58 protein-coding genes, 3 pseudogenes and 2 riboswitches (1 of these 63 running past the window's edge) are annotated in these 57,671 nt (G+C 43.3%); of the genes and pseudogenes, 46 read left to right on the forward strand and 15 right to left on the reverse strand.

From position 1 onward, the window contains the following. From BQ4305_RS03000 to BQ4305_RS03010, 3 genes are all read right to left on the reverse strand, one after another. A partial coding sequence (locus tag BQ4305_RS03000) for a transposase (protein WP_199880530.1) occupies window positions 1-704 on the reverse strand: 704 nt, incomplete at its 3' end. A gap of 279 nt (window positions 705-983) precedes the next feature. After that, on the reverse strand, window positions 984-2,906 hold the full coding sequence (locus tag BQ4305_RS03005; RefSeq protein ID WP_110926409.1) for a heavy metal translocating P-type ATPase: 1,923 nt from the start codon (window positions 2,904-2,906) through the stop codon (window positions 984-986). Between the two features lie 248 nt (window positions 2,907-3,154). After that, window positions 3,155-4,324, reverse strand: a complete 1,170-nt coding sequence (locus BQ4305_RS03010; protein ID WP_110926410.1) for an MFS transporter — start codon at window positions 4,322-4,324, stop codon at window positions 3,155-3,157. 262 nt (window positions 4,325-4,586) lie between these two features. Here BQ4305_RS03010 and cax point away from each other — a divergent pair, with 262 nt between their 5' ends. After that, window positions 4,587-5,648 carry a calcium/proton exchanger gene (gene cax / locus BQ4305_RS03015; RefSeq protein ID WP_110926411.1) on the forward strand — a complete coding sequence of 354 codons (1,062 nt, stop codon included), beginning with the start codon at window positions 4,587-4,589 and terminating at the stop codon, window positions 5,646-5,648. A gap of 458 nt (window positions 5,649-6,106) precedes the next feature. After that, window positions 6,107-6,922 carry a YfkD famly protein gene (locus BQ4305_RS03020; protein ID WP_110926510.1) on the forward strand — a complete coding sequence of 272 codons (816 nt, stop codon included), beginning with the start codon at window positions 6,107-6,109 and terminating at the stop codon, window positions 6,920-6,922. Window positions 6,923-6,990: 68 nt separating this feature from the next. Here BQ4305_RS03020 and yfkAB read toward each other — a convergent pair whose 3' ends face one another. Continuing rightward, a complete protein-coding gene (gene yfkAB / locus BQ4305_RS03025) occupies window positions 6,991-8,112 on the reverse strand; it encodes a radical SAM/CxCxxxxC motif protein YfkAB (protein WP_110926412.1) in 1,122 nt (373 codons plus the stop codon). A gap of 140 nt (window positions 8,113-8,252) precedes the next feature. Here yfkAB and BQ4305_RS03030 point away from each other — a divergent pair, with 140 nt between their 5' ends. The 8 genes from BQ4305_RS03030 (at window position 8,253) to BQ4305_RS03050 (ending at window position 12,930) form a co-directional block, all read left to right on the forward strand. Then, entirely contained in the window at window positions 8,253-8,441 is a 189-nt protein-coding gene (locus tag BQ4305_RS03030; RefSeq protein ID WP_110926413.1) for an SE1561 family protein, read from the forward strand. A gap of 164 nt (window positions 8,442-8,605) precedes the next feature. Next, entirely contained in the window at window positions 8,606-9,412 is an 807-nt protein-coding gene (locus tag BQ4305_RS03035; RefSeq protein WP_110926414.1) for a carbon-nitrogen hydrolase family protein, read from the forward strand. Then, a complete protein-coding gene (locus tag BQ4305_RS21775; protein WP_234396856.1) occupies window positions 9,409-9,828 on the forward strand; it encodes an SLC5/6 family protein in 420 nt (139 codons plus the stop codon). Before BQ4305_RS03035 ends, BQ4305_RS21775 begins: the two co-directional genes overlap by 4 nt. Further along, the gene (locus BQ4305_RS21780) at window positions 9,746-10,201 is read left to right on the forward strand and encodes a hypothetical protein (RefSeq protein ID WP_234396857.1); all 456 of its coding nucleotides are present in this window, start codon (window positions 9,746-9,748) and stop codon (window positions 10,199-10,201) included. The genes BQ4305_RS21775 and BQ4305_RS21780 overlap by 83 nt, the downstream gene beginning before the upstream one ends. Continuing rightward, on the forward strand, window positions 10,195-10,383 hold the full coding sequence (locus BQ4305_RS21785) for a hypothetical protein (protein ID WP_234396858.1): 189 nt from the start codon (window positions 10,195-10,197) through the stop codon (window positions 10,381-10,383). Before BQ4305_RS21780 ends, BQ4305_RS21785 begins: the two co-directional genes overlap by 7 nt. A gap of 21 nt (window positions 10,384-10,404) precedes the next feature. Then, entirely contained in the window at window positions 10,405-10,563 is a 159-nt protein-coding gene (locus BQ4305_RS21230) for a hypothetical protein (RefSeq protein ID WP_199880531.1), read from the forward strand. A 358-nt stretch (window positions 10,564-10,921) separates the two neighbouring features. Continuing rightward, window positions 10,922-12,502, forward strand: a complete 1,581-nt coding sequence (locus BQ4305_RS03045; RefSeq protein WP_110926415.1) for a fumarate hydratase — start codon at window positions 10,922-10,924, stop codon at window positions 12,500-12,502. A 161-nt stretch (window positions 12,503-12,663) separates the two neighbouring features. Beyond that, window positions 12,664-12,930, forward strand: coding sequence for a hypothetical protein (locus BQ4305_RS03050; RefSeq protein ID WP_199880532.1), 267 nt, complete (start codon window positions 12,664-12,666; stop codon window positions 12,928-12,930). Window positions 12,931-13,814: 884 nt separating this feature from the next. Here the strand turns inward: BQ4305_RS03050 and BQ4305_RS03055 are convergent. Continuing rightward, window positions 13,815-15,068 (reverse strand): ABC transporter permease, encoded by a 1,254-nt coding sequence (locus tag BQ4305_RS03055; RefSeq protein ID WP_110926417.1) that lies wholly within the window; start codon window positions 15,066-15,068, stop codon window positions 13,815-13,817. After that, window positions 15,061-15,960: an ABC transporter ATP-binding protein gene (locus BQ4305_RS03060; protein ID WP_110926418.1), complete on the reverse strand. Its 900-nt coding sequence runs from the start codon at window positions 15,958-15,960 to the stop codon at window positions 15,061-15,063. Before BQ4305_RS03060 ends, BQ4305_RS03055 begins: the two co-directional genes overlap by 8 nt. Window positions 15,961-16,132: 172 nt before the next feature. Here BQ4305_RS03060 and BQ4305_RS03065 point away from each other — a divergent pair, with 172 nt between their 5' ends. Beyond that, window positions 16,133-16,771, forward strand: a complete 639-nt coding sequence (locus BQ4305_RS03065) for a TVP38/TMEM64 family protein (RefSeq protein WP_199880533.1) — start codon at window positions 16,133-16,135, stop codon at window positions 16,769-16,771. A 131-nt stretch (window positions 16,772-16,902) separates the two neighbouring features. Here BQ4305_RS03065 and BQ4305_RS21235 read toward each other — a convergent pair whose 3' ends face one another. Then, window positions 16,903-17,073: a hypothetical protein gene (locus tag BQ4305_RS21235; protein WP_199880534.1), complete on the reverse strand. Its 171-nt coding sequence runs from the start codon at window positions 17,071-17,073 to the stop codon at window positions 16,903-16,905. 102 nt (window positions 17,074-17,175) lie between these two features. Here BQ4305_RS21235 and BQ4305_RS03070 point away from each other — a divergent pair, with 102 nt between their 5' ends. From BQ4305_RS03070 to BQ4305_RS03100, 7 genes are all read left to right on the forward strand, one after another. Then, window positions 17,176-17,361, forward strand: a complete 186-nt coding sequence (locus BQ4305_RS03070; RefSeq protein WP_110926420.1) for a hypothetical protein — start codon at window positions 17,176-17,178, stop codon at window positions 17,359-17,361. Between the two features lie 195 nt (window positions 17,362-17,556). Further along, the gene (gene pdaA / locus BQ4305_RS03075) at window positions 17,557-18,351 is read left to right on the forward strand and encodes a delta-lactam-biosynthetic de-N-acetylase (RefSeq protein WP_110926421.1); all 795 of its coding nucleotides are present in this window, start codon (window positions 17,557-17,559) and stop codon (window positions 18,349-18,351) included. 107 nt (window positions 18,352-18,458) lie between these two features. Next, window positions 18,459-18,812: a DMT family transporter gene (locus BQ4305_RS03080; RefSeq protein WP_110926422.1), complete on the forward strand. Its 354-nt coding sequence runs from the start codon at window positions 18,459-18,461 to the stop codon at window positions 18,810-18,812. Between the two features lie 61 nt (window positions 18,813-18,873). Further along, window positions 18,874-19,758 (forward strand): DNA-3-methyladenine glycosylase family protein, encoded by an 885-nt coding sequence (locus BQ4305_RS03085; protein WP_110926423.1) that lies wholly within the window; start codon window positions 18,874-18,876, stop codon window positions 19,756-19,758. Beyond that, window positions 19,755-21,128 carry a 23S rRNA (uracil(1939)-C(5))-methyltransferase RlmD gene (gene rlmD, locus BQ4305_RS03090; RefSeq protein ID WP_110926424.1) on the forward strand — a complete coding sequence of 458 codons (1,374 nt, stop codon included), beginning with the start codon at window positions 19,755-19,757 and terminating at the stop codon, window positions 21,126-21,128. The genes BQ4305_RS03085 and rlmD overlap by 4 nt, the downstream gene beginning before the upstream one ends. Window positions 21,129-21,507: 379 nt before the next feature. Further along, on the forward strand, window positions 21,508-22,488 hold the full coding sequence (locus tag BQ4305_RS03095; protein WP_110926425.1) for a tRNA dihydrouridine synthase: 981 nt from the start codon (window positions 21,508-21,510) through the stop codon (window positions 22,486-22,488). A 267-nt stretch (window positions 22,489-22,755) separates the two neighbouring features. Beyond that, window positions 22,756-23,814 carry a DUF1835 domain-containing protein gene (locus BQ4305_RS03100; RefSeq protein ID WP_110926426.1) on the forward strand — a complete coding sequence of 353 codons (1,059 nt, stop codon included), beginning with the start codon at window positions 22,756-22,758 and terminating at the stop codon, window positions 23,812-23,814. 199 nt (window positions 23,815-24,013) lie between these two features. On the opposite strand, the gene BQ4305_RS03105 is transcribed toward BQ4305_RS03100, so the two are convergent. Further along, entirely contained in the window at window positions 24,014-24,724 is a 711-nt protein-coding gene (locus BQ4305_RS03105) for a GGDEF domain-containing protein (RefSeq protein WP_110926427.1), read from the reverse strand. A 330-nt stretch (window positions 24,725-25,054) separates the two neighbouring features. Here BQ4305_RS03105 and BQ4305_RS03110 point away from each other — a divergent pair, with 330 nt between their 5' ends. The 11 genes and pseudogenes from BQ4305_RS03110 (at window position 25,055) to BQ4305_RS03170 (ending at window position 32,910) form a co-directional block, all read left to right on the forward strand. Continuing rightward, the gene (locus tag BQ4305_RS03110; protein WP_110926428.1) at window positions 25,055-25,738 is read left to right on the forward strand and encodes a type 1 glutamine amidotransferase domain-containing protein; all 684 of its coding nucleotides are present in this window, start codon (window positions 25,055-25,057) and stop codon (window positions 25,736-25,738) included. Between the two features lie 91 nt (window positions 25,739-25,829). Beyond that, entirely contained in the window at window positions 25,830-26,120 is a 291-nt protein-coding gene (locus BQ4305_RS21240; RefSeq protein WP_199880535.1) for a putative quinol monooxygenase, read from the forward strand. Window positions 26,121-26,172: 52 nt separating this feature from the next. Further along, window positions 26,173-26,271: riboswitch (purine riboswitch) on the forward strand. A gap of 65 nt (window positions 26,272-26,336) precedes the next feature. After that, window positions 26,337-27,344 carry an adenosine deaminase gene (add, locus tag BQ4305_RS03120; RefSeq protein ID WP_110926430.1) on the forward strand — a complete coding sequence of 336 codons (1,008 nt, stop codon included), beginning with the start codon at window positions 26,337-26,339 and terminating at the stop codon, window positions 27,342-27,344. Between the two features lie 103 nt (window positions 27,345-27,447). After that, the gene (locus BQ4305_RS03125) at window positions 27,448-28,203 is read left to right on the forward strand and encodes a glycoside hydrolase family 25 protein (RefSeq protein WP_110926431.1); all 756 of its coding nucleotides are present in this window, start codon (window positions 27,448-27,450) and stop codon (window positions 28,201-28,203) included. A 97-nt stretch (window positions 28,204-28,300) separates the two neighbouring features. Further along, a complete protein-coding gene (locus tag BQ4305_RS03130; protein ID WP_110926511.1) occupies window positions 28,301-28,672 on the forward strand; it encodes a PadR family transcriptional regulator in 372 nt (123 codons plus the stop codon). After that, a complete protein-coding gene (locus tag BQ4305_RS03135; RefSeq protein WP_110926432.1) occupies window positions 28,644-29,231 on the forward strand; it encodes an HAAS signaling domain-containing protein in 588 nt (195 codons plus the stop codon). The genes BQ4305_RS03130 and BQ4305_RS03135 overlap by 29 nt, the downstream gene beginning before the upstream one ends. Before the next feature lie 22 nt (window positions 29,232-29,253). Then, a complete protein-coding gene (locus BQ4305_RS03140; protein WP_234396859.1) occupies window positions 29,254-29,535 on the forward strand; it encodes a DUF3784 domain-containing protein in 282 nt (93 codons plus the stop codon). 188 nt (window positions 29,536-29,723) lie between these two features. Continuing rightward, window positions 29,724-30,029: pseudogene (locus tag BQ4305_RS03145) on the forward strand (DUF2089 family protein). Between the two features lie 494 nt (window positions 30,030-30,523). After that, the gene (locus BQ4305_RS03155; protein ID WP_110926434.1) at window positions 30,524-31,198 is read left to right on the forward strand and encodes a VOC family protein; all 675 of its coding nucleotides are present in this window, start codon (window positions 30,524-30,526) and stop codon (window positions 31,196-31,198) included. Window positions 31,199-31,218: 20 nt separating this feature from the next. Beyond that, window positions 31,219-31,635: a UPF0715 family protein gene (locus tag BQ4305_RS03160; protein ID WP_110926435.1), complete on the forward strand. Its 417-nt coding sequence runs from the start codon at window positions 31,219-31,221 to the stop codon at window positions 31,633-31,635. A gap of 578 nt (window positions 31,636-32,213) precedes the next feature. Next, a pseudogene (locus BQ4305_RS03170) lies at window positions 32,214-32,910 on the forward strand (class I SAM-dependent methyltransferase). A gap of 61 nt (window positions 32,911-32,971) precedes the next feature. On the opposite strand, the gene BQ4305_RS03175 reads toward BQ4305_RS03170, so the two are convergent. The 3 genes from BQ4305_RS03175 to BQ4305_RS03185 form a co-directional block, all read right to left on the reverse strand. Beyond that, on the reverse strand, window positions 32,972-33,328 hold the full coding sequence (locus BQ4305_RS03175) for a GIY-YIG nuclease family protein (RefSeq protein WP_110926437.1): 357 nt from the start codon (window positions 33,326-33,328) through the stop codon (window positions 32,972-32,974). Between the two features lie 22 nt (window positions 33,329-33,350). Then, window positions 33,351-34,097 carry a DUF2087 domain-containing protein gene (locus BQ4305_RS03180; protein ID WP_110926438.1) on the reverse strand — a complete coding sequence of 249 codons (747 nt, stop codon included), beginning with the start codon at window positions 34,095-34,097 and terminating at the stop codon, window positions 33,351-33,353. A gap of 398 nt (window positions 34,098-34,495) precedes the next feature. Further along, window positions 34,496-34,933: a GNAT family N-acetyltransferase gene (locus BQ4305_RS03185; protein ID WP_110926439.1), complete on the reverse strand. Its 438-nt coding sequence runs from the start codon at window positions 34,931-34,933 to the stop codon at window positions 34,496-34,498. A gap of 220 nt (window positions 34,934-35,153) precedes the next feature. Here BQ4305_RS03185 and BQ4305_RS03190 point away from each other — a divergent pair, with 220 nt between their 5' ends. The 5 genes and pseudogenes from BQ4305_RS03190 to BQ4305_RS03210 all read left to right on the forward strand — a co-directional run bounded on the left by BQ4305_RS03190 (window position 35,154) and on the right by BQ4305_RS03210 (window position 38,899). Continuing rightward, window positions 35,154-36,026: a YitT family protein gene (locus BQ4305_RS03190; protein ID WP_110926440.1), complete on the forward strand. Its 873-nt coding sequence runs from the start codon at window positions 35,154-35,156 to the stop codon at window positions 36,024-36,026. A gap of 220 nt (window positions 36,027-36,246) precedes the next feature. Beyond that, a complete protein-coding gene (locus BQ4305_RS03195) occupies window positions 36,247-36,900 on the forward strand; it encodes a hypothetical protein (RefSeq protein WP_110926441.1) in 654 nt (217 codons plus the stop codon). Window positions 36,901-36,917: 17 nt separating this feature from the next. Continuing rightward, window positions 36,918-37,736: a dihydrodipicolinate synthase family protein gene (locus tag BQ4305_RS03200; protein ID WP_199880536.1), complete on the forward strand. Its 819-nt coding sequence runs from the start codon at window positions 36,918-36,920 to the stop codon at window positions 37,734-37,736. Between the two features lie 21 nt (window positions 37,737-37,757). Beyond that, window positions 37,758-38,113: pseudogene (locus BQ4305_RS03205) on the forward strand (YybH family protein). 108 nt (window positions 38,114-38,221) lie between these two features. Further along, entirely contained in the window at window positions 38,222-38,899 is a 678-nt protein-coding gene (locus tag BQ4305_RS03210; RefSeq protein WP_110926443.1) for an MOSC domain-containing protein, read from the forward strand. A 296-nt stretch (window positions 38,900-39,195) separates the two neighbouring features. Here BQ4305_RS03210 and BQ4305_RS03215 read toward each other — a convergent pair whose 3' ends face one another. From BQ4305_RS03215 to BQ4305_RS03235, 4 genes are all read right to left on the reverse strand, one after another. Continuing rightward, window positions 39,196-39,561, reverse strand: a complete 366-nt coding sequence (locus BQ4305_RS03215; protein WP_199880537.1) for a hypothetical protein — start codon at window positions 39,559-39,561, stop codon at window positions 39,196-39,198. A gap of 143 nt (window positions 39,562-39,704) precedes the next feature. Beyond that, window positions 39,705-41,165, reverse strand: a complete 1,461-nt coding sequence (locus BQ4305_RS03220) for a sodium:solute symporter family protein (protein ID WP_110926445.1) — start codon at window positions 41,163-41,165, stop codon at window positions 39,705-39,707. Then, window positions 41,162-41,362 carry a DUF3311 domain-containing protein gene (locus BQ4305_RS03225; RefSeq protein WP_110926446.1) on the reverse strand — a complete coding sequence of 67 codons (201 nt, stop codon included), beginning with the start codon at window positions 41,360-41,362 and terminating at the stop codon, window positions 41,162-41,164. Before BQ4305_RS03225 ends, BQ4305_RS03220 begins: the two co-directional genes overlap by 4 nt. Window positions 41,363-42,187: 825 nt before the next feature. Continuing rightward, window positions 42,188-43,531: an amino acid permease gene (locus BQ4305_RS03235; protein ID WP_234396860.1), complete on the reverse strand. Its 1,344-nt coding sequence runs from the start codon at window positions 43,529-43,531 to the stop codon at window positions 42,188-42,190. A gap of 148 nt (window positions 43,532-43,679) precedes the next feature. Continuing rightward, window positions 43,680-43,758: riboswitch (glycine riboswitch) on the reverse strand. Between the two features lie 480 nt (window positions 43,759-44,238). Here BQ4305_RS03235 and BQ4305_RS03240 point away from each other — a divergent pair. From BQ4305_RS03240 to BQ4305_RS03295, 12 genes are all read left to right on the forward strand, one after another. Beyond that, complete coding sequence (locus BQ4305_RS03240) at window positions 44,239-45,501, forward strand: Zn-dependent hydrolase (protein ID WP_110926449.1); 1,263 nt, start codon at window positions 44,239-44,241, stop codon at window positions 45,499-45,501. Between the two features lie 18 nt (window positions 45,502-45,519). Next, window positions 45,520-47,130, forward strand: a complete 1,611-nt coding sequence (locus BQ4305_RS03245) for an ABC transporter substrate-binding protein (protein ID WP_110926450.1) — start codon at window positions 45,520-45,522, stop codon at window positions 47,128-47,130. Between the two features lie 74 nt (window positions 47,131-47,204). Beyond that, the gene (locus BQ4305_RS03250) at window positions 47,205-48,167 is read left to right on the forward strand and encodes an ABC transporter permease (protein ID WP_110926451.1); all 963 of its coding nucleotides are present in this window, start codon (window positions 47,205-47,207) and stop codon (window positions 48,165-48,167) included. A gap of 10 nt (window positions 48,168-48,177) precedes the next feature. Then, entirely contained in the window at window positions 48,178-49,080 is a 903-nt protein-coding gene (locus BQ4305_RS03255; RefSeq protein WP_199880538.1) for an ABC transporter permease, read from the forward strand. A 41-nt stretch (window positions 49,081-49,121) separates the two neighbouring features. Next, window positions 49,122-50,147 carry an ABC transporter ATP-binding protein gene (locus BQ4305_RS03260; protein WP_110926452.1) on the forward strand — a complete coding sequence of 342 codons (1,026 nt, stop codon included), beginning with the start codon at window positions 49,122-49,124 and terminating at the stop codon, window positions 50,145-50,147. Between the two features lie 2 nt (window positions 50,148-50,149). Then, window positions 50,150-50,980 carry an ATP-binding cassette domain-containing protein gene (locus BQ4305_RS03265; RefSeq protein WP_110926453.1) on the forward strand — a complete coding sequence of 277 codons (831 nt, stop codon included), beginning with the start codon at window positions 50,150-50,152 and terminating at the stop codon, window positions 50,978-50,980. A gap of 18 nt (window positions 50,981-50,998) precedes the next feature. Further along, on the forward strand, window positions 50,999-52,408 hold the full coding sequence (locus tag BQ4305_RS03270; RefSeq protein WP_110926454.1) for an amidase: 1,410 nt from the start codon (window positions 50,999-51,001) through the stop codon (window positions 52,406-52,408). A gap of 458 nt (window positions 52,409-52,866) precedes the next feature. Continuing rightward, entirely contained in the window at window positions 52,867-53,037 is a 171-nt protein-coding gene (locus tag BQ4305_RS21245) for a hypothetical protein (RefSeq protein ID WP_199880500.1), read from the forward strand. Window positions 53,038-53,195: 158 nt separating this feature from the next. Beyond that, a complete protein-coding gene (gene ltrA / locus BQ4305_RS03280) occupies window positions 53,196-54,455 on the forward strand; it encodes a group II intron reverse transcriptase/maturase (RefSeq protein WP_110926047.1) in 1,260 nt (419 codons plus the stop codon). A gap of 296 nt (window positions 54,456-54,751) precedes the next feature. Then, window positions 54,752-54,922: a hypothetical protein gene (locus tag BQ4305_RS21250; RefSeq protein WP_199880500.1), complete on the forward strand. Its 171-nt coding sequence runs from the start codon at window positions 54,752-54,754 to the stop codon at window positions 54,920-54,922. A 158-nt stretch (window positions 54,923-55,080) separates the two neighbouring features. Further along, window positions 55,081-56,340, forward strand: a complete 1,260-nt coding sequence (gene ltrA, locus BQ4305_RS03290; RefSeq protein ID WP_110926455.1) for a group II intron reverse transcriptase/maturase — start codon at window positions 55,081-55,083, stop codon at window positions 56,338-56,340. A 266-nt stretch (window positions 56,341-56,606) separates the two neighbouring features. Then, window positions 56,607-57,671, forward strand: the 5' portion of a protein-coding gene (locus BQ4305_RS03295) for an amino acid permease (RefSeq protein ID WP_110926456.1). Its footprint extends 324 nt past the window's final position; 1,065 of the gene's 1,389 nt are visible here — the first part of the coding sequence; its start codon is at window positions 56,607-56,609; the stop codon falls past the right edge of the window.

Genomic DNA, 57,671 nt, shown 5'->3' on the forward strand with positions numbered 1-57,671 from the left:
CGGTCCGCAGCCGCATGGAATGAATAAGCAAACTGTTTCGTTCTTTCATCTTTTACATAATAGCCACTTTCAGGATCTGTTGTACTCTCTTTAATCTCCTTAACTTCTTCTTTTTCAAATTTATCTGGTGGGAATGGTTTCTTCCCATGATCAACTCGATCTTGATTCAATTCTTCTTGAAGTTTAGCTTCATATGCCCGAGTCTCTTTACGAACTATCTTCTTTTCGAATTTACGTTTATTCGCGCTTGCTTTAACATGTGTTGAATCGATGAAGACATGGTCAGCACTTAGTAGTCCTTTATCTGCAATTTCTTTAAGAATTCGATAGAAAATCTGTTCAAAGATATCAGTATCTTGGAAACGACGTTCATAATTTTTACCGAAGGTGGAAAAGTGCGGTACTTCTGAATGAAATCCAAACCCTAAAAACCAGCGATAGGCCATATTCGTTTCAATTTCTCTTATGGTTTGACGCATTGAACGAATTCCAAATACATATTGAATAAATGTCATTTTAATTAATACGACTGGATCAACGCTAGGTCGACCTAGTGTTGAATACAGTGATTCAACTAGTGGATAGATGAAAGAAAAATCAATAGCTGATTCAAGCTTTCTGACCAGATGATCCTGTGGTACAAGTTGTTCTATTGTAATCATTTCAATTTGATCACGTTCACTTATTTGATTTCTCGACATCATATCCATTCACCTCAGACATTTATTTAGAAGGAGTTGATTGTAGAGTAGGCGGCGACTCCTGTGGGAAAAGCGTGAAGGCCGATACCCCACAGGAGCAAAGCGACGAGGAGGATTGGGCCACGCCCGCGGAAAGCGTCCGCCGAAACGAAAATCAACTAACACTATTTTAAAAACTATTACTATTATTTTAAAAGAAAAAAGACTGTAGGCAAACTCGAAATTTCGAGTTTGTCTACAGTCTGAAGCGGATCACAGTAAATGTGATCCGCTTTTTTAGATTCAGCCTCTTAGCAGGCGAAGACTGTTAAGGATGACAAGAATGGTACTTCCTTCATGTCCGATCACGCCAAATGGCAGATCAAGAAATTGCAGGAAGTTGGAACAAATCAAAATCATGATAACGGCAATCGAGAAGATGACATTCTGTTTGATAATCCGGTTCATTTTCTTCGACAGTTTGACTGCTTCGGCAATCCGCGGCAGATTGTTCTTCATAAGAACAACATCGGCTGTTTCCAAGGCCACATCGGTTCCTTCTCCCATTGCAATGCCGACAGATGCTGTCGCCAGGGCAGGTGCATCATTGATGCCGTCGCCAACCATCGCGACTGTCCCAAATTTTTCTTTCAGCTTTTTTATTTCTTCGACTTTTGTTTCAGGGAGACACTCCGCAATATAGGCATCGATATGGCTTTGTGCGGCAATGGAATTAGCTGTGCGTTCTCCGTCACCGGTCAGCATCACTGTATAAATGCCTTCCTTTTTCAAAGCTTCGATGGCTCCAATCGTTTCCTGGCGAATCACATCTTTAAGGGTGAGAAGACCGGCAATTCCTTTTTCATCGCGTGCATATACAATGGTTTTGCCTTCAGCGGCTAAGGAAGAAGCAATCCCGCCCATAAATTGTTGAGCATCCTCCTGGCCGACGAATTCGGCCCTGCCTACTTTCCACTCCATTCCACCGAATAGAGCTCTGACACCGAAACCGGAAATATCCTCCATGTCTTGAGGTTTGATCAGATTGCGGTCCAGCTTAGTTTTGGCATACCGGACAATGGCAGAGGCCAATGGGTGGTTCGAATAGTTTTCCACAGATGCAATATGAAAAAGAAATTCTTCTTCTGATAGATCTTTCCGGATGATTACATCGGTTACTTCAGGTTTTCCTTTTGTCAGGGTCCCAGTTTTATCCAGAGCAATAGCTTCCAAGTTCCCAAGGTTTTCAAGATGGACGCCGCCTTTAAACAAGATCCCGCGGCGTGCTCCGTTGGAAATGGCCGACAATGTCGCCGGCATAATCGAAGCGACAAGGGCACACGGTGAAGCGACAACGAGCAGGATCATGGCCCGGTAAAAGGTCTCTGTCCAGCTCCAGCCGAGGACAAAGTGCGGCACAAACATCATCAGCGCCACCACAGCTAATACAATCTTGACATACATTCCTTCAAACCGTTCAATGAACAGCTGGGAAGGGGACCTTTCACTTTGTGCGGATTGCACGAGTGTAATAATTTTTTGGAAAAGCGTTTCACTGTTCGGCTTCGTGATTTCAACTGAAATCGTGCCCCGTAAGTTAACAGTTCCGGCAAACACTTCATCACCTGCGGTCTTGCTGACAGGAAGAGATTCACCGGTGATTGCAGCCTGGTCGAGTGTTGTCTGTCCTTCTGTAATCGTTCCGTCAGATGGGACGCGTTCTCCCGGTTTGACCAAAATGGTATCTCCGACGATAAGCTGGGATACCGGCACTGTTTCTTCATAGCCGTTCGTTATTCTGAGAGCCTCTTCCGGCTGAAGGTTCATCAGCGCAGAAATCTCTTTATGGCTTTTGTTCATTGTATAGGTTTCAAGCGCTCCGCTGAGAGCAAAGATGAAGATCAGGACTGCGCCCTCTGTCCAATAGCCGATGATCGCTGACCCGATCGCTGCTAAAATCATCAGCATTTCTACGTTCAGCTGTTTATCTTCTATCGTATCCTCGATTCCTTCTTTTGCCTTGGCGAAACCGCCGATCACAAAAGCGCTTATATAGATGATGATCGAAGCAGTACCCAAGCCGTTCTTGTCAAGGAGCCAGCCTGCCAGGATCAAAACCCCGCTCAGCAAGGCTGCAATTAATTCGATATGCGGTTTTATTTTTTCAAAGAAAGTAGCTTCAAAGGCAGGGGCTGCCTGTCTCATTTGTTTTGTATCTGTTGCCATTCGTTTTCCCTCCTATTGATATCCATTATCAATTAAACCTTATCTAATTGAGAAAGATACTCATCTTCATTCCCCATAAAATTTGTAAAGCTGCCACTTGAATGAAGTGACAGCGATGAAAACAAGTATGATTGCTATTGATTTTTTCTACCTTTTGTTCATGTTTAAATAATACCACATATTGTATTCTTTTTAAACAATAATGATTCTAATCTAGTAAAAATTTTAAATTGAGATGGGCATCCGTTTTAAAGGGATGCCTGAAGTTTCTTTTCTTTAAAAGATAGGAGGGCGAAGATAATCAGCAGCAGCAAGATCCCAATCATAAAGAACATACTGCCGCCATTCAGATATTGGATGGCCAGCCCGCCTAAGAATGGGCCAATAATGCTCCCAAGACTGAAGAAAATCCCGCATAACAGGTTTCCAGACGGAAGCAGGGAGTCTGGAAGCAGGTCAGCCATATAGCTGATTCCGAGAGAAAAGGTAGAACCGACCATTGCCCCGGCTAACAGAAAGCAGATAAACAGGCCGATGGATGAAGAATGGAGAAAGCCGGCACCTGTAAATATAAGCATCCCTGCAGTAAGAACGAAAAGCAAAATGTTGCGCCGTCCATATTTGTCACTCAGCATCCCCAGCGGTATTTGTGTGAATAAGGTTCCGAAGGAAAAAGCGGGAAGAATGATGGATACAGCCGTCAGTTCCAATCCCGACCGCAGGGCAAGAACCGGAAAGTTACTGTTCAGGGAAGCTTCCAGCACACCGTAGGCGAACGGAGGGAGGAAGGCAGCCCAGGCATAGCGGCTTGCTCTCTTGAATCGTTTCAGCGTTTGGGAGAGGGAATCCTTCGGTGCATCCAATTCCGCCGCCGGTCTTTCATTTTTTAGAAAAAGAATCGTCATCCACATGATCAGGCTGAGTGCTGAGGTCATAAAAAAGGGAAGTGCTTCATTCACTTCCAGCAGCTTTGTCATCAATGGACCTGCCATGAAGCCCATGCTGAAAAATAATCCGTAAATGGCAATATTCCGCCCCCGTTTTGACAAAGGAGTGGCGGCGGTAATCCATGTCTGGGTTGAGAAGTGCAGCATATGGTCGCCGATTCCGATCAGCAGCCGGAGGACAAACCAAAACCAGAAGGATTTTCCTATGGGGAATAACGCCAGTGCAATGATAACGGTCAAGCCGCCTATTAAGATCATCGGTTTATAGCCGAATTTGCGGAGCGGGGCTTCCATTAAAGGGGAGGCAATCAGGACCCCTAAATAGATCGATGTGGCATGCAGTCCGTTTAATGAAGAACTGATTCCGTCATGTTCGAATATGACGGCGATAACCGGCAGAAGCATTCCTTGCGAAAAGCCGGAAATACCGACGAGGCAAACTAAAATTCCTATCAGCCATTTTTGATTCATGATTTTCTCCTATTAATGCATTAAATGATGTAAAAGCAGGGTAAAGTGTGAAGGTCTGGAGCCATACCTTTTTATAGTAAATGGGGCAGGAAGGATTAGGCAAGAAGTATTTGGGGAAAGTTTGAAAAGGAAGGGGGCGGGAAATGATAGGCATTTTACAGCTTGTGTATTTAGCCGCTGCGCCGTAAAATAAACATTGCTGTATACATATTATTTTAAAGGAGCATGAGTTCAGATGCTCTATATAGAAAGGTGAGGAAACATGGCCAATAAAATATTCTTGGCACTTGTAATTATAGGAATTCCTTTGTCTGTCATTGGCTCATTCCTTCATTGGTCAGGCATTCTGATGTTTGCCATTTACTGCTTAACCATTATTGCGTTATCGAGTTTCATGGGAAGGGCAACTGAAAGTTTGGCTGTTGTTATGGGACCGAGAATTGGCGGACTTCTGAATGCAACATTCGGAAACGCAGTCGAGCTGATCATTGCCATCTTCTCATTACAGGCCGGTTTGATCGGCGTTGTGCTTGCGTCCTTAACCGGATCGGTACTAGGTAACCTGCTGCTTGTAGCGGGGCTGTCCTTTTTCATAGGAGGGACTAAATACAAACGTCAGAAATTCAACGTCTATGATGCCAGGCATAACGCTGGGCTGCTCATATTCGCGGTAGTGGTCGCCTTCGTCATACCGGAAGTGTTCACACAGAATATGGCCGAAACGTCCACCATGTCTTTGAGCATCGGCATCTCCATTATCATGATTATCCTATACTTAGCTGCTCTGTTCTTTAAGCTTGTAACACATCGCGGGGTTTATCAGCCTGCAGCGGATGCGGAGAATCCACATGAAGAAGAAGTGCCGGAATGGGGAAAGAAGAAGGCAATGGCCGTTCTGGCAGGGGCTACACTTGCTGTTGCTTATGTATCGGAAAAACTCGTCCATACCTTTCATGAAGTGGGTGAGACTCTTGGGTGGTCTGAGCTGTTCATCGGGGTCATCATCGTTGCCATCGTCGGTAATGCAGCCGAGCATGCATCTGCCATCATCATGGCCTACAAAAATAAAATGGATGTTGCGGTTGAAATTGCAATCGGGTCTACCTTGCAAGTCGCGATGTTCGTAGCGCCGGTACTTGTGCTGGTATCCTTGTTCTTCCCGGTTTCCATGCCGCTTGTGTTCACACTTCCGGAGCTGATCTCCATGGTGACGGCTGTCTTCCTGATGGTCATGATTTCGAATGATGGGGAAACGAACTGGTTTGAAGGACTCACACTGCTTGCTGCCTACTTTATTATGGGAATTGGGTTCTATCTCTTATAAGGCATAAAAAATGACTCTGCTTCTGAATGATGCAGAGTCATTTTTATTTGGCTTTATTATTTTGCATACACGTTAATCCAAAATTAATCATCAATTTTACAATTTTAACTATTTTAAAAGAAGCAGTTTTACTTGAAATTGAAGAAATTAATTCTAGAGAATGTCACATCCTTTCCATTGATAGGCCGTGTCAGCGATTTCGGTCATCCTTTTTCCGTTTGTCCGTCTGGCTGGGCTTATACGCATACCCCCTTATAATGATAAAACGGTGAACGATTTCGCCTCCTTTTAAAGTGGATATCTGAAGTATATAACAAATAATAAGTTTTGTAAATATTCAGATATTTACAAAATAGTTACAAAATTCGGCTCTGCTTCTCTTTTCTGCCATGAATAGAAAAGGGGGGCTTAACAGAATCTATAAAAAAATGATGTTTTTTCTGAAAGGAGCCAACAGCATGAAACGTCTATTTATGGTTAGTGTTATTCTTGTTTTATCTCTCCTTCATTCTGAAAATGTCCTGTCAGCCAAGTCTGTTCAGGAAAAAGTAACTTCAGCCAAAATGACGGTGCCGCCGTCTGTCCTGAATATAGCAAAAGAGAATACGTATCCAAACCCAACTCAAGATCTGCCGCTGCTTCAGCCAAGCAAGCTTGCCAAGCAGCTGCTTGAAACGGCAGACATTAAAATCGAAAACCCTGAATTGGTTCATATGCTGAATGAATCGGCGATTTCGAAGTCGCCCCTTTCTTTCCTGGGCAATAAAGCAACGATTTATCTTGGGCATTGGGCACTGAATTACGAATCGACAGAGACAGCCCCAAACTGGGAATATCAAAAAATAAACACCAATTTCTTTGATAATCGGGGAGGCATTTCTCCGCATAAGCTTCACTATGTACAGGAAAGTCAAAAAACCGTCCGCGGCGGACTGACTGCCAAAATTCCAGCGGCCGATGATGTCCAGAAAATGATGCTGCTTAAAGCCACTGAAAAAACAAATTTGCCGCTTGCCTTTGAAACAATAGTCGGCAGCGGCACAAAGAAAGATCAGGTCTACAATATTCCGCCGAAACGGCTTGGGTATCTTTACAGCTATGCCTCTGCCGTCAATGAGAAAGGCAAAGTCACATATGGAGAAGTTTACTTGAACCTGCGCGGTTCCAAGCGCGCTCTTTTAATAAAAAATGTCACATCCCAAGGCATTGGAGCCTGGATTCCTGTGCAGGATCACCTGGCATTCAGCTTTACGACATCCCAGCTGCCGAGATAAGGCTTACCGGAAAAAGGAAAGAGCCGACTGGGAAACGAAAAAAACTCGCCAAAGCGGCGAGTTTTTCTTTAGATGTTTGTTTTTCGAATCTGGAAATCGGTATTTGGATAGTACGCATTTTTTACAAGGACATTGGGTCCGAGACATTTGACAGAAGGACAATGGCAGTTCAGCTCTTTAGCAAGGCGTGAGTCCATCCATGTCTGATAGGAATCGGTCAAAGGACGTTCTTTGATGTTCCCGAGAGAAGGAGCATCACCAAAGTCTGTAACGATAACGTCCCCTGTGAAAATATTGACATTCAACCGGGAGCGGCCGTCCGGGTCGTTGCGGACGGTCACATTCTTTTCGGTGCGAAGCCTTTTTAACAGAGCCAGATCCTCCGCATTATTGCTGCATGGATAAAATGGAAGGGTGCCGAACAGCATCCAGACATTTTGATCTCTAATATCGAGGAGATCGTGGATCGCCTTCCGCATCTGCTCCAGTGAGAGAGTTTCCAAGGCTGATGCAAAATCGGACGGGTACATCGGGTGCACCTCGTGCCGCTGACAGCCCATTTCCTCCACAATTTGTTTGTGGATATGAGCAAGATGGGGCAATGTCCGCTTGTTCAGCATCGTTTCTGCGGAAACCAATACGCCGGCGGCCGTTAAGGCCCGGGAATTCTCAATGATCCGGTCGAATAACTTTCTTCTTTGTTCGCGGGTCGGTTTTCTTTCCATCATTGCAAATCCTGTATCGATGAATTCATCAATGGTTCCCCAGTTATGAGAAATGTGAAGAACATCCAGATAGGGGATAATCTCTTCATATCGTTCCAGGTCCAGTGTCAGATTGGAATTGATCTGAGTGCGGACGCCGCGGCTCCGGGCATACTTGAGCAGGGGCAGTACATAATTTTTAACCGATTTCCTGGACAGCATCGGTTCTCCGCCCGTGATGCTCAGTGAACGAAGATGCGGGATTTCATCAAGGCGCTGTGTCAGCAGCTCCAATGGCAGTGCATCTGGATCTTTCGGTTGCAGGGTATAACCAACCGCACAATGTTCGCAGCGCATGTTACAAAGAGTGGTTGTAGTGAATTCGACATTGGTCAGTGTCATTTTTCCATATTGTTCGACGTCCATATATGCTTCCCAAGGGTCGTGTTTGGGACTGATAGGTGTTATGGTTTGTTCATTTATCATTGTAAAAGACTCCTTACTAATACTTGCATTAACCCATTATGAACAAAAGGGACAAATAATGCAATGAAGGGAATTTGAACATTGCATAACTTCCGTTTATTCGGTACCCTTGTAAATAGAATGAAAAGGGAGCGTGCATCATGGGCAAATCCATCCAAAATAAAGACGATCAATTAACCTATCTGAAGGACCGCCTGACATTATTTATGGAGGTCATCGACCGAATCGAGCCTGAAACAGCGGAACTAGAAGATATCGACAGGCTGATCGAGATGATTGATGACATTGAAGTGAAGGTAGAACAGTTTAAAAAAAGAAGCGAGTCCTGATCAGGATATGAAAAAGAACGGGAAAATAGAAGTCCGCGCCGATATGGCTGCGGGCTTTTTTACATAATGTCCAGGCTGTTTTATGACTGTTAGACAGTATGTCTATACCTAAATGACAAACTATTCTGTAAAATAGGTCTAATACTTTCTGAGGGGGAGCAGTCATGAAGCTGTCATTAGCGCAATTCCAGCCGGTGCTTTTAAACAAAGAGGAAAACTTAAAATCTATGTACAGATATATAAAGGAAGCATCCGCCAAAAACTGTGACATCATTTTATTTCCGGAACTCGCGTTAACGGGTTATTTCACAAGAGAGAATACGCTTGAAATGGCCGAAGATCTGCACGGCGAAAGCATTTCCAGACTGAAGGGATGGGCTAAACAATATAATATAATGATCGCCGCCGGCTTTCCTGAGAAGAAAGATGGAAGGATTTATAATTCGGCAGTCTTGATTGACCGTCACGGGGAAGTGCTTGGCACTTATCAAAAGGTGCATCTTTGGGATGAAGAGAATAAGTATTTTACACCGGGGGACAATTTTCCTGTCTGGAAAACAGAGCTTGGCATGATAGGGATCATGATTTGCTATGATACAGAATTTCCGGAAACGGCCAGGACACTGGCTCGAAAAGGCGCTGAAATTATCCTGGCTCCTACCGCCAATATGACGCCGCTTGAGCATTCTCAAAAAATATACATACAAAGCCGTGCGTTAGAAAACCAAATTTTTGTAGCAACTGCCAATCGAATCGGCATAGAAGAACAAACCCATTTTTTCGGGGAAAGTGCGGCATCCAGCCCATTTGGGGAATTGCTGATCTTTGGCGATGGAGAAGAGGGCCAGTATTATACGGACATTGATTTGAATCAAATCAAGGAAGCGAGAGCAGCCTTTTATTACTTAAATGACCGCCGTGATTCGCGATTATACCAGCTCGAAGGACGAGAGGAGCCATCCGCAAAATGAACAGTGCGCTTATGGGGTATGGCATTATTGGTTTTACCATCATACTGACTTTGATATCGGCGGTCATTAATAAAAAGGATTCGGCACAAAATGTGGATGACTTATTAACAGCCGGCCGGAAGGTGCCGTTTGGGCTGGTAGCCGCGAGTGTTTGTGTCGCCTGGATTTGGACCGGAACGATCATGGCCTCTTCTGAAGCAAGTGTCTGGTACGGAATCAATGGCGGCTTCAATTATGCATGGGGCGCTGTTGTGCCGTTTATCATTTTTATTCCGATTGCACTGAGGCTCCGGAAAATTATGCCGAAGACGAAAACCTTCGTGGAGTTTATTCGTGAGCGGTTCGGCCAATATTTATCTGGTGTTCGGTGTTGTTGTATGTGTCATGCTGGCGGTCGGAATGGCGTATGCGTTTGAATATACGTTTTATTTACATTATAAAATCGTGGCCTTCCTGTCTGCGATTCTCTTTTCAAGCTTTATTGCCATGGCCGGATTAAAAGGGTCCATTTATAATTCAGTTTTTCAATTTTTTGTCATTATGATTGTCATTTTTGTAACGATTCCATTGATTGTGAAAGCAATTGGGTTAGAAAATATGTATGAAGGAATGCTGAATGCGGTGACAGATACGAGCCATCCGCAGCATAACCCGGATGCATTAAACTTTTTCGGACCTGCAGGCTGGAGGTACGGACTCAGCGGAATCCTGTTCGCGGCGCCGACCGCTTCTCTTATTTTCGGTCTGTGGTCGCCAAGGCTGAATCAAAAGGTGGCTTTATTATGTTAGCGGGAGGATTAACAGCATACTTTATGATTACAGACGATGAACTCAATTGGTTTATCGGGAATATATTATCCCTTGCCTTGCCCTTTGCTGTGATCTTGCTCGGTTTGCCATTTACCAAGAAGAAATATAATTTCTCACAGCTGAAGGAATATCAGCCGGATCATACTGTACAACATTTATAGAGGGGGACAGCCATATGTCATTTGCCGGCGTTTCAATTTTATCATTGGCTGACATTCATTTGGTGCGGAGCGGGAATGCTTTTTATTGCAGCGGCTTCCATTCGGGAAATTTTCTTTCAAAAAAAGCCTAAGAAGAAAGCAGAAGGCATTTCCGATCCGAAAGATAAGCAGATGATTTAGGTCTTAAGCGAGATGAATGCAAGGTGCCATCTTCCCTGCAAACAGGGCTCCCAGTGAACCGGGGGCTTTTTTTATGAGGAAAAGTATTCATTTTCTTCAGCAGTATCCAGTTTGGAACAGGAATCCAAAGCATTTTCCTTTTTAAGGAAGAAATATATGGTACTTTTCGAATGCGTGGTATAGATGTATAATGATTGAGCTAGTCTTTTTTGAATTTTTTAAAAAGATTATAGGAGCATTAACCAGTATTAAATGAAGGCAATGTGCCAAGCAGGAAAGCCGATAAAAGGGACGGCAGTGCTTAAGGGATAAAGGCATCATGCCAGAGAATCACCAGGGAATAAGAGGGGGAGAAATCATGGATATTGCAAAATTCCAGGAGAGTATGTACAGCTTAGTTGTGGAGACTTCTACGAATTTGCCGAAGGATGTGCGCCGTGCGATCAAGGGGGCGAAAGCACGGGAAAATGCGGGAACTCGTTCAGCACTGAGCCTGGCTACCATCACGAATAATATCACAATGGCTGATGACAATGTTTCGCCAATCTGTCAGGATACAGGACTGCCTACTTTTAAGATCAAGACACCTGTTGGCGTCAACCAACTGGAAATGAAAGAGGCTATCCGCAATGCGATCATACTGGCAACAAAAGGCGGCAAACTCCGTCCAAATGCTGTTGATTCCTTAACAGGGGTAAACAGCGGGGATAACCTGGGCGTCGGACTTCCGGTCATGAAATTCGAACAATGGGAAAAAGACTATATAGATGTACGGTTAATTTTAAAAGGCGGCGGCTGTGAGAATAAAAACATCCAATACAGTCTGCCGACAGAGCTTGAAGGTCTCGGAAAAGCCGGGCGTGATTTGGATGGCGTGCGCAAATGTATTCTTCATTCTGTCTATCAGGCACAGGGACAGGGCTGCAGCGCCGGTTTCATTGGTGTCGGAATTGGGGGAGACCGTTCTTCCGGGTATGATCTAGCGAAAGAACAGCTTTTCCGCAATAGTGAAGATGTGAACCCGAATGAAGATCTTCGCAAGCTTGAAGAATATATTATGGAGCATGCGAACGAACTTGGCATCGGCACAATGGGCTTTGGCGGGGAAACAACGCTTCTTGGCTGTAAAATTGGGGTCATGCACCGGATTCCTGCGAGTTTCTTCGTATCGGTTGCCTACAATTGCTGGTCATTCCGCCGTCTTGGCGTGAAAATCGATCCTGAAACAGGCGCGATACAGGAATGGCTGTATCAGGAAGGCGAGAAGATTGATTTTGCTTTGGAAGCAGCAAAAGAAGCAAAGGCGAAGGCTGAAATTGCAGCAGCTATTGAAAGCGAAGCGGAAGCGGAAGCGCCTCGTGAAGTCGTGCTTCAGGCACCCATTACGGAAGAACAAATCCGTGAATTGAAGGTCGGCGACGTTGTCCATATTAACGGAAGAATGTATACAGGCCGTGATGCCATTCATAAGCATTTGTCTGAACATGATGCACCGATCGATCTTGACGGACAAATTATTTATCACTGCGGACCGGTCATGCTGAAGGATGAAGAGGGCAAATGGTATGTCAAAGCGGCTGGTCCGACAACCAGTATCCGTGAAGAACCATACCAAGGCGACATCATGAAGCGTTTTGGAATCAGGGCTGTGATTGGCAAAGGCGGCATGGGTCCTAAAACGCTTGCGGCCCTGGAAGAGCATGGCGGTGTTTACCTGAATGCGATCGGCGGTGCAGCTCAATATTATGCGGACTGTATTAAATCTGTCGATGGTGTGAATTTCACTGAGTTTGGCATTCCGGAAGCCATGTGGCATTTGAATGTTGAAGGCTTCACAGCTGTTGTCACTATGGATTCTCATGGAAACAGCCTTCACCAGGATGTACAGCAGAGTTCACTTGAAAAGCTGGCACAATTTAAAGAACCTGTTTTTAAATAAAAAAGAATGTAACTGGCAAACTATGAAAAGGAAGAGCTGACGCCGTCGGTTCTTCCTTTTTTTTCTTCTCAGCCAATCTTGTCCCCTGTGGTAAACTTTAGATAGGAGATTATTCCAATTGAGGAATCCGGATGTAATGGAACATGGAAGGAGAACCGTTTGTGACAAAAGAGAATGCACGATTATTCATGACAGTAGGTTTATTAAAAAGTTTGCTTGGCGTATTTCTCCTGTTTTTTAGTGTGCGGTTCGGGATATCACTTGGAGAGAATTGGCTAAGCAGAGAAGGAGAGGCGGATACTTCCCTTTATATAAAGGTCATCAGTGGATATACGAATAGTTTTCTAGCTTGTGGAAGCATCCTGTTAGGAGCGGGACTCTTGGTGCTTTGCTTCGGGTATTATAAGCTGCTGAGCAGAAACAACTAAGGCTCCTCTGAAGACTGTCTGTTAATGTGACAATTTTTCGACATCTTTATAAATCCCTTGATACAGCAGTCTTTCAGGTGTACGATCGTATATATTTTTTAGAAAGAAGAGATAGAAGTGAAGAAACTGATCTTGTTATTTGCAGCCGTGGTTATTGCTCTCTCTGTAGGGCATCAAATCAATGGAGGCTACCGGGATCCCAGAAAACCCCGCCCAAGACATTTTTTTCGTCTGAAATAAGTCTGTTTCCCCAAAAAAGCCCCTCCTATCAGCGGAGGGGCTCAGATTGTCGACAAAAGGCCTTCAGAATGGTCTCATTCTGAAGGCCTTTTGTCTTTTTGAGATTTTCTTAGGTATTTTATGGTCTGATTTTAAGCAAAATGCTCTTCGAGTATTCTATTTTAGACCATAGCCGAAGCTTGCCATGTTCAATTGGCAAGCTTCTTTAAATTCATAGCAGCAAAAGTAAGCATCGCCTGCATGGACAATTTTTTAATGATCCTGTGGTACAAGTTGCTCTATTGTAATCATTTCCATTTGATCACGTTCACTTATTTGATTTTTTGTTATCATATCCATTCACCTCAGACATTTATTTAGAAAGGAGTAGATTGTAGTGTAGGCGGCGACTCCTGCGGGGAAAGCGTGAAGGCCGATACCCCGCAGGAGCAAAGCGACGAGGAGGATTGGGCCACGCCCGCGGAAAGCGACCGCCGAAACGAAAATCAACTAACACTATTTCAAAAACTATTACTATTATTTTAAAAGAAAAAAGACTGTAGGCAAACTCGAATTTCGAGTTTGTCTACAGTCTGAGCCCCTCCATATCAGAGGAGGGGCTTTCCGGAATTTGTTTGTGGATATGAGCAAGATGGGGCAATTTATTAACGGTCTTTTTTAGAAAGCTGTAAAGCTCTTTTCAGACTCTTGAATGTTTTGGCGCTTCCATACATAAGTACACCGCCGCGGTAAACCCGTGCACCAATTATGCCAAGAAGAATAATCGTTGCAAGCAGGATACCGATACTTAAAGCAACTTCCCAGAATGGGACCTGCAGCATGCCGACACGCATGAACATGATCATCGGACTGAAGAATGGAATGAACGATGTTACCGTAATATAAGGAGCCGATGGGTTGCTCAGGCCAAACATGGCGAGCATGAAGGCAACAACCACAAGCATGGTCATCGGCGATATCATCTGCTGTACATCTTCAATCCGGCTGACAACCGATCCGAGGCAGGCAGCAAGGGTGGCATAAAGGAAATAGCCCAGCAAAGAAAAGACAATCGCATACACAATGGTAGAGGCGTTCGTACTTCCGAAACCGAAAAAGGAGAAGAAACCTTCATTCATGTCGCTGAGATTTGACCTGATGGAAAAATAGCCGACAGCAAAAAACAAAATCATCTGGGTAAGACTGAGCAGGGCGATTCCGATAATCTTCGCAAACATTTGAGTGATAGGCGGTACGCTGGAAATAAGGATTTCCATCACTCTGGAGGTCTTCTCCGTTGCAACCTCCATCGCAATCATAGAAGCGTACATTAACACCCCAAAGTAAATGACGAAGAGGAGCACATAGACAAGCCCGCGGGCTTGATTTAGATCTTCTTCCGTTTTCGCATTCTTTTCTAAGGCGACTGTTTGAAATGCAGGAGGCGTGTTCAATTCAGCCATTTGTTCAGAAGTGAGATTCATTTTTTCAGCTGCCATTCTGCTTTTCAGCTGAGTCAGAACGAGAAGCAGCTCATCACTCGTCGTTGTATCGGAAATTTGATTCGCTTTGTATGTGCCGCGGATGCCTTCTTCCGCATTGCCTTCCATCAGCAGGTAACCGTCAATCTTTTCATCTCTGATCAGCTTTTCCGCTTCTTTTTCAGAAGCAGCTTGAAGCAGCTCTGTCTCTGTTTTCATTGCATTGGCTTCTGCTTGATAGGCCGCGAATAAATTTTCTCCGCTATGGTCGATGACAGCAATTTTCGTTTCATCATCACCGCCGAAGGAATCAATCAGTTTGGAAATATTGCTCATGACAAGAATAAGAGCAAGAATAATGGCTGTTGAGATAATGAACGATTTTGTTTTTAGCTTGGACATGTAGGTATGTGACAGGACAATCCAGAACTTATTCATATGCCGCACCTACTTTCTCAATGAATATGTCATTCAATGAAGGCTCTTCCAGTTCAAATTTCCGGACAAATCCGCGCGGAACTAAATCCTGAATGATACTGGCTGCCACATCTTCTCCGGTCACCTGAAGAAGCTTGCCTTCCGGCGTTGTTTTCACTTTGGTTACACCGGGATAGGTATCCAAAAAGGATAAATCGAAATCGGCACGGATGGACACATTCTTTTTCCCGAAGGAGCGTTTAATATCCTTCAGTTTCCCGGCTACAACAGGGGCACCGCGATGCATAATGCATAAATGCTCACACATTTCCTCGACATGCTCCATGCGGTGGCTGGAAAAGACGATTGTTGTTCCGGCATCCCGGAGATCAATCACGGCTTTTTTCAGCATCTCTACATTGAGAGGATCCAGTCCGCTGAACGGCTCGTCCAAAATCAGAAGCTTCGGCTTGTGGATCATGGCACTGATCAGCTGAATCTTTTGCTGGTTTCCTTTCGATAATTCTTCGACGCGTTTCTCTAAGTATTCCGGAACTTTAAACCGATCCAGCCAGTATTCCAATTCTGTGAGGGCATCCTGCTTATTCATGCCCCGCAGCCTGGCCAGATAAACGATTTGGTCACGGACCTTCAGCTTCGGATACAATCCGCGTTCCTCAGGCAGATATCCGATCGAAGCGCTTGTGGAATAATCAATTTTCTCTCCATTCCAGGCAATGCTTCCTTCTGTCGGTTCGAGAAGGCCGAGAATCATACGGAATGTAGTTGTTTTTCCGGCTCCATTCCCGCCCAAAAAACCAAACATTTCATTCTCAGGAATTGTCAGGTTGAGATTGTTTACTGCAGTAAAATCACCGAACTTCTTTGTTACATCTTTAATTTGTAACGCCAATTTGGCACCTCCTAAAAAAGTCTTTCGAACAGCTGCTTTTCACCTTTTTACAGGGAAAAAAATACGATAAGTAAATAAGGGCCAACAAATAACGGAAATAATGTCTATGTATTTGCTGTTCGGGGTAAAGGGAAACTATGTATTTTTGCGGCGCAAGACAGGGGGAGTTTTTTTGAAAAAATATCTGTTGGTAATCTCTGTCCTTATTTGGATCTCCATTGCCGCGGCTGGCTGCCATTATGGCCTCCTGAGTATGAATCTGAATGAACTGAAGGCGCTGCTGAATCAGGCTGAGGAGAGTATAGGCTTTTTATTTGTTCTGTTTTTTTCCTTGAGAATCCTGCTTTTTATACCAAGCTCTGTATTCATTCTGACCGGGAGCATGCTTTTTTCGGTCTGGGAAAACCTGATTTTTGCCCTTCTAAGCATGTTCATTACGGAAAGCCTGATTTATTTCTATGGACGGTATTTGAACAGGGCGCGCGTGATTACTCTTATAGCAGAAAAGTATCCTAAGCTATATGGAAAAATGAACCGGAAGAAATATATTTATTTGTTTTCTGTCATAGCCCTGCCTGCAGCCCCGACTGACTTTGCCTGCTTGCTCGCATCGGCTCTGCGGATGAAATATCTCTATTACATCGGAATAGTCCTGATCGGGTATATCCCGCTGATTCTTTTGTATTCTTTATTCGGAAAAGTTCTCATGAACCACAGTTCTCTTATGGCGATTCTGTCTGCAACAGTGCTGGCCGGATGCGTTCTGGTCATTGTCTTTAAATCGAAAAAGGAATTATCAAAGGAATGTTAAGGCTGAAAAAAGGACTGTAACCGGAACCGCTTTATAGTTCTTCCCTGCATATTTCTACGGATGAAAAAGGAAAAAGTTTCAAAAAAATAATAAAGAAGGATGCCTTTTTTACTTGGGCATCCTTTTAGCGTTCAGCTGGATTCTGTCTGGCTTTCTAGCTCGTTTTCATCCGTGTCTGGAAAAGGGTCTGCCCGGCCGGCCTCATGCTGCTCCAGCCCCTGATTGATAAAGAAGATGAACACGCCTCCGCCCATCGACACCAAGGCGATGAACAGAAGCGATATTGCCCAAAGTTCTTCCATAATGAAGTCCCCCTTTACTAAAAATATATGTTCTTCAGATATGAAATTCCCACATTTTCAAAAATAAACTGCATATATTGAAAGGGAAAGGGGGGATACAACATGTCAAATAACGTTTTCTTGTTGTTTGCGGCGCTTTTATCCGGCTTTGCGTTCATCCGCCTTCCAGTTGAAGGAACGTTCTTAGAGTCATTGGGCGAGTTCTTCGATATCCTAGGAATTATTATTGTCATCGTCTTTGCAGTGGTTATTGTTTGGCAAGCATTGCGGGCCGTCTTTAGCCGCTAGGTCAGTCACGGTTGAAGGAGACACCTGAAGGAGGGGTGTCTCCAGGCTGCAGTCCGTTTCATGTAAAGGGTTGTCTTACTCTATATATGTAAGCGTTTGCTTTTTAGTGGAAGGTGCCTATTCAAGGTGCCTTCTTTTTTGCATATTAAAACGTATATGTTGAACACTAAAAAGAATAGAACAGGAGGTGTGTGAATGAAGAAATTATCTGTCTTGGGCTTGACTTTCTTTTTTCTGCTGGCATTTGCCGGAAATGTTTCTGCTCAATCCAATGCGTCTTATAATTGGGGATTCATGAAAGGGAAAAACGGGAAACCGGCAGAAGCGGGTGCCGAGTTTGATGAGATGCTTCCCAAGTATGAGGCTGTTTATAAAGGGGACACAAGCAAGAAGGATATTTACCTTACATTTGATAATGGCTATGAAAACGGCTATACCGAGGGAATCCTGAATGTGCTGAAAAAACAGCAGGTTCCTGCGACCTTCTTTGTCACCGGGCACTATTTGAAAACAGCACCGGAGCTGGTGAAACGGATGGCAAATGAAGGCCATATCGTAGGCAACCATTCCTGGTCCCACCCGGATATGACGAAAAAGACAAATGAAGTCATTCGCAAGGAACTGCTGAAGGTCAAGGAGGAAACAGAGCGCCTGACCGGCGTTCAAACGATGAACTATCTGAGACCGCCGCGGGGAGTATTTAACGAGCGAACCATGAAAGTTGCCAAGGAAGAAGGCTATTATCACATCTTTTGGTCACTGGCCTTTAAAGACTGGATCGTCGATCAGCAAAAAGGCTCCGATTATTCTTACCGGGAAGTCATGAAGCAAATCCATCCGGGCGCAATCCTTTTGCTGCACACAGTATCGAAGGATAATGCTGAGGCTTTGGATTCCATCATTACCGATCTGAAGAAAAAAGGCTATACATTTAAAAGCCTGGATGACATGATGGCTGAAAAAGAACTTCCTGACTTTATGAAATATTGATTTATCTGAAAAGCATCCTGCCTGCAGCGATGCTTTTTGCTTATGGGTAGGCGAATGACCTTATGGCATGATATGGTGAAGGTAAATGTTTTTAGGAAGGCGGTCATATGGGTTATCTGTTTTTAATGATTTCAATCATTGGCGAACTGATTGGCACCTCGATGCTTAAGGCATCAGAATCCTTCACCAAACTGTGGCCGGTACTCGGAACCGTGGCTGGCTTTGGCTTGTCGTTCTTCTTCTTATCATTGTCACTCAAAACCGTTCCGCTGAATGCCGCTTATGCCATCTGGTCAGGAATCGGGACTGTGGCAACGGTTATCATCTCGGTCTTAATCTGGAAAGAAAAGGTCAATATAGGCAGTGTGATCGGCATTGCGCTGATTATCGTCGGCGTCATTGTTCTGAATCTGTTTGGTCCAGGCCATGCGGAGGCGTCAGTCCAAAGCGGGCAAGAGTAAAGTATTTTCAGGGAAAACGTGCTATAATACGTGGAATAAACGGCAAAAGGATGGATGGCCCGTGTGGACGGAAACCGTTTCGATTCAAGGACCTTATAATTTTGACTTAGTACTTGAACGCTTATCAATGGATCCGCTTCAGGCAGTTAATTTCCAAGAAAAAACAGTGCTTGTCCCGCTGATGATCGGCAATCAGCGGACCGTTCTCCATGTTCAGGCAGCCGGAAGTACAGCTGAACCGGTTTTTCATGTGACAGCCCTGACTGAAGGAGAGAAAGGACCGTCTCTGGATAAATTGAAAAAAATCTTTCACTGGCATATGCCGCTTGCAGATATCTCTGAACATTTTTCCAGAACGGATTTGCAGCCGGTCTTTGAAGAACATCACGGAACGCCGATTGTGCTCGATTTTGATTATTTTTCCTGTCTGGCCAAGTGCATAATCCATCAGCAGCTGAATCTTTCATTCGCTCATACATTGACCGAACGGTTCGTAAAGACTTACGGAACGAATGTGAAAGGGGCCTGGTACTATCCAGCTCCGGAAAGGACGGCAGCGCTAACAGCAGAAGAGCTGAAGGCACTGCAGTTCAGCGGCAGGAAAGCAGAGTATGTCATCGGCCTTTCAAAAGAAATACTTTCAGGTAATTTGGATCTGGAAGGTCTTTCTCATAAATCAGATCAGGAAATTATGGATAGACTAGTAAAAATACGGGGAATCGGCCGCTGGACAGCGGAAAACTTCCTGCTGTTCGGACTTGGCCGGCCCAACCTGTTTCCAAAAGCGGATATTGGCATCCAAAATGCCTTAAAGCAATTATACAGACTGCCCCAAAAGCCAACCGAGGAAGAAATGGAGACATACAGCAAAGCCTGGTCTCCCTTTCTAAGCTACGCTTCCCTCTACTTATGGAGAAGCATCGAAAAACGGAGTGAAAAGAAATGACAAACCAAGTAGTAGAACTGAATAAAGAATTCCCGCTGACCATCAAACGTCTCGGCATTAACGGAGAGGGAGTCGGCTATTTTAAAAAGAAGGTAGTCTTTGTTCCGGGCGCCCTTCCAGGCGAGGAAATTGTCGCAACCCTCACGAAGGTTGAACCGAAATTCTCAGAAGCCAAAATCAAAAAAATCCGGAAAGCCTCTCCGCACCGGATTGCCCCGCCGTGTCCAATCTATGAAGAATGCGGCGGCTGCCAGCTCCAGCACCTTGCTTACAGCCAGCAGCTCGTTCAGAAACGTGATATGGTCGTCCAGGCAGCGGAACGCTATTTAAGAGTGCCTGTTGAATCGTTGAATATCAAAGAAACCATTGGCATGGAAGACCCTTGGAACTACCGGAATAAGAGCCAGTTCCAGGTCGGTCAAAAGGAAGGCAAGCTGATTGCGGGACTGTATGGCATCAACTCACATTCCTTGATTGATATTCCGAACTGTCTTGTCCAGCATCCTGCCAGCAACAAGGTCACACGTACAGTAAAGAAAATCCTGAAAAACCTCAATATCCCGATCTATAACGAAAGAAAGCGGAAAGGGGTCATCCGCACTGTCATCACACGGGTCGGTTTCGAAACAGGAGAAGTGCAGGTCGTCCTTGTAACCGGATCTGCAGACATTCCGAACAAGGACAAGCTGATCAAGCAAATTAAAGACCAGCTTCCGGAAGTGAAATCACTTGTACAGAACGTGAACAACAAAAAAACATCGCTTATCTTCGGCGACAAAACGATTCATCTGGCAGGCGAGCAAATTATTAACGAAACGCTCGGCGATCTCTCCTATGAGCTGTCTGCCCGGACCTTCTTCCAGCTGAACCCGATTCAAACCGTCCGCCTGTATGATGAAGTCAAAAAGGCAGCAGCGCTCACGGGAAAAGAAAACGTCGTGGACGCCTACTGCGGTGTCGGTACAATCGGTCTCTGGCTGTCAGAAAGCGCGAAAGAAGTCCGCGGCATGGACGTCATCAGAGAATCCATTGACGATGCCCGGAAAAATGCCAAGCGCCATAAACGCCAGAACGTCAAATATGAAGTAGGCAAGGCAGAGCAAGTCATGCCCCGCTGGGTAAAAGAAGGCTGGAAACCAGACGTCGTTGTCGTTGACCCGCCAAGAACCGGCTGCGACCAGGCTCTGCTCAGCACCATCATCAAAGCCAAGCCAAAAAAAATCGTCTACGTATCCTGCAACCCATCTACACTGGCGAAAGATCTGAAAGAACTGAGCAAGCTGTATAAAGTAAAATCCATGCAGCCTGTCGACATGTTCCCTCAGACGAGTCATGTGGAAGTCGTAACGGATTTAGAATTGAAGATGTAACCCAACTGTTTCTTGAAAGACCTATCAATCGGCAGCTGTTCCGATTGATAGGTCTTATTTTTATGGGCATTCTTTGCTTTGTTCTTGATTACTCTTTCGAAGAGTTCTTTATTAAACTTGAGTGCTGGAATTTGGAATGGAGGCGGTTATTTTCAGGAATTTATTTAATTAACAATAGAGTTTCTAAACTTAAATTGAAGGCTGGACCTTAGAATCCCTGCTGAGCCAAGTCCATTTTTCAATCCAGCCTGCCATTTCGTAAAAATTAACATTTCCAATCTGTTTGATAAAAAGGGCGAAAGCATGGTATAAGTGTAAAAGAAGCTTTAGATAAGGGACTGTTTTATCATCCCTGCATGAAAGGATTGGAAGCAGAATTATGAAAGAGAATTTTTGGCGTGATTTACCACGGCCATTTTTTATATTGGCACCAATGGAAGATGTAACAGATGTTGTGTTTCGGCATGTTGTGAGTGAAGCAGGCAGGCCTGATGTGTTTTTTACAGAGTTCACGAACTCGGAGAGCTATTGTCATCCAGAAGGACGCAACAGTGTGCGCGGACGCTTGACGTTTACAGAGGACGAACAGCCGATGGTAGCCCATATTTGGGGGGATAAGCCAGAATATTTTCGGCAAATGAGCATCGGAATGGCGGAGCTTGGATTTAAAGGGCTGGATATCAATATGGGCTGTCCTGTCCCTAATGTGGCACAGCATGGAAAGGGGAGCGGACTGATCCGCCGTCCGGACGTAGCGGCTGAATTAATTCAGGCGGCTAAAGCAGGCGGATTGCCTGTAAGCGTCAAGACCAGGCTCGGCTTTGCGGAAGTAGAGGAATGGCGTGACTGGCTGACGCATATCTTGAAACAGGACATTGTGAACTTGTCCATTCATCTCCGGACAAGAAATGAGATGAGCAAAGTGGATGCCCATTGGGAACTGATTCCGGAGATTAAGAAACTTCGGGACGAAGTGGCGCCGGATACACTTTTGACCATCAATGGGGATATCCCTGACCGTGAGACTGGCTTAAAGCTCGCTCAAGAATACGGAATCGACGGAGTGATGATCGGACGCGGGATTTTCACCAATCCATTTGCCTTTGAAAAGGAACCGAAAGAGCACAGCAGTAAGGAATTGCTTGATCTCTTAAGGCTGCATCTGGATCTTCATGATCAATATTCAGAACTGGAGCTGCGTTCATTTAAGGCTCTTCATCGTTTCTTTAAAATATATGTTCGCGGATTCCGGGGCGCGGGTGAATTAAGGAATCAATTAATGAGCACAGAGTCAACAGATGAAGTGCGTGCCATGCTTGACCGTTTTGAGGCAAAGAATCTTGAAACAATGGATGAATAGTTAAAAGGACAATTAAACAGGGCATCTTATAAGAGAGAAGCGGGAATGAATTCGGCAGAGAACCGGAGTTATTCCCGCTTTTTTTATCAGCAGCTCTCAGTTGACTGCTTGAGTTATTGGGATATCAGTATGGATAACGATCTTAACTTGATGGGAGAGAAGGGCGGATTTCCCCAAAAAAGTTGAATTGGAAATAATATAGGTTTATAAAGAAGTGAACAAGTGAGGTCAGATAACTCTCTTTTTAAATCAAATAAGGAGTTGCGTATGGACAAAATACAGGAACTAGAAGAATGGAAAAAGGCCATTGCCGGACTGTCAGAAAAAGACGCGAAGTCTCTGCTTCTTCAAATACTGCTGCGGCTGAAGCTTGTGGGAAAAACGAATGATCCAGAAATCGCTCATTATAAAGAAGTGGAAAATGTATACGATATGGTATTCAAACTATCAAATGAAAAGTCAAAAGAGGAGAAAGCGAATTTTCAAAAGGTACATATCCTGTTTGGGGCAGCAAGTGCTGGCTCGTTGAACATGTCATTGAAGAAAATGGGAGCCGATTCTGCGGAAAAAGTTATTTGCCTTTGGGATATATTATCGGTTGGACCAATCTGGGCGCTGCATAGCAAGGCAGGACAAGAAGCGAGAATGGAATGGCTGAAGAGCAGAATCACTGATGAGCATGGTGATTTTAAGGAACAGCAGCAGAGGTTCTTTCAGACCGTCCATGAGATAGATTCTATCCCTGGGGATGTGCCGATTACGATCTGGGCGGCTGATAATGCAGATGAACAGACAGGACTGCGGTTTGTTCTCTATTTATTGCGAAATAAAACGAATGGTATCAAAGTGATGAATACAACTAAATTACACGCAAAATACTTCAAGCCGCCGGAGATTGAGTATTCCATGTTACATACAGGAGAAATTCCGCCAGAAAAGTGGACAATGATGTATAAGGAAGATAGATTCGCTTCTATGTCGATGGATGAAAGAGGGAAAATGGAAACAGAGTGGGAAGCTCTTGCGGATACAAAGGAGACTTTGCGCATCTGGAAAAATGAAAAAATAAAGAGTGTGAATGAGGATTATTATGATTCATTTATGATAAATATGACGAAAAAACTGCAGCTGGAGCGAGAAAGAGAACAAGAATCCGAACCGTTTATGAAATCAGCAAGGCTGATTGGGGAAGTAATCGGGCATTTAAATCAGTATGTAGGGGATGACTTCCTAGAATATCGGCTGAGAAAGCTGATAGAAATGGGTGTTTTTGAGAAAACAGGCAGTTTAAAAGCAATGAGATATTACAGTATAAGAGTGAAATGAAAGACTTAAACCCGCAGAATTTCTTTGCAGATGGGCGAATTATGGAAGACACAGGGATTTCATAGAAGAGTGTAAGTCTCGAGTTTCTTGAAATCCCGGAATTTATCGTATAGTGTTCTCCATTTTAACAAATGATCTTTTAAAAGAATATGTAATTATCGGAAAACTAATAAGACTTAAATGGTATAGCTGCCCCCACTTATTGATCAAGAGACATTGTGTTATAGGCAGGGCCGCCGCTATGTTTTGTTAAGGGATCGGAATGCTCTGATGTTTTCTTTGATTTCTTACTGCGATACATTTTTTCATCTGCGATCTTTATTAATTCAAATAAGTTTTTACTGTGAGTTGGATAGATGGCTGAACCTGCAGAAATTGAAATGGGAATTTGCGTTTGTTCTGAAAGATCCTCCAATCTCTCTTCTATTCTTTGAAGAACAGCTTGCAACCCTTTCTCGTTATTGTAATGGCCAATCACCAAGAATTCATCGCCGCCCCATCGAGCCACTATATCACTATTTCTTGTAGTTTCAGCAAGTGTTTCGCTAATTCTTGTTAAAATCATGTCACCTTGATGATGCCCATAATTATCATTGATCGTTTTGAAATTATCGCAATCTACAACTAATATAAATAACTTACTGTTGGACTGTTCCGCTAGAGCTGTAATATTTTTGAAAGCGGTTAAAATAAACCGCCGATTATATATGCCTGTAAGTTCGTCTTTCTCAGACATAAACCTCACTTTGTCATATTGTTTGCCAGCCCAGTAACCAAACCAAATTAAAAACGGATATGAATATAAATCAAAAGGTTCTGCTTTCCCGTCACGAAGAAAATAGTAGACAATATAAACAGAGTGAAATAAAAAAACACATAAACTACCAAAGATTCTGCCAGTATATTTCATAATTCCCTCACCTATCATCAGTCTAAAGTTCTATTTATATCATACCATGTATTCATGCTGATTGTTTCAGAAAAATGAATTATTTTCCAACTATTTTTATCCATTTTTTCATGGACAAGTATAAGATTTCCTGTCCATGTGAATCTTATGATATAGAAATTAGACAGTCGTTCTCCCGACAATGATTATATATACAAACGGCAGGGAATAGAAAAGGTGCCGACACTCTCGGTAAACGGAAAAAAGCGGACTTTAGATTTTTACGATATCTTACCGGCTTCCATTTCTTAAAATATGATAGAGGCCGCATAACAACTGGAGGGAATAGTGATGGCAAAAGTATTAGCCGTTTTATCAAGCGGATATAAAGATGAGGAAAATAATTATTCCACAGGCTGGTGGGGAGAAGAGCTGTTTGCTCCGCTGGAAGCATTAGAAAAAGCAGGCCATCAGGTGGACCTGGCTTCACCGCTCGGAGGAAAACCAGATGTGGATGAAACGAGCTTTTTGCCTGAATATGATCCAGAAGGAACATATAAGTCCCTCTATGAAACAGGAAGGGCTGACAGTACACAGAAACTGGCTGATATAAACCCAAAAGAGTATGATGTGGTATTAGTGGTTGGGGGGCATGGGGCCATGTATGACCTTGCCAAAAATGAGGATTTGCATGGAATTATCAACGCCATTTATGATAATGGAGGAATCGTCGCTGCGGAATGCCATGGTCCCGCCCCGCTTATTTGGACCACAAGGCATGATGGGAAGAGTATTATAGAAGGAAAGAAAGTAACGGGCTATCCGGACGAAATTGAACCGGAAGGCTTGCTTGATATCCTTCCATTCAGTCTTGAACAGGAAATGACGAAAATTGCCCAATACGAGAAGGGCGATTTAAGCCAAACGGGCCATGCTGTTTGGGCAGATGATCAAATCATTACCAGCCGGGATCCATTTTCATCTGAACGAATGGGTGAAGAATTGGTTAAAGCACTGGAAAAGCGAAATAAATAATAAAGGAAATGCTGTCCTGAAGAAAGGAAAAATGCCTCATACGTGCGGGGCATTTTTCGATTTCGAAAAAAAGAAAGCGGGAGGTCTTACTGTGTATATTGTTCATGTATCCATAAAGGCGAAAGAAGAAGCAATAAATGATTTTATAGCTGCCGCAGAAGAAAATCGAAGAAATAGCTTAAAGGAAGAAGGGGTTCTGCAGTTTGATCTGTTCCAAGACCGCGAACAGTCTTCCCAATTCCGAATGATTGAAGTATATCGATCGCAGGAAGATCAGCTGAAGCACCGTGAAACAGCTCACTTTGCCCGCTTTAAAGAAACAACAGCGGATTTGCTTGTCGAACCTTATACGATTCAGACTTTTGAAAAGCTTTTTACATAACATGAGAAAACACCATATTGACAATCTATCTTTTTTTTCTTATCCTTTAAAGCAAGATAATCAAATACGTTTTCGTATAACTCCAATAATATGGTTTGGGGGTCTCTACCAGGAACCGAAATTCCTGATTACGAAGAAAGTACACGTTCTGTATTTTCTTTGTGGTCAGGAATTTTTTTATTTTACTAGAAAAAAACTTTAGCTGGAGGTCACGTCATGAACTTTTTAGGATTGCCCAAAATAGAACTTCACTGTCATTTGGATGGCAGCCTGAGGGTAGAAACGGTTATAGATATTGCGGAAAAAGAAGGGGTTCCGTTACCCGCTTATAATCAGGAAGAACTGAAAAAAGAGCTGGTTGCTCCTTTGGAATGCGAGTCCCTTGATGAATATTTAAAACGGTTTTTTCTTCCCAATTCGGTCATGCAGTCCAGGGAGAGCCTGAGAAGAATTACATTTGAACTTTTCGAGGATGCGGCCAAGGAAAATGTAAAATACATGGAGGTTCGGTTTGGGCCGCAGCTTCACACCGTGAAAGGACTGAGTCTGGAAGAAGTAATTCAAAGCGTGATTGACGGGATGAGGGAAGCGGAAAGCCAGTATGAAATTAAAGGCAATATCATCCTGTCCTGCCTGAGATCCATGTCCGTTGAAAGTGCCTTTGAAGTGGTGGAGAAAGGAAGGGAATTCCTTGGGAAAGGTGTAGTCGCCATAGATTTATGTGCCGCAGAGCAGGCTGGTTTTTCTGAAAAATTTGCAGAACCGATTGCCCTTGCCAGAGAGTATGGCTACAGGGTCACCATTCATGCCGGGGAAACAGGGATCGGCAAAAATGTTCTCGAAGCCGTTGAATTATTGGGTGCAGAGAGGATCGGGCACGGGGTTTTTATCAAAGATGATACGGAGGCCTATCGGAAAGTAAAAGAAACAGGAGTCGTGCTGGAAATGTGCCCGACAAGCAATATTCAGACAAAGGCGGTTCAGCAATTTTCTGAACATCCGATTTATACCTTCCATAAAGATGGAATCAAAGTGACCATCAATACAGATAACCGAACAGTCTCGGATACAACGATGCAAAAAGAAATCGGTTTAGTAAACGAAGCCTTTCACTTAAGCGAAGAGGATTACAGACAAATTTATGTGAACAGTGTGGAAGCAGCCTTCACTGACGAAGAAACGAAAGAATGGTGTCTGGCCCAGTATAAAAAGAAATATAGCTGACTAAATAAGCCTGGTTACAAAAGTAATGCTTCTATTACGTTGTAGCCGGGCTGTTTTTATTTTATAGTGAAAAAATAGAAAGAAATGCCAAGGAGTGGAAATCATGAACGTACGTAAGAAAACGACAAGACAAAAAGTCATTGTGACAGGTATGTTCCTTCTTGGCTTAGGCTTGCTTTTGGCAGCCTTTTTATGGTTTCAGGGAATCTTCATCCCAAATGAGTTCCGTGCTGACCCGTACCCGGTTAAAGGGGTGGATGTATCCGCTTATCAGGGAGAAATAGATTGGTTGAAGCTGGAGAAGCAGGGGCTTGCTTTTGCCTTCATAAAAGCCACTGAAGGAAGCGGCTTTGTTGATAAGATGTTCAAAAAGAACTGGGAAGCGGCCGATGAAACCACGTTGAGGACAGGGGCCTATCATTTCTTTAGCTATGACAGCAAAGGGGAAACACAGGCTCAAAATTTTATAAATAATGTGCCTGTCCGTGAGCAATCATTGCCTCCGGTCATTGATGTGGAGTTTTATGGTGATAAAGAGAAAAATCCCCCTTCCCGGGACCAGGCAGAGGAAGAGCTGCAAACTATGGTGAACATGCTGGAAGACCGCTACGGGAAACGCGTGATCATTTATACGACGAATAAAGCGTACGACTTATATATAGAAAATAGTTTTGACCAATGCGATATATGGATACGGGATGTTTTCACCTCCCCCTCATTGCCGGATAAAAGGGAGTGGAGCTTTTGGCAGTATACGGACCGTAAGAAATTAGTAGGATACAGCGGCAAAGAAAAATTCATTGATGTGAATGTCTTTTATGGAAGCGAACAGGAATTTAACGTATATGGAGATGGATAAGGAGGTCTTGATTTCGCCGGTCTTTTGCGGAATCAGGCCTTATTTGCAGTCACTATATGTGATTGATATATAGTTCGTTTTTATGTATACTTTAAATATGGAAATACATTCAAAAGACGATAAGTGGATTGTTCAGCTGAGGAAGGGAATCTATGAGTTAGCCATTCTTTCTTTATTAAAATCTCAGAATATGTACGGATACGAAATATCCAAGTTTCTTAGGGTATTTCCTGTTTTATCCATCTCAGAAGGAGCAATATACCCGATCTTAAAAAGGATGGCTGCAAAAGAGTGGATATCTTCTTACTGGCAGGATCCAGTCGATGGTCCAAGGAGGAAGTATTACCAAATTACCATTAAAGGTGAAACTGTGTTGAAAAGCCGTTTGTCTCAGTATCGGGAAATGTATGATGTCTTAGTATATTTAGGAGAGGGAAGCCATGAGAAAAACGGAGGAGACCATTCATGAATATATAAAAGAACTCTCCGGGTCTTTGGACAGTCTTTCGGAAACCCAGCGCAGCAATCATTTAGCTGAGGTCGAAGATCATATGACCCTTTTTGTAAAAGATCAAATGGAGCAAGGCTATTCACAGTCTGAAATTGTCCAGAAGATCCGGGAGGAATTTTTGCCGGCAGGGGAATTGGCGAAGGAATTCATTAGTGAATCAAAGGAACATGGTTCTGAGAACAAAAGCCGCTGGTATTTGCTTGGAGCGGTCTCTGTATTCTTAGTGATACCTTTCCTCTTTCCAAAGAGCGGGAGTCTTCCTTTAGCCTTGCTGTTTTTCATTTTTGCTTACCTTGTATTTACTAAAAAGACAATATGGGGATTCTTTATTATCAAACACAGCCAGCACCGGATTACGAACAGCCAGAAGGTGTCCGTTCTGGGCGGCTGGTATTTGTTGCTGGCAGGGCTGCTTATCCTGCTCGGAAATTTTATTAAAGCAGAATATATCATTGGCATGATTGTTCTTTTGGTTTTGCTTTTTACGTTCTATATCAAAAAACGGTTTGTTCAGTGATAAAGTAAATGAAATGGAGGAAATGATGGATATAAAGGTACTGATAATCGGAGTGATCATGCTGCTGCTCGCCTATGTGGTCGGAGTAAAAAAACAGACGCAGTTTCTGACGGGCTTCAACCAGCACCGTGTCAGGGATAAAAAGAAACTGGCTGAAATGGTAGGATGGTCCAGCTTCGTTTTTGGAATCACTTTAGTCATCTCCGGCTTTGTGAAGATCATTCAGCTGGAAATCCTCATGCCGCTAATTGTCATATTCTATCTTTTGCTGGCAATTTACGTGAATGCAAAAATGGTCGAGTAAACTTTGGCAGTTATTCAAATTAAATGGTTTCTGGGATAAATATCAAATTTCTCAAAAGGGAAATTTGATATTTTTTTTGCTTAAGCTGCATGGATTTCTTTTTTACGAATCATTTTCTTATAAATATATAAGATAGGTTTAATTTTATTAAAAGACATGGTGATCTGAAATGGAAGGGGAGGGGGAATATGGTGGATCTGAAGAAGGTGCCGAATTGGATTTTGGCTCTCGAAAAGGAGGATCTGGAGTTCATTAAGAAATTTGTTTTAAACTCAGGTTCTTTAAAAGAAATAGCAAAGCTCTACGAGGTTTCTTATCCAGCCGTAAGGCTTAAGTTGGATCGGCTGATAGAGAAAATCAAAGCAAATGATGCGGAATAGCACGAGGAATTTATTACATTTATTAAGAACCTTACCATTGATGACCGGATCAGCCTGAAGGATGCAGCATTGATTATCGAAAAATACAAGCAGGAAAGGGAGGAGAAAAAATGAACGATTTTTATGGAGTGTTCATAGCTGCCGGTGTTTTGGCGGTGGTCCAATACTTTTTTTCTGCGCGAAACAGTGTCTATTGGGGAGCGGTGATTCCGGCAGGTTTTACGGTCTGACTATCTTGGATGTTTGCGGCCAATCAGATAGAAGGTGCACTTAAGTTCATACTTCTCCTCTTATTGGGGCTGATTTTTCTTCTGGCGGAATGGTACAGCGGCAGGGAGTATGTAAAGGCCAAGAGACAAAAAGAATTAGATACTTTATGATTTGAAATAAGAAGTCTTGAGGTTTTTTATAAAGTCTATACAGGAAATCTCCCCAAAAAAGAGAAACTGCTAGTTGAGGCTTAAAAGGATGAATCTGATCATGCCGCGTTATAGAATCATTGCTTTAAAACAAATGAAAGAGGGCTGCCAATGAAGGCGGTCCTCTTTGGATCAGTGTCTTTTTGTCTCCGCGATAGGGACATGCTTTTAATAGACAAGGGGGAAATTATGGAGATTAAATCTGTAACCTTACAAACGGACAGACACAAAGAACTGAAATCATTTTATACAGACCTTTTTGGTTTTCCGCTTATAAAAGAAGAAGCAGAAAGCTTCCGAATTGCAGTTGGGAACGGTGAATTAGAGTTTACCTCTAAACAGGTTACAGGCAGCCCGTATTATCACTTTGCATTGAATATCCCGGCCAATAAATATAATGAAGCCAAATCATGGGTCCAAGAAAGGGTTCACTTAAATACAGAGGATGGGGTGGATGAGGCGGATTTTGCCCATATGTCCGCGCATGCCTTCTATTTTTATGATTCTGCCGGTAATATAGTGGAATTCATTTCAAGGCATACCGTTTCAGAAGAAAGCGGAAATCCTTTCTCAGCAAAAGAGGTATTGAATATCAGCGAAATCGGGGTTACGGTGGATGATGCCGTGCAGGCAGGGGGGAAACTGATTCGTAAGGGGATTCGTGAACGGGATAATGAAGAATTAAGTACCGTCACGCTGAATTTTATGGGCGACAAATCGAAGGGAATCTTTATCATCCTGAATCAGCCCGGAAGAAGGTGGATTTTCTCAGATAAAGAGTCCGCTGTATTCCCCCTGGAAGTCATCACTTCTGCCGGCCATAGAATAGTCGTGGATGCAAAAAGGCTTTTTGAAATCTTTTAAACGTCTGTGGAGGGAGAAAATTGAATGCGGATAAACTGAGTGAAAGCTTATCAAAACTTAGCGATGTCATCCCGTATTATTTTGGATGTTTGGTCCTTTCCTGTGTCTCTTTTTCAATCTCTCTGGCAGTCAGCGTCGGGCTCCTCTCTTTCGGGATGATAATTGTGTATTCTTTTTACACGGTCATCCCATATCTGGTGTTTGCAGTCCCCTTGCAGGTCCTCTTTAATAAACGCCCGCGAAGATTCCATATAGGGTATCTGCTGGCATACACCATTCTGTCCATAGCGGCTGTTTTTTTAGTGGAAGCACTGATTTTTAAAGAAGAAACTACCCTTTTCGTAAGTCCGGATTTTTACAGTGTAAGTTTTGCAGCTGCTGTCATTTACTGGTTTTGGGATTCTGTTTTCCTGCAAAGAAAATACCATTTTTCATAATCTGTACCCCTTAAAATAATGGTGCTGTTTTTCTGTAAGCAAATTACTTCCAAAACAGTGCATCTGCATATAAAATCAATATGGTCCTTCTTACGAAAGGATATCAGTATGAAAGATTTTCTTTCCAGCTTTCTCCTTATAACAAGCTGGCTTATATTTGTTATGAGTGCATATTTATTTTTCTGGACAATTATCATGCCTTTATTTGCGTTTATTCCATTCTGCTTAGTTCTGAGCATTGGTTTAATCTGTTTGTATGTTTCCAAAAGACTGGACAGCAGACGGAACGCGAAGTGATCATTTATACAGCCTGTAACCGGTTTACAGAGCGGTTCAATCATATTTAAAGCTATTATTTTTCTTATTTTTACACTAAGGGGCTATCGTGGGAATGCTAAAGAGAAAAAAAGGGGGAGGGAAGGGAACTGAGCCATTTTATAAGGAGAAAACTAGTTGTACTGAATACACGGAGATGGAAAGAAAATAAAGGCAGTTCACATCGGCTTGAAGGTTGTTAGTTTACATACATAACATCTCAAGCCGATTTTTTGTATGAAAAGATAATAGGGGGGACGAGTATGAAACTGAATTTGGGTTCAGAGGAATCTATGAAAAGATGGGACCGTTTTGCAGATACATATTCCGCTCATCATGGAGAACAGGGAGATCTTCATAAAGAGGTTTTGCTAAACCCGGTATTGTTCTCGCTGATGGGATCAGTAACAGGTAAAACCGTCTTGGACGCCGGATGCGGGGAAGGATATTTAAGCCGGATATTAGCAAGCTTCGGAGCCAATGTGACAGCTGTGGATTATTCACCGAGAATGATAGAAATTGCGAAGGATAGAACGCCGCATGATTTGGAAATCAAGTATAAACAGGGGAATTGTGAAGATGTCTCTTTTTTAGACGGTGAGGCGTTTGATGTCATTGTTTCCAACATGGTGATTCAGGACCTTGCTGATTATGAAAGCGCGTTTCAGGAAATGTACAGGCTGCTGAAAGACGGAGGACGGGGAAAAGCTGAATTGGAAGGTAGATCGCTATTTTTACGAAGGCGCCTATGAACAAAGATTGGGCGATCAAGAGAAAATGCTGATTTTCCATCGAACCTTAACGAGTTATATCACCGCATTGCTTCAGACAGGTTTTAGCTTAGAAGCCTTGGAAGAGCCAAAGCCATCAGAAGAAATGCTGGCCAAATATCCTTCATTCAGAGAGGATTTCAGATGTGCGGATTTCATCGTTTTTAAACTGAGAAAGGGGAAGGCCTAAAAGGAGTACAGCACCCCCTCTTTCCAAAATGCTGACAGGAAGAGACTGTGCTGTGTCTTTACTAGATGTTTGGTTTTTTATATCCAAGGACTCCATGAGGCTGCAGTTTTTCTGCCCATTTTTCTTCCAGCTTTGCTAAAGCCTCTTTCTCGTTAAAAAAAGGGCTGTCTTTCTTTTCTAATTTCTCTAAGATTTCAAAGCTGAACGCGTCTTTTCCATACTGATTCCATTCATTCTGAAGTTCTTTATTGGTGGTATAGGTGTTTGTTTCCAGCATGAAGGCAACGCCATTTAATGTTTTAAAATTGCGGGTACTGCCTATAAATATTTTATTGTTTTTTACATTTTTGATTTGGTAAATCCCTGCTTCAATGGCTGTTTCTTTGAATTGTTGTTTTAATTCCTTTTTTCGACCCATAGCGTTCTCCTATTGTTATTGATTATTTTTTCACCCAATATTCGCTTCCATCTGGTTTTCGATCGATCAGTCCATATTCAATCAAATATCTTCTTATCAAAACATAATCTTCATAAAAGGCCTTTAATGATTGATTCAGTTCTTTCTCATCATATATACGACCGATCGTTAATTGGTTTGCAATTTCGCGAAGAACAACCAGCCTTTGCTTTTCCTTTGGCGGGAATCTAGTTAAAGACCCTTCTGAAAAGTAACGATTGATAATCTGCTTTTGTTCTTCTTGTGTAACATTGTATCGTTCATCGACCATTGTGGCCGTTTTATGCACAGGCAGGAAAGCCGGGGCATAGCGGTCTTTTTCCTTGAGTAATTCCATCATAGCTAAAAAAGTCTTTGCCTGCCGTTCCTTTTCTTTTAAGGCAAAGCGGTGATGACGGATTGTTGAGGTGCTTCCAACATCTAAATCATTTTGGATTTCTTTGTCGCTTTTTCCTTGATAAAAGAGCTGCAAAAGACTTTTTTGATGATCGGTAAGACCGGTCAGCTTTTTGTCCATCTTAAGTAAATACGTGAAAACGGATTCATGCGTGCTTTCTATATGGACTCTGATAAATCTTTCTGCTTCGTAAAGCCTGTCTTTATAAGGGTAAATAATGCCCTTTTCAATCTTTTCACCGCACAGCAGGCAAAAAAATGAATCTCCCTCTTGGATATAGCCCTGTTTCATTTCTTCCAAAGAGGACTCCCAAAACATACTCGATAGCTCCATGGTCACAATCCTTTCTGTCTTCTTTAGGCCAACAAAACGTTAGAAAGTTTACTTTATAATAAACATATTATAACTTTGTTTGTATTAAGTCAAACAAAACTAATATTTGTTTGTTGGTGTGTGAGTGTTTTAGGGAACTATTTGTTTCTATTCTCTTTCGAATTCTCTTTAACCATCAGTTTGAGGCAGGAGCTAGGCAATGTGGGATTTAAGGGACATGTTCGAGGAAGGTGATTGCTGAACTGCTGTTCTTATGAAGCTTTATCGGGAAAGGGGGAGAGGGCCGCTGCCTTAGGGGGATTTTAATACCATCGTTTGCAATCATGCTGATTCAGAGCAGCGGGAGGTAAGATTCTTAAAGCCATTTTAAGGGGTTACCTGCTCCGTACTTTCCTATTTTAGAGCCTCTTTAAAAAGACATAGCTTACTTTGTCATACTCCATTTTCTCTTCATAAAAGCGGTGGGCATCGGTCCGCTGCAGTCCGGATGAGAGCGAGACAATAGGATAGCCATGATCTTCAGACCATTTATGTACATAATTCAGAAGAGCCTCCCCATATCCTTTTGAGCGTTGGGCTGAATCCGTCACAAGATCACAGACCCAGATAAACTTTCCGTTGTATAAAGTGATCATTGGCATAAAGCCAGTGACCGCAACTATTTCTTGATCCTTATATAATGCAGCCATTTTATAATGCTCTTTTTCGACCGCTTCCTGTACCAATTGGAGATAGCTTTCCTCGTCCAATTTCGTCCTTAATTGCTTCATCACAGGATAGGCTTCCTTCCATTCCTGCTCTGTTTCTAATTCTTTAATGAAAAAGTCTTCTGCCATTTCCTCTCACTCCTTTGAAAATAAAGATAAGCCATCGGTTAATAAAGTGTGCCTTTGCACTTCCTGCTTTAAGTATAATCGAAAACCAGAATTTGGATAGATGGATTTTCAAAGCGGGTTTTTTTATTTCAATGGATAACTATGCTAAAATGGTGAATAGTGAAAAGAGCTATGCCAAAAAATTGGTCTGGTTCAATAAGATTGAAAAGAGGAAATAACATTGAACACGATCACAGCAAAAAGACGCAATAAACTGATATTGATAGGACGGGCAATATTAGTAATTATCGGGGGATTTTTGGCTGCTTATGGACTGGAAACAGTATTGATCCCGAATAACGTATCAGATGGAGGCGTGACAGGATTAAGCATTGTCGCTTCACAGTTTACGGATTTGCCGCTGAGTATTTTCATTGCGGCTCTAAATATTCCTTTCATTTTTTTAGGCTACAAACAAATTGGGAAAAGTTTTGCAATATATTCAATTATTGGCATTGTTTCCCTTTCGGCCGGTACCCTCCTGATGCATCATGTGGCGCCGATTATCGATGGAGATACCTTATTGGTTACCGTTGTCGGCGGGGTCATTCTCGGGTTTGGAATGGGTTTAGCTTTACGTAATGGCGGAGCATTAGACGGCATTGATATGCTGGCTGTTCTGCTGTCGAAAAAACTTCCCTTTGGAACAAGTGATTTAATTTTATTTTTGAATTTATTTGTTTTCATTATCGTCTCAAGTGTCTTCGGTCTCCAAGGCGCCATTTTATCAGGAATTGCCTACTTCATCGCATCGAAAGTGATCCACATTGTGGAAGAAGGTTTAAGCGGGTCGAAAACCTTTAAAATCATTACAGCCGATCCTGAACTAATGGTTGAAACAATCCGGGACCGATTAGGGCGCGGTGCAACCTATACACTGGCGCTTGGCGGCTATACGAATGAAGAATTCAAGGAAATTACATGTGTCATTAACCGTTTGGAAGAAAGCAAAATGAAAGAGATTATTTATGAAATTGATCCAAAAGCCTTTGTTGCCATCTATGATGTTTCAGAAGTCAAAGGCGGAAATTTCAAAAAGAGAGACATTCATTAATCTGATGCTTCCAGCAGTACAGCAGCTGTATGGAAGAACCATATAAAAAGGTTCGGCTTTTATACCGAACTGAATGCAAAGCCGGGTCCAATGGATCCGGCTTTTTTATGATGGGATTTCTAATTTTAGAAGATAAAAAGGGTGATATGATATATAATTTGAATAATTGAAAAATGGAAATAAAATCTATTTTTTTAATTAGGAAACAGGATGTATATGAATGATAAAAAACAAAAAACTGCTTGTGCTTGCCATATTCTTTTTTGTTGGATATATGGCGCTGAGTTTTCACTTATTCCATGAAAATATACATGGAGATGCCGGCTTATCCGTATTAAATGTACTTGTTTACACGGGTAACGGGCTGCAAGTCATAGGAATGCTATTGGTTGTATGTTTATTTCTCCTCGCCAAATCGGTTAAAAAGTACTATGCAGCAGCGGTCGTGCTTACTGTGATAGCGGCGAGTTTTGGCCCTGCGATGGCAGTGAGCGCATTTCAGAAAACCATTGCTGCAGATATTTATGCTGTTTCGTACAAAAGCAATTCGAGTAAATGTAATTTTGAAAAGACTGATGAAGCAACCCTTCATGGTGAGTGTGAACTTCCTTTCGAAAATTACAGCAGTGACGATGTGCCATTCACTCTTGAGTTTTATGAAAATTTCCAAGGAGAAGACGGAGAACCAATGGTTTCTCTTTTAAACAGAAATGGTCCATACCAGGTGAAATTAAGCGGACATGAAAGAAAAACGGTAAGAATCGAGTCGGATATAGATGTATCGAATATCGAGAATCCGATAGAAAGCGGAAGTGTGTCTTATGTGAATATCCGAATCAAGCATGGAACGAAAGAGAGAAACTTATGGCGTTAATAGAAGGGGGATTTTTTGTGCTAAAGGAAGATTTCCATGTGGCCGTTCCAACGGCTTTTTTTGAAGATGAATCTCTGAATATCCAAGGTACGGTACAGCATATTAAAAACCTGTACCGGCAAGGGGTTCGGTCTGTGCTCGTCTGCGGATCAACCGGAGAGCAGCATAGCTTAACACTAAACGAGAAGCTTGAAATCCTTCAGGCGTTAGAAGCGGAAGACGAACTTATGACCAATATGGAAATCATTTTCGGACTGTCTTCCATCAGACAGAAAGAGGCAGAAGAACTGGCCAAGCAGATTCGTTCTACAAACATTGCCGGTGTTCTGCTCGGATTTCCGCCGTATGTGCTGCCGACTCAGGCAGAGGCTTTGGTCTATGCGGAAAAGCTAATCGAGCTGACAGAAAAGCCGACGATTCTTTATAATAATCCGCTGCGAACGGGCTTCCATTTATCTATCGAAAGCATGATTCAGTTAAGCCGGCTGGACTTTGTTATCGGGTTAAAGGAAGCCGGTGAGAAAGAAAGGGTCATAACGTTGAGAAGAGAAATACCGGATGATCCATTCTTTTTTTATGCAGGAGGAGAAATGGATTTGGCTGCGAAAATAGAGCTGGGCTTTACCCGGTTATCGTCGATTTCAGGGAATGTCTATCCAAAAGAGATTAAATCATGGTTCCATAAACTGCTGATGGATCAAGCTCTGACTGGATCGGAAGAAGAAGAAGCGGCCAGGATGATAAAGCAAATATTCACTGGCTCGCCTTTAGTGAATCTGAAGATGATGATAAAAGGTCTCGGCGTATGCAGAAGTCCTTTAGGGAATAACCAGTAAAGCAGAGATGATAAGGAGCATATGGAGCACAAATTAAAGGAAATGATTAAAGAGTGTGACCTTGCAATCCAGCGAGAAGACTTTGATAGATTGATGGATTACTATACGGATGATGCAATATTAGTTGTAAAACCTGGCAAGATTGCACATGGAAAAGAAGAAAGTCAAAAAAGCATTTATCGTTATAGCAAAATATTTCAATAACAGTATTGTACCTGCACAAGGAGAGATGATTATTTTAGAAGCGGGGGATACGGCTTTAGTTTTATCCCAGACACTGTTAGCTGCAGATAAAAGGGACTCCGACTTTTCAATGGATATGTGTCATTGATAACTCATATGGGACCGAATTAATTGGGGCTGATTTGAAAATGTAAAGCTTATATATGAGTCTTTTATACAAACCCTCCTGTCCGGGGGGTTCGGACAAAACCATCTGATGATACGATGGATAATAAATTACCCATACATACAGGAGGGTTCACATGGGAACACAAACGTATCCAGTGATATCTTTGAATGCAGGGAAAGTGGAAACTGTTACTTACGGGAATAGAACATTTGAATCGGCGATTAGGAAGACAGCTGTTCAGGAACCTATCTTTCTGAGCAAAACCGGATTATTAAATGATGAGCATGCCTATGAACATCACGGCGGAGAAGATAAAGCAGTGTGTTTATATCCATATGACTATTATGCATATTGGAAAGAGCTATTACATAACTTTAGTGAAACAGCCTTATTCGGAGAGAATATAACAGTGAAGGGATTAACCGAAAAAAATGCCCATATCGGCGATGTTTTCTCTTGGGGCGAAGCACTTATACAGGTTTCAGAGCCCCGGAATCCCTGTTATAAACTCGCTGCAAAATATGAAGTTCCGGATATGGCGGTCCGAATGAGGGATACCGGCTATACTGGTTTCCTTTTTCGTGTATTGAAAGAGGGATATGTGAGGCCGAATGATGCCTTAGTTTTAGAAGGGGCTGATCCCGAGCAGGTTTCAGTGGCTCTTGTTAATCAAGTGAAGTTTTTTGATCGATATCATAAAGAAAAGCTGGAAAAAGTGTTAGCCGCAGATGCATTGTCGGAAAGCACTTGGACTGTGTTAGTTAAGCAATATCAATCAAATAGGACAAACAGCTGGGAATTGAATGAGTAAAATAAGAGTCTATTTCGGGGGATATTTTCTATTTTTCCCATTATGCTGATGATAAGCTTTGTCTTATGGCGGGTGCTGATCCAAAGACATAATACATGGCGCATTTTACCAGATTTCTTATCCGTTATCGCGATCTATTATCTTATTGTAAGTGTATGTTTCGCTCTTTTTCTATCAAAACATGCTAAAGAACGGAAGAATACTGATTCATAATGGTTTAATAAAAAGCCCAGACTCCTATGTAAGGAATTTGGGCTCTTTCGCAGTCAATCCATGTTCAAAGGGTCATCTGCTTATCAAATTTTCCTTTTTCGGGCATTCATACGGCTGTATTGGCTGTCTTCATGAAGAGTTTTGGTGCGGTATTGACGAACCCATTCTGGTTCATTGGGGATGGAGTTGGGAGTGATGGTTTCCGGCTTAATTAACGTAACATGGTCCTTTCCCCATTTCCAAAAGTCTTCTGAATCCACGAATAAATAGGTTCGGTCCCCGACTTTCCGCCGAAAAGCAGGTAAGTCCAGATGTAAAATCCATTTTCGAATTTGGTGGCCGCTTGCCCACAGAGAGTTGGATAAATCATTAATCGAAAGCAGCTCTCCCATTTTCCTCACCAACTTTCTTTTAAATTTGACTGCATAAAAATATAGATTCATAGTCAACTTTTACCCCTGGTTACACAAAAAAACACTAATTTTACAGAAAATAGTAAAAAGGTCCTTTGGAGAATAAAGGGCGGAAGGCTCTCTGAAGCATAAAAAAACAGCAGATACAAATTCTTGATTTGTATCTGCTGTTCCGGCAATTATTCTATTATAGGCTGTGCTTTCTTCCTGAAAAGGAGGCTCACGGCCAGCATGACAAGGATGTTGACTGCTAAAGCAATGATGCCGACATTCAAATCTTTCGCCGCCTGCGGCAAGGATGGGAAGAGGGTGCCGATCGTTGTGCCGCTTAATGTAATATAAGTGACAACGGCGAGCCCCGAAATGATTCCGGTGACGGCGCCGTATTTATTGACGATATTGTTCTTCTTCAAACTGAAAAGCAGAGGAGGAAACAGCTGTGTAATCAGGCTGTACCCCATGATAATTAAGTTAGACATCGTGTCACTGCCATTTAACGTAAAATAGACGGAAATAAGGGCAACAGCAGGGACAAGCCATTTAGCTAATCTCATGACATTTCGATCGGTCGCTTCCGGCCTGAATACTTTATAGACATTTTTTGCAAGCATACTGGATACGCTCATTAACAGCATCGATCCCGGCACAAGGGCGGTCAGCAAGCCGGCCCCGCCAATAACACCGATGAACCACGGATCAAACGTTTCGATGGACAGCCTTAATAATGACAGGTCGCCATCCGCACCTTTCAGTCCGGGCACTTTCAAAATAGCCGCAAACCCGACAAAAAAGACAAACAGCAGCATCAAGGTGTATAAAGGGCTGATGATTGCGTTCTTTCGGAACACCTTCCCGCTTCGTGCGGAATAAGTGGCAGCAAACACCTGCGGCCACATATAGAAGCCAAATACGAGCAATATGACGGTTGAGATAAACCAGGATACGCTCAGTCCCTGATCAGGAAGTGTCAGGAATCCGGGCCGGGCTTCATGGATGGCTTCGAACATGGGCTGATAGCCGCCATAATAATGAAAGGGCAAATAAATTCCTAAGAACATAATGACAATGATCATCATGATATCCTTGATAACGGCCGTCCAGGCGGAGCCGTGAATACCCGAAATCATCACATAGATCGTCAGACTGACAGCCCCCATCCACACGGCTGCACTCATTGAAATAGCTCCATAAGAAGCTTCAGATACAATGATGCCAAGCCCCTTCAGCTGTACGACAATAACGGGGATCATGGAGATGACGCCGACAAACGCGGCCAGGATTCCCAATCCAGGACTCTTATATTTGCTTACAAAGAAATCAGATTGCGAGACAAGCTGATGTTCTTTCGCATACTTCCATATGGCGGGAAGCAGCCAGTAAGACAGGACATACGATAATGTGATATATATCAGAACATAAAGGGCAGGAGCCCCTTTGCCGTATGCCCATCCGCTCCCTCCAAGAAAAGAAAAGGTCGTATAAATTTCCCCGGCCATCAGCAAGAAGACGAAGATCGCTCCGAAACCGCGGCCGCCGACCGTCCATTGCTCCAGGTTCATGTCTTTCCCTTTGGTCGCCCGGATTCCGAGGAAGATCGCTGCCAGTAAAAACCCTAAAATAATAATAAGTGCAATGTTCATCCCTCGTCACCGTCCCGATTCCTTGGATCAAGCTTATACATGACTCCTAAAATGACCGAAGTGAGCACGACCCACATGGCCATCCAGAACATATAGAATGGCATTCCCAATACGTAGGGCTCCACTTTATTTACAAATGGGAGAAACCCCAATATGCCTATGAAAGGCACGAGAGACAAAATGTATAATATCCTCACAAATGAACCTCTCCGTTCTCAAAAAATAATGATGCAGTTAGTTTTAGCAAATATAGCTACTATATAGCACCTGATTCTTATTGTATATAAAAATGCTTATTATCTCAGCAAAATTTTTAAATAGACAGACGAATATCGAAGGGAGATTAATCTAAAGGTGAATAATTCTGCTTTTCGATGACACCGATAGGGAGTTAAGGTATGAGGGCGTTGTTCCTTATGATTCTATAGACTTCTTTTTAGCTTAAAAGCTGTAAAACAAAATTTCATCTAAACAAAATGACAAAATGATATCTAAACCGGAGGGGTAAAGTGTTTATCCTAAAAGACGTAAGTTATGATCAAAGCAAAGTTCTGGTAAGTGCAGAAATAAAAGGCAGGCAATCATATGAAGAAGATGGAATATGGAAATATTAAGGAATCAATTAAATCATTTGGATGTTGATTCAGAGCTCAATAGATTTCTATAATGGAACCGGCTCTCTCAATTTTCATATTAGGAGAAATAAAACGAGAGAGCCTCTTAATCTAGATAGCGGTCATGCTGCTTCTAAAATGGGGACAGAATCAGGGATTTCATTAAGAATGAGTGTGTATCTAAAAGACTTTCAAAAATGGGCGGAGAAAATTGAGCGGAATATAAAAGAAAATTAAAAAATGGCGGTGAAAGTAAGGTAGCCCTTTCTTAATAGCGGTTAAAGCTAAAAGAAAGGGCTGTTTTGCTTGATCATTCTCCTTTATATAGAGAGAAGAGTAAGTGTATAAGATTTAGTACCATAGGGATTCGTGTTATATCCCAACTCGATCCTAAGGAAATAAAGATTGTTATAAACATCCATTCGCTTTTCTCTTATATTTATACAGCCAGCCTAAAAACAGGAACCAGATTGGCGTCATCAGTAACGAAAGCCGGGTGGCCTCCGCAAACAGCATGACAATCAGGATAAAGAGAAATAAGGCTAAAATAACATAATTGATAAATGGCGTAAGCGGTGCTTTAAAGGCAGATTGAGCCCTTAGCTCAGGACGCCGCTTCATGTATCGGATATGGGAAATCAATATGATGCTCCATACCCAGATGAAACAGATGGCGCTGATGGTGGTCACCACTGTAAAAGCCTGGTCGGGAATCACTTTGCTCAGCAATGCCCCGACAGAAACGACAATCGCTGACGTAATAAGAGCATTGGACGGCACGGCATTTTGATTCAGTCTGCTTAAGGAGACTGGAGCTTCTTTACGGCTGCTTAGCATATACAGCATTCTGCTTGTCGAAAATAATCCGCTGTTTCCTGCAGAAGCGGCCGATGTCAGGACGACAAAATTAATAATTCCTGCAGCTACCGGGATACCGATTAAAGCAAAGACTTCAACGAACGGACTGCTTGATTCATTCAGCTCTGTCCAAGGATTGACCGTCAGGATGACCGCAATGGCCCCTACATAGAACAGTAAAATCCGGGCAGGAATCTTATTGATGGCCGAAGGAATGTTTTTCCTGGGATCAGCGGTTTCGGCTGCAGAAACACCGATCAGCTCGACACCGACAAAGGAGAAAACGACCAGCTGGAAGGAAAGCAGGAATCCCGATATACCATTCGGAAACATACCTCCATGACTCCAAAGGTTAGAGAGAGACACGGTACCTGTATTGGTTTGAAACCCGATGATAATTAAGATTATGCCAATGACAATCAAGGCGATAATCGTGATAACCTTAATAAGGGAAAACCAAAATTCCAATTCTCCGAATAGCTTGACCGTCAATAAATTCAGCCCCAGCAGGATGACGAGACAGGCCAAGGCCGGCACCCACTGCGGAATGTCAAACCAGTATTGTATATAAACGCCGACTGCGATGATATCGGCCATAGCTGTCATAATCCAGCAGAACCAATAGGTCCATCCGGTCACAAATCCTGCCCAAGGGCCCATGTATTCGGCTGCAAAATCTGTAAAGGACTTGTAGCCTGCGTTGGATAAAAGCAGTTCCCCCAATGCCCTCATCACAAAAAATAAGGCAATCCCAATAATCATATAAGCAAAGATAATGGATGGTCCTGCCAGATGTATGGCTTTTCCGGAACCTAAAAATAATCCGGTTCCAATTGTGCCGCCGATGGCAATGAGCTGTACATGGCGGTTTTTTAACTCTCTTTTTAATTCCAATTTCCTGCGCCTCCATAGTTGTTCAGTATGCTTGTTCTTCCAGTGCATTTCGTTAAAGAATAACCGCCTCCCGTGTATGTTTTTTTGACATAAAAAAAGAGATTGGCTGATACCAATCTCATAAAGGATAAGAATAACATTTGCTTCTTGTTACCCTTCTGTCCTTTTGCCTGAGATTGTGAATCCTTCGGCGCTGTACATTGTACAGTCTCTCCAGAAGCTGCTCCTGCTATAGTGTGATCCATAGCATTCATCGCTTGCTATTTGGTTGTAAGCCATTTAATAGGCTTGAAAAATAATAGTAGAATACTAACATTGATTGGACATTAGGTCAAGGCATCATTTGGGAAGGATCTTTCTAAGGAAAGCTCAAAGCGGGGCTGTTAAAGGTTTGGCCGAAGAGAAAAACCCTTTGTTATAGCAGGTCTTTCTCTTTTTAATCATTCAACATTAGTATAGAAGAAAAAGAAAACTGTTTCTAAAAGATGGAAGAAAAAATATTCTATGTAAGATAATTTAACAATAAGTTTGATTATTCTGAATATTATTATAAAATTTTCTATATCAAGTGAAGAATTATCTCATGGTTTGTCAGAAAGGCGGGAGATTTCTCTGGGGGGCTCACCCCTTTTTAAAGAAGCTTGTGAAGGAACAAACGCAATGATTTCTTTGCTGACATATTCAAAGTAGAGGAGGCGGCTGTCAAGTTGAGAATAAATGCGGATCGATTAAGAAATCACTTTGAACAAATGAGCAGGATTGGCAGATTTGGAGAGACAGGAGTATGCCGTCCGACGATGTCAAAGCTTGAAAAAGAAGCTTTCACATTAGCAGGCGGCTGGATGGAAGAAGCTGGGATGAAGGTAAGAATCGATCATTTCGGTAATTTAATCGGCCGATTGGAAGGCAAAAATCCGGAGAAACCGGTGATTATGCTTGGCTCTCACCTTGACTCACAGCCAAATGGCGGAAGATTTGACGGAACGGCAGGTGTCTTGGCTGCGATTGAAACGGTCACAGCGCTGACGGAAAACGGAGTCGTGCCTGACAGGCCGATTGAGGTTGTCTCTTTTGCAGATGAAGAGGGCTGGAGATTTAACAAAGGCTTATTTGGTTCAAGAGGGATTAATGGCCGGTTAGAGGAAGGGGAGCTGTTCAAAGAAGATCAAGAAGGCATTACAAGAGAACAGGCTTTGAGGGCGTTTGGCTGTGACCCCGAGCGATTAGCAGAATCCGTATACCCTCCCGGACAGGTGGCTGCTTACCTTGAATTGCATATTGAACAGGGACCGATTCTGGAAAAAATGGATAAGCCTGTGGGAGTCGTTTCAGGAATTTCAGGGCCATTATGGCTGACCGTCATTGTGAAAGGATTTGCGGGACATGCCGGATCTGTTCCAATGAACAGCCGTCAGGATGCATTGGCAGGCGCAGCTGAAATGGTCGTTATCATTCATGAAATAGCCAGGCAAAATCCAGATGTACCTGCCGTTGGCACTGTTGGGCAGCTATTGGTCCAGCCTAACTCCAGAAATGTCATCCCGGAACAAGTGGAGTTTACGATCGATCTTCGTGATATAGATCAAGATCGCAGGGATATGTATGAAGCTCAAATTCGGGAATGTCTCCAAATTACAGCAGAGAAGAGAGACTTATCAGTAGAGATAAGAGAAGAAATCAGAGAGGAGCCGCGCTATTGTTCGGCATGGATCAAAAACTGCATAAAGGATTCATGCAAAGAGAAGGGACTGGAAGCGCCTGAACTGATGAGCGGGCCTTTCCATGATGCATTATTAATGTCCTATGCCTGTGATTACGGGATGATTTTTGTCAGATGCAAAGACGGAATCAGCCATAACCCGGCAGAATTTGCTTCTTATGAAGATTTAGCAGAAGGCACGGATGTGATGTATGGCACCTTATTGAAAATGCTGGAACAAGTCAAGTCAAATATAGTAATGAATCGATAAGCCATAGGGGGAAATAGGATGAAACGTAAACTGCTGTCTTTCATATTACTGATGAGTCTGTTTTTGCTTCTTGCCGCATGCAGCACGAGTACAAGCGGAGGAAGCGAAGGGAAGGGAGGAAAAGGAGGAGAGTTAATCATTGGCATGGAATCAGAGGCGGATGTCTTGGATCCCCACCGGGCAGGCGGATGGGTCACAATGAGGATTACCAATCAAATGTTTGAACCTTTGATCGGGGAGGACTTGAGCAAATCATCGGATGAGGCAGCTGTACCGGACCTTATTCCGGTATTGGCAGAAAGCTGGGATGTATCAGAGGATGGGAAAACGTATACGTTCCATTTAAGAGAAGGTGTAAAGTTCCATGACGGAACAGACTTTAATGCAGAGGCAGTAGACTTTAATATCAAGCGGCTGACTGATGAGAAATTTGAATACTACGATAATACAGGAGCGGGACGAACGTTCCGTACATGGAAGTTTTTCGAAAGCAGTGAAATCATTGATGATTATACGATTGCTATTCATCTGAGCAAGCCTTTCTCCGAATTCCCGAGAATGCTGGCACAGGTTAATTCCCTGCAGATTGTAAGCCCGGAAGCCATCAAGAAAGATGGGAATGACAGCATGGGAGAAAACCCGGTCGGAACAGGTCCATTTAAATTCAGTGACAGAAAACGCGGCGAAAACATTACCATTGTCCGGAATGATGACTATTGGGGCGAAAAAGCCAAGCTGGATAAAGTTATCTTCAGGCCATTGTCTGATCCTGCCAGCAGGGTTCTCGCCATCCAAAATGATGAAGTCGATATTATTGCTGTGCCGCCGGCAGATTCTATTGAAAACCTGAAGGAGCAAGGGTTTGAGGTTGTTTCAGGAACACCTCCGCATGTCTGGTATCTGACATTCAATTTTGACAATGAATATATGAAAAATGAAAAGGTGAGACAGGCGATTAATTACGCGATCAATCGGGAAGGGATTGCCAGCGAACTGCTGAAGGACACCGTACATCCTGCTTACACCATGTTCTCTCCTGGATCCTCTGTTTTTGATCCGGAACAAAAATGGTACAAGTACGATCCTGAAAAAGCCAAGGAACTGATGAAAGAGGCTGGACTGGAAAATGGGTTCCAAACGACCTTGCAAACATCTGTCGACGGTTCAGGACAACTAGTGCCGGTTGATATCGCTGAATGGATTCAGCGGGACTTAAAAGAGATTGGGATCGATTTGAAGCTGGATACTCAGGAATGGATTACGTATTACTCTAAGTATAGCGATGGAATGGACAGCGATGTTGGAATGAACCAAATGTCTTCAGGGCGGACCTCGCCATATTTCCTTTCCATGGTAGCTCATTCAGAATTTGTGGCTCCGGGCGGCTTCAACTCCGGTAAATATGTCAATAAGGACTTGGATGCTCTGCTGGACCAAGCTTCTACCTCGGTCAATGAAGAGGAAGCTAATAAAACATGGAAGGAAGCAGAACGCCTTGTCATGGAAGATGCTGCCTTTGCGCCGATTGTCAATGATTCAGCGCCATACGTTGTGAACTCCCGTGTGAAAGGGTTTATTGTCCCTTCAGAGGAGTGGTACTCACTGACAAATGTAACTGTTGAGAACTGAACCGGGTACAGTGAACCATATAAAAAGGTCTGATCCCTTTAGAGGGATCGGACTATAAGTTGGGAGGAGAGCTCATGTTCCGATACATTGTTTCAAGAATTCTATCTACCATCCCTGTTCTTTTCGGGGTAACCATTGTCGTATTTCTGCTGATCAGGCTGATTCCCGGCGATCCCGCCAAATCCATTCTTGGCGGCGATGCAACCCCGCAAGCGGTAGAGTCGCTTAGAAATGAACTGGGCTTAAATGACCCGCTGCTCGTTCAATATGGCTCCTGGATGTCCCAGCTGTTAAAAGGGGATTTGGGCTACTCATACACTCTCCATACTCCGATTATTGAGGAACTGGCGCCGCGCTTTATCAATAGCTTGATCTTGACTGTGGCGAGTCTTCTGATTTGTATTATTCTCGGTGTTGCACTCGGCCTGATCAGTGCTTTGCGAAAAGGAAAGTTTGTCGACAAAGCAAGCATGGCCATGGCTTTAGTAGGGGCAAGCATGCCGGTATTCTGGATTGCCTTAATGCTCATGTGGCTATTTTCCATTCAGACCCAATGGTTCCCTGTCAGCGGAATGTATAATATGCGGAACCCGGGAGGAATGCCGGATCTGCTTCATCACCTAGTGCTTCCAGCCTTTGCTACGGCTACCGTTTCTCTTGCAGTCATCGCAAGGCTGACGAGAAGCACGGTTATCGATGTGCTGCAGAAGGATTACGTGAAATACTTCCATTCATTTGGTCTATCAAAATCGAAGATCAACCTTGTCCATGTAATGAGAAACTCGCTGCCTCCAATCATCAATATTTCCGGACTGCAAGTGGGATACATTATGGGCGGCGCACTATTCAGTGAAGTCGTGTTTAACTGGCCGGGGATTGGCCAGGCGCTGTATGTGGCGGTCACATCCAATGATTATACGACGATTCAGGCTGGAATTCTGCTGATTGCCTTGACGTTTGTCATTGTGAATCTGGCGGTGGATTTAATAAATGTATGGCTGAGCCCTAAATTACAAGATGCCATTAAGGCACGATAGGAGGGAGAAGATGGCGAATAAATGGATGTTATCCTGGAGGGCATTTTTAAGTGATAAGGTAGCGGTTGCCGGAGCGCTGATCATTCTTTTATCTCTCGGACTTGCCCTTTTTGCTTCATGGATTGCTCCGTATGATCCAAATACAGTAGCAGAGGGGAGCTCCCGGCTGATGCCTCCTGGTTCTGAAGGGCATCTGCTCGGTACGGATCAGCAGGGACGGGATATATTAAGCCGGGTGATTTTTGGTACGCAAAACTCGCTTATCTCTGCTGTCATTCCCATCATTATTGCAGCGGCTGTCAGTGTAGTTCTGGGTATAACGGCCGGATACTTTCAAGGGTTTATCGGAAGTGCGATCATGCGTCTGATGGATGTATTCTTTGCTTTTCCGGCTGTGCTGCTGGCCATCGCCATTGCAGCCATCTTAGGACCTGGTCTGCTTAATGTAATTATCGCTATGATTATTGTCCGGGTTCCGTATATGACCCGCGTCGTGTACACTGATACGCTTCAGGAAAGCCAGAAGGAGTATGTGGAAGCTGCGAAAGCATTTGGAATCAGCGATTTGGAAATTATGTTTAAACAGATTGTTCCCAATGTCCTGCCCTCATTAATCGCTTATGGGACTACTTTGGCAGGCGTGACGATTGTAACGGTTGCCGGTTTAAGCTTCATCGGCCTTGGTGTTCAGCCCCCGGCGGCAGACTGGGGAAGAATGGCGAGCGACGGAAGCAAAGTCTTAATGCAGGGGCATGCCTATGTCACCTTCATCCCGGGAATTGCTATTCTGATTTTGTCTTTTGCCTTCAGCATGATTGGCGACGGCATCAGAAATGCTCTGGATCCTCATGAGCGTTCAAAAGTAAAAGAAAAGAAGAAAAGAAGAAATGAAATGGCCCGGAATGCAGCTTAATAATAGCTGGTCCTGTCGAGGAAGAAGGAAGGGGTGGTTAGATGAATGTCCAGTCAGCCGTTAAGGAAGACAACCTGTTAGTAATTGAAAACCTGTCTACGAAGATCCGCACGCCGGATGGGGTACTGACCGTTCTTGAAGATGTTAACCTGACCATGAAAAAAGGAGAAATTCTCGCGATTGTCGGAGAATCGGGTTCAGGAAAAACGATGACCATTACTTCTATATTGCAGCTTTTGCCTGACACGCTTTTGGAGAGCTACTCGGGGAGAGTAGAAGTAGAAGGGGAGGATCTGATTCAGATTGGAGAAAAGGACATGCAGGAAATCAGGGGGAAGAAAATTTCCCTTGTTGCTCAAAATGCCATGACCTCCCTGGATCCTTCCTACCGGGTAGGGAAGCAAATCGTAGAAATCATGCTCGCGAAAACTAGCACAGACAAAAGGTCAGCAAAGAAAAAGGCTCTTTCTTTGTTAGAGCAAATGGGTGTGGAGGAGCCAGAACGGGTCTTTCAGTCCTATCCGCACCAATTAAGCGGGGGATTAAGGCAAAGGGTGGTGATCGCCATGTCTCTAGCCTGTGATCCTGACTTGATTATTGCTGATGAACCGACATCGGCCCTCGATCCAACCGTACAGCTTCAGGTGCTTGATCTATTCCAGGAAATCAATCGGAAATTTGGAACCGCAATTTTGATCATCACGCATGATTTTGGTGTAGTCTCCCGGATTGCTGACACAGTAGCGGTCATGTATGCGGGGCAAATCGTTGAGAAAGGAGCCACTGAGGAGGTGATTTTCCATCCGCAGCATCCGTATACACAAAGCTTAATAAAATGTATTCCGAATCTTGATTGGATCTTTGATGATAATCAGGGGAAAAAACCATTATGGCAAATCAAAGGAGAGCCGCCGAATTTATTAGATCTGCCAGAAGGATGCCGCTTTGCGGGCCGGTGCCATGCCGCGCAGGACATTTGCCACAATACAAAGCCTTTGTTAAAACCAGTCAGGCAGCATGGCATTCATCATGCTGTACGCTGTAAATTAGCGGAAGGGAGCCTGTAATCATGAACAGTGATGCGCTTATCGAGGTTAAAGGGCTGGGAAAGGTATATGCCGGCAGGAAAAGTCTGCTGTTCCCCGCCAAAAGCTTTACGGCAGTCGAGGATGTCCATTTTTCCATTAAGGAAGGGGAAACTTTTGGATTAATTGGGGAATCTGGTTCAGGTAAAACGACAATCGGCCGGATGATGCTGAGACTGATTCAGCCATCAAGCGGAACGATCCTGTATAATGGACGGCCGCTGCTGGATTTATCGAAAAAGGAGATGAATGCACTCCGCAGTGAAATCCAAATTGTTTTTCAAGATTCAGGTTCTGCATTCAATCCACGGATGACAATTGGCGAGCAAATAGCCCACCCATTAAAAAAAATTGGAAATACCGCTGATTCGCTTTCAATCCATGATCAAGTCATACACATGCTGGAGGTAGTGGGGTTGAGAGCAGATTTCTTTCACAGATATCCCCATGAACTGTCAGGCGGACAAAGGCAGAGAGCCGGAATTGCCCGCGCCCTCATTCTGAAGCCGAAATTTCTCGTGCTGGATGAACCGGTTTCCGCTTTGGATGTGTCCGTAAAAGCCCAGATTATTAATCTATTGCTGGATTTGCAAAAAGAATTTAACCTGACTTATTTATTTATTGCCCATAACTTGGATTTGGTCGCTTATTTCTGTGACCGGGTAGGGGTGCTGTCGAAGGGAAGGATGGTTGAGACGGCGACCGCCAAAGAGTTATTCAGAAACCCGAAACAGGACGTGACGAAAAAACTTTTAAGCTCTATTTTAACGCTGGACGGCGATTTAGGCGGAGTCTATAACAAATCTGCAATTTAAATAAGGGGGAAGGAAGAAATGAATGAATTATTTTTCAAAGATATCGAAACACTCTCACGTTTAATAAAAAATAAAGAAATATCGCCGGTTGAGGTGACAAAACAGCAGCTGGAGCGGATTGACCAATCCGAAGCTTCCTTAAATGCCTATATAACCGTTCTCCGTGAGGAAGCGATGGAGCAGGCAGAATTGCTGGAAAGAGAGCTGTATGAGGGGAAAGACCGCGGGCCGCTGCATGGTGTTCCAATCGCGATTAAAGATATTTTTGAAATGAAAAATACGAGAAATACATCAGGCTCAAAAGTATTTGAAAACCATATTTCGCTAGAGGATGCAGACCTTGTGAAAAAATTAAAAGAAGCGGGCGCTATTATCATCGGAAGAACCAATCTACATGAATTTGCCATGGGTGCAACTACTGAAAATCCTCATTATGGACCGACTCGCAATCCATGGGATTTGAAGAAGATTCCGGGAGGTTCGAGCGGAGGCTCAGCCGCTGCAGTGGCATCTGGCACCGCATTCGGTGCGATTGGCACTGATACCGGCGGATCTATCCGTCTCCCTGCTTCTTTATGCGGCATCGTTGGCTTTAAACCGACGTATGATACGGTCAGCAGAGAAGGATGCACTCCGCTGAGCTGGACCTTGGATCATATGGGACCTATGACCAGGACGGTTGCAGACAGCCGAACTTTGTTTAAGGCTATAGGCGAATCGGAACAATTGGCTAAAATAGATTTTGAAGCAAGAAGGAATCAGATGAAGGGACTCAGAATCGGCATTTCAGAAAAGTACTTCTTTGAAAATATGGATGCTGAAATCGGCCGGGTAGTCTTTAAAGCAATCGATCGATTGAAAGATCTAGGTGCTGAAATCGTTGATGTGCAGCTGACCGGAATCGAAGAAGCGTTAGAAGCTCAAAAGATCATCTCCAAATCAGAAGCGTATGCCGTTCACGAGACATCCTTTACAGAAACACCGGATCTGTATGGGAAAGATACTAGGTACCGCCTGACTTTGGGACGTGAGGTTTCCGCGAGCCAATATATTCACGCTAAGCGTGAGAGAGAGCGTTTTATCCAGTATGTGTTAGAATCTATGGACAGACAAAACTTCGATATTCTTTTATCCCCTACACATGTGATTCCCCCGTTTGAAATTGGGAGCGTGAAACCGGAGGAGTCTCTGAATAACATCTTTTCGCTTGGAAGGACGCCAATTGGGAATTTTTTAGGGTTTCCGTCCATCTCTGTTCCGTGCGGATTTACTGAGGCCAATCTGCCGGCGGGGCTCCAAATGATCAGCAGGCCATATTCAGATGGATTATTGCTGAATGCCGCCGAAGCATATGAAGCAACCGAAAATTGGTCAAGCTTCCTTGAAAAAAATAACACATATATCAATAAAGAAGTGATCAGTCAGTAAAAAACAAAGGGAACAAAGCCGGAACTGAAGCGGTTTTAAGAATAAGCAAAATGCTTGGAATTATAGGTGAGAAACTGGGGATGTTAGGATTGAGAGCGGAGAGGCAACTCCTGGGCACAGCACGCGGGAGAGACTGAAGGCCCGAGCTGTGGCCCCGGAACGCGTCCCTGAAACGGAAATTCATAAAGTGCAAACAATAAATCAAATTTCTCTGTGAGAAATTTGATTTATTTGTGTGCGCCCGGCATGGGTGCAGTCTATAGGGTGAGAGTCCCGAACCATGAAGGCAGTAGTAATGGTTAGCTTAACGCAAGGGTGTCTGTGGTGACGCAGAATCTGAAGGAAGCGAGCGGCAAACCTCCGGTCTGAGGAACACGAACTTCATATAAGGCTAGGTACCATTGGATGAGTTTGCACAACAAAACGAAGTCCTTACTGCCGAAGGTGGTACAGAGTAAATGAAGCAGATAGATGGAGGGAAAGACTGTACTCTTACCCGGGGAGGTCTGATTGGAACGCCAAGTTCCCTTGGTAACCTATCCAGCGATGGACAGCTGAACAATCAGAAGTCAGCCGAGGTCATAGTACCATTCCAACTCGAGATGGAATGGGAAGGACTGAACTATTAGGAAGAACGAGAACTAGGCATATAATTCCTGTATAGAAGCAGACAATCCGAAAGGACTTACTTGAAGGAGGAAGTGGTGAATTCCACAGGGGACTTCATGAGGGTGGAGCAGGAATAACATAATTAGATTTCTACGTTCACGTCGAAAGGAAATATCACATGTTAATGGATCTGATTCTGTCACGGGAAAACTTAATAGAAGCACTTAAACGTGTGGAGAAGAACAAAGGGAGTCACGGCATAGATGGAATGTCCGTAAAATCCCTACGAAGACATCTCTATGAGAACTGGGAAACTCTTTGTGATTCATTAAGGGAAGGTACCTATCAACCTAACCCAGTCCGTCGAGTCGAAATCCCGAAACCGAACGGTGGAGTAAGATTACTAGGAATACCTACCGTGACAGACCGGTTCATTCAACAGGCTATCGCCCAAGTTCTAACCCCACTTCTTGACCCAACCTTCTCAGAACATAGTTATGGGTTTAGACCAAATAGAAGAGGTCATGATGCGGTTCGTAAAGCAAGGGAATATATAAGTGAAGGTTATAGATGGGTGATTGACATGGACTTGGAGAAATTCTTTGATAGAGTCAATCATGATAAGTTAATGGGGATATTAGCAAGTAGAATCCAAGACCGGCAGGTCTTGAAACTTATACGGAAATATCTCCAAGCAGGAATTATGATGAATGGTGTAGTCTATGATGCAGAAGAAGGAACACCACAAGGAGGTCCACTGAGCCCCCTTCTTTCGAATATCCTTTTGGATAAACTTGATAAAGAGTTAGAAAGGAGAGGTCACAAGTTTGTCCGCTACGCCGATGATTGTAATATTTACATGAAATCGAAGAAAGCTGGAGAACGAGTGATGAACTCAATTACATGCTTTATTGAGCAGAAATTAAAGCTCAAAGTAAATAGAGAAAAGTCAGCAGTTGATCGCCCGTGGAAACGAAAGTTTCTTGGCTTTAGCTTTACGGTCAATAAGAAACCGAAGGTTCGAATAGCCAATGAAAGTATTAAAAGGCTTAAGGCTAAAATACGGGAGTTAACCTCCCGTTCTAAACAAATTCCTATGGAAGTTAGAATCGAGAAACTAAATCAATATCTAACGGGATGGTGTGGATATTTTGCATTGGCTGATACACCAAGTAAATTTAAAGAATTTGATGAGTGGATTAGACGGAGACTCCGTATGCTTGAATGGAAACAATGGAAGAAACCGAGGACAAGAGTAAGAAAACTCAAAGGTCTAGGTGTCCCTGACCAAAAGGCATATGAATGGGGAAACTCCAGAAAGAAATATTGGAGAATAGCCTGTAGTCCAATCCTACACAAAACCCTCAATAACTTGTATTGGAGTCACCGAGGGTTGAAAAGTTTATATAATCGATATGAATTTCTGCGTCAAACTTAATGGAACCGCCGTATACCGAACGGTACGTACGGTGGTGTGAGAGGTCGGGGGTTAATCACCCCCTCCTACTCGATTNCGCCCGGCATGGGTGCAGTCTATAGGGTGAGAGTCCCGAACCATGAAGGCAGTAGTAATGGTTAGCTTAACGCAAGGGTGTCTGTGGTGACGCAGAATCTGAAGGAAGCGAGCGGCAAACCTCCGGTCTGAGGAACACGAACTTCATATAAGGCTAGGTACCATTGGATGAGTTTGCACAACAAAACGAAGTCCTTACTGCCGAAGGTGGTACAGAGTAAATGAAGCAGATAGATGGAGGGAAAGACTGTACTCTTACCCGGGGAGGTCTGATTGGAACGCCAAGTTCCCTTGGTAACCTATCCAGCGATGGACAGCTGAACAATCAGAAGTCAGCCGAGGTCATAGTACCATTCCAACTCGAGATGGAATGGGAAGGACTGAACTATTAGGAAGAACGAGAACTAGGCATATAATTCCTGTATAGAAGCAGACAATCCGAAAGGACTTACTTGAAGGAGGAAGTGGTGAATTCCACAGGGGACTTCATGAGGGTGGAGCAGGAATAACATAATTAGATTTCTACGTTCACGTCGAAAGGAAATATCACATGTTAATGGATCTGATTCTGTCACGGGAAAACTTAATAGAAGCACTTAAACGTGTGGAGAAGAACAAAGGGAGTCACGGCATAGATGGAATGTCCGTAAAATCCCTACGAAGACATCTCTATGAGAACTGGGAAACTCTTTGTGATTCATTAAGGGAAGGTACCTATCAACCTAACCCAGTCCGTCGAGTCGAAATCCCGAAACCGAACGGTGGAGTAAGATTACTAGGAATACCTACCGTGACAGACCGGTTCATTCAACAGGCTATCGCCCAAGTTCTAACCCCACTTCTTGACCCAACCTTCTCAGAACATAGTTATGGGTTTAGACCAAATAGAAGAGGTCATGATGCGGTTCGTAAAGCAAGGGAATATATAAGTGAAGGTTATAGATGGGTGATTGACATGGACTTGGAGAAATTCTTTGATAGAGTCAATCATGATAAGTTAATGGGGATATTAGCAAGTAGAATCCAAGACCGGCTGGTCTTGAAACTTATACGGAAATATCTCCAAGCAGGAATTATGATGAATGGTGTAGTCTATGATGCAGAAGAAGGAACACCACAAGGAGGTCCACTGAGCCCCCTTCTTTCGAATATCCTTTTGGATAAACTTGATAAAGAGTTAGAAAGGAGAGGTCACAAGTTTGTCCGCTACGCCGATGATTGTAATATTTACATGAAATCGAAGAAAGCTGGAGAACGAGTGATGAACTCAATTACATGCTTTATTGAGCAGAAATTAAAGCTCAAAGTAAATAGAGAAAAGTCAGCAGTTGATCGCCCGTGGAAACGAAAGTTTCTTGGCTTTAGCTTTACGGTCAATAAGAAACCGAAGGTTCGAATAGCCAATGAAAGTATTAAAAGGCTTAAGGCTAAAATACGGGAGTTAACCTCCCGTTCTAAACAAATTCCTATGGAAGTTAGAATCGAGAAACTAAATCAATATCTAACGGGATGGTGTGGATATTTTGCATTGGCTGATACACCAAGTAAATTTAAAGAATTTGATGAGTGGATTAGACGGAGACTCCGTATGCTTGAATGGAAACAATGGAAGAAACCGAGGACAAGAGTAAGAAAACTCAAAGGTCTAGGTGTCCCTGACCAAAAGGCATATGAATGGGGAAACTCCAGAAAGAAATATTGGAGAATAGCCTGTAGTCCAATCTTACACAAAACCCTCAATAACTTGTATTGGAGTCACCGAGGGTTGAAAAGTTTATATAATCGATATGAATTTCTGCGTCAAACTTAATGGAACCGCCGTATACCGAACGGTACGTACGGTGGTGTGAGAGGTCGGGGGTTAATCACCCCCTCCTACTCGATTTATGTCCCAAGCCTGCCATACTGGGCGGCAGAACATTTTAGATTGAGTGTTTTTCCTAAAAATACATTTGTTTTTTAACAGAATATTTATTATTATAAAATAAGAATAAAAAATTTAGCTTTAGGTCCTTTATCAAGAAATCATCTATTTTTTGTATACAGCCATGGCTATAGCATCTGGGGGAGTTAGGAATGTCAAACAAAGAGTTAAACCGCGGGCTTGAGTCACGCCACATTCAAATGATTGCTCTCGGAGGCACGATCGGTGTGGGCTTATTTATGGGATCAGCAAGTACAATCAAATGGACGGGTCCATCGGTTATGTTAGCCTATGCGATTGCAGGGCTGTTTATTTTCTTCATTATGCGTTCGATGGGAGAAATGCTGTATTTGGAACCTTCCACTGGTTCGTTTGCAACGTTTGCGAGCCAATATATTCATCCTTTGGCCGGTTATTTAACAGCCTGGAGCAACTGGTTCCAATGGGTTATCGTCGGAATGTCCGAAATTATTGCTGTAGGCATGTATATGCAGTACTGGTTTCCAGACTTGCCTGCCTGGGTGCCGGGACTGATTGCCATGGTCATTCTCGGAGCGGCAAACCTGATTTCCGTTAAATCTTTCGGGGAATTCGAATTTTGGTTTGCTTTAATTAAGATTGTGACGATTATTGTGATGATTATAGCGGGTCTTGGGTTAATTTTCTTCGGTTTTGGAAACGGCGGCAATGCTATTGGGCTGTCTAACCTTTGGGAAAATGGCGGCTTTTTTACTGGAGGATGGCAGGGGTTCTTCTTTGCTCTGGCACTGGTTATCGGCGCTTACCAAGGGGTCGAGCTGATCGGCATTACAGCTGGTGAAGCCAAGGATCCAAAGAGGACCTTAACAAAGGCCATCCAAACGATTATTTGGCGTATTCTTGTCTTTTATATTGGTGCGATTTTTGTCATTGTGACCGTCTTTCCGTGGAATCAGCTTGATGAAGTGGGGAGTCCGTTTGTTTCAACTTTTGCCAAAATCGGAATTACGGCAGCAGCAGGGATCATTAACTTTGTCGTGATTACAGCTGCCATGTCTGGCTGCAACAGCGGAATTTTCAGTTCCGGCAGAATGCTGTATACGCTGGCTCTGAATGGGCAGGCTCCAAAAATCTTTGCAAAAGTATCAAAAAATGGCATCCCTGCTTACTGTACGATTGCTGTTCTTCTCGGGTTAGGAATTGGGGTTATCCTGAATTATCTTGCACCGCCGCAGCTG

Origin of the sequence: Bacillus massiliglaciei, assembly GCF_900098925.1 — a bacterium.
In the GTDB taxonomy this organism is placed as follows: domain Bacteria; phylum Bacillota; class Bacilli; order Bacillales; family DSM-1321; genus Peribacillus; species Peribacillus massiliglaciei.

What these genes read in the sequence shown, in the direction of transcription:
- BQ4305_RS03005 (WP_110926409.1), bottom strand. Translation starts at nt 2,906, where the DNA reads ATGGCAACAGATACAAAACAAATGAGACAGGCAGCCCCTGCCTTTGAA.
- BQ4305_RS03010 (WP_110926410.1), bottom strand. Translation starts at nt 4,324, where the DNA reads ATGAATCAAAAATGGCTGATAGGAATTTTAGTTTGCCTCGTCGGTATT.
- cax (WP_110926411.1), top strand. Translation starts at nt 4,587, where the DNA reads ATGGCCAATAAAATATTCTTGGCACTTGTAATTATAGGAATTCCTTTG.
- BQ4305_RS03020 (WP_110926510.1), top strand. Translation starts at nt 6,107, where the DNA reads ATGAAACGTCTATTTATGGTTAGTGTTATTCTTGTTTTATCTCTCCTT.
- yfkAB (WP_110926412.1), bottom strand. Translation starts at nt 8,112, where the DNA reads ATGATAAATGAACAAACCATAACACCTATCAGTCCCAAACACGACCCT.
- BQ4305_RS03030 (WP_110926413.1), top strand. Translation starts at nt 8,253, where the DNA reads ATGGGCAAATCCATCCAAAATAAAGACGATCAATTAACCTATCTGAAG.
- BQ4305_RS03035 (WP_110926414.1), top strand. Translation starts at nt 8,606, where the DNA reads ATGAAGCTGTCATTAGCGCAATTCCAGCCGGTGCTTTTAAACAAAGAG.
- BQ4305_RS21775 (WP_234396856.1), top strand. Translation starts at nt 9,409, where the DNA reads ATGAACAGTGCGCTTATGGGGTATGGCATTATTGGTTTTACCATCATA.
- BQ4305_RS21785 (WP_234396858.1), top strand. Translation starts at nt 10,195, where the DNA reads ATGTTAGCGGGAGGATTAACAGCATACTTTATGATTACAGACGATGAA.
- BQ4305_RS03045 (WP_110926415.1), top strand. Translation starts at nt 10,922, where the DNA reads ATGGATATTGCAAAATTCCAGGAGAGTATGTACAGCTTAGTTGTGGAG.
- BQ4305_RS03055 (WP_110926417.1), bottom strand. Translation starts at nt 15,068, where the DNA reads ATGAATAAGTTCTGGATTGTCCTGTCACATACCTACATGTCCAAGCTA.
- BQ4305_RS21235 (WP_199880534.1), bottom strand. Translation starts at nt 17,073, where the DNA reads ATGGAAGAACTTTGGGCAATATCGCTTCTGTTCATCGCCTTGGTGTCG.
- BQ4305_RS03070 (WP_110926420.1), top strand. Translation starts at nt 17,176, where the DNA reads ATGTCAAATAACGTTTTCTTGTTGTTTGCGGCGCTTTTATCCGGCTTT.
- pdaA (WP_110926421.1), top strand. Translation starts at nt 17,557, where the DNA reads ATGAAGAAATTATCTGTCTTGGGCTTGACTTTCTTTTTTCTGCTGGCA.
- BQ4305_RS03080 (WP_110926422.1), top strand. Translation starts at nt 18,459, where the DNA reads ATGGGTTATCTGTTTTTAATGATTTCAATCATTGGCGAACTGATTGGC.
- rlmD (WP_110926424.1), top strand. Translation starts at nt 19,755, where the DNA reads ATGACAAACCAAGTAGTAGAACTGAATAAAGAATTCCCGCTGACCATC.
- BQ4305_RS03095 (WP_110926425.1), top strand. Translation starts at nt 21,508, where the DNA reads ATGAAAGAGAATTTTTGGCGTGATTTACCACGGCCATTTTTTATATTG.
- BQ4305_RS03100 (WP_110926426.1), top strand. Translation starts at nt 22,756, where the DNA reads ATGGACAAAATACAGGAACTAGAAGAATGGAAAAAGGCCATTGCCGGA.
- BQ4305_RS03105 (WP_110926427.1), bottom strand. Translation starts at nt 24,724, where the DNA reads ATGAAATATACTGGCAGAATCTTTGGTAGTTTATGTGTTTTTTTATTT.
- BQ4305_RS03110 (WP_110926428.1), top strand. Translation starts at nt 25,055, where the DNA reads ATGGCAAAAGTATTAGCCGTTTTATCAAGCGGATATAAAGATGAGGAA.
- add (WP_110926430.1), top strand. Translation starts at nt 26,337, where the DNA reads ATGAACTTTTTAGGATTGCCCAAAATAGAACTTCACTGTCATTTGGAT.
- BQ4305_RS03125 (WP_110926431.1), top strand. Translation starts at nt 27,448, where the DNA reads ATGAACGTACGTAAGAAAACGACAAGACAAAAAGTCATTGTGACAGGT.
- BQ4305_RS03130 (WP_110926511.1), top strand. Translation starts at nt 28,301, where the DNA reads ATGGAAATACATTCAAAAGACGATAAGTGGATTGTTCAGCTGAGGAAG.
- BQ4305_RS03135 (WP_110926432.1), top strand. Translation starts at nt 28,644, where the DNA reads ATGAGAAAAACGGAGGAGACCATTCATGAATATATAAAAGAACTCTCC.
- BQ4305_RS03140 (WP_234396859.1), top strand. Translation starts at nt 29,254, where the DNA reads ATGATGGATATAAAGGTACTGATAATCGGAGTGATCATGCTGCTGCTC.
- BQ4305_RS03155 (WP_110926434.1), top strand. Translation starts at nt 30,524, where the DNA reads ATGGAGATTAAATCTGTAACCTTACAAACGGACAGACACAAAGAACTG.
- BQ4305_RS03175 (WP_110926437.1), bottom strand. Translation starts at nt 33,328, where the DNA reads ATGGGTCGAAAAAAGGAATTAAAACAACAATTCAAAGAAACAGCCATT.
- BQ4305_RS03180 (WP_110926438.1), bottom strand. Translation starts at nt 34,097, where the DNA reads ATGGAGCTATCGAGTATGTTTTGGGAGTCCTCTTTGGAAGAAATGAAA.
- BQ4305_RS03185 (WP_110926439.1), bottom strand. Translation starts at nt 34,933, where the DNA reads ATGGCAGAAGACTTTTTCATTAAAGAATTAGAAACAGAGCAGGAATGG.
- BQ4305_RS03195 (WP_110926441.1), top strand. Translation starts at nt 36,247, where the DNA reads ATGATAAAAAACAAAAAACTGCTTGTGCTTGCCATATTCTTTTTTGTT.
- BQ4305_RS03210 (WP_110926443.1), top strand. Translation starts at nt 38,222, where the DNA reads ATGGGAACACAAACGTATCCAGTGATATCTTTGAATGCAGGGAAAGTG.
- BQ4305_RS03220 (WP_110926445.1), bottom strand. Translation starts at nt 41,165, where the DNA reads ATGAACATTGCACTTATTATTATTTTAGGGTTTTTACTGGCAGCGATC.
- BQ4305_RS03245 (WP_110926450.1), top strand. Translation starts at nt 45,520, where the DNA reads ATGAAACGTAAACTGCTGTCTTTCATATTACTGATGAGTCTGTTTTTG.
- BQ4305_RS03250 (WP_110926451.1), top strand. Translation starts at nt 47,205, where the DNA reads ATGTTCCGATACATTGTTTCAAGAATTCTATCTACCATCCCTGTTCTT.
- BQ4305_RS03255 (WP_199880538.1), top strand. Translation starts at nt 48,178, where the DNA reads ATGGCGAATAAATGGATGTTATCCTGGAGGGCATTTTTAAGTGATAAG.
- BQ4305_RS03260 (WP_110926452.1), top strand. Translation starts at nt 49,122, where the DNA reads ATGAATGTCCAGTCAGCCGTTAAGGAAGACAACCTGTTAGTAATTGAA.
- BQ4305_RS03265 (WP_110926453.1), top strand. Translation starts at nt 50,150, where the DNA reads ATGAACAGTGATGCGCTTATCGAGGTTAAAGGGCTGGGAAAGGTATAT.
- BQ4305_RS03270 (WP_110926454.1), top strand. Translation starts at nt 50,999, where the DNA reads ATGAATGAATTATTTTTCAAAGATATCGAAACACTCTCACGTTTAATA.
- BQ4305_RS21245 (WP_199880500.1), top strand. Translation starts at nt 52,867, where the DNA reads ATGAAGCAGATAGATGGAGGGAAAGACTGTACTCTTACCCGGGGAGGT.
- ltrA (WP_110926047.1), top strand. Translation starts at nt 53,196, where the DNA reads ATGTTAATGGATCTGATTCTGTCACGGGAAAACTTAATAGAAGCACTT.
- BQ4305_RS21250 (WP_199880500.1), top strand. Translation starts at nt 54,752, where the DNA reads ATGAAGCAGATAGATGGAGGGAAAGACTGTACTCTTACCCGGGGAGGT.
- ltrA (WP_110926455.1), top strand. Translation starts at nt 55,081, where the DNA reads ATGTTAATGGATCTGATTCTGTCACGGGAAAACTTAATAGAAGCACTT.